Genomic DNA, 56863 nt, shown 5'->3' with positions numbered 1-56863 from the left:
TTAACCGCATTGACACGCACCTCGCTCAAGTGGCTCGCGTCAGCGAACGGTTGATGCAATCAAATACAGCGATGCTTGCAGCCTTTGGTGAATCGAGTGCCATGAGCCAAGCCACTGCACAAGAGGTTGACCAAGTCGCCGCTGCCAGTGAAGAACAGAATGCTTCGATGGAGGAAGTGGCAGCTTCGGCAGCGCACCTTGCCAACATTGCTGAAGAGTTGCAGTCATTGGTGCAGCGTTTTAAATTGGAGCGTTAACAGTAGTTGTAGTGATGAGAGAAAGAAGACCAACAGACGTTGGTCTTTTTTTGTCCAAGTTGATCCAAATAGTTACCTAAGTAATGTAAGTGTAACTTCTATCGAATTATCAACAAATGATCGATTCGGACGAGATTTTAAGATGACGGTCAGTCCAATTAACGATACGATAAGCGCTTGTGCGGTAGCTTTCGCGTCTATCCTCGAATCGAGCTCACCTGATTGGATACCTCGTTCGATCGTTTCTTGAAAGATGACAGAGAGGTACATTTGGTGTTCCCTTGTCAAAATCTCAAATTTCTCATCATGAGGGGCAAGTTCGACCATGGTATTAATGCAAAAGCATCCTCGGCTGAGACCTTCCGTATATTCCTCGTCGGCCACCTCTTTAAAAAAATGGCGAAACGCCTCTTTTACGGATGGATTGTTTTGAAGCTTTGTTCGTATCTCCGAAGCACGAGACATCGTGTATCTGCGTAGTGCGGCTTCGAACAATTCTTTTTTGTCCCCAAAGGTTGAGTAAATACTGGGGCGCTGGATACCCATTCGGGAAGTTAAATCACTTAATGAGGTAGCTTCATACCCCTTCTCCCAAAAAAGCTGCATAGCTGCATCTAGTACTTTTTCTTCGTCAAATTCGCGTGTTCTCGCCATAAAGAGTTCCTCTCATTACTCATGTATTCGAAGCTATGTAACTGCCAAAAGAGTTTTTTGTACTGAATGGTATTTTATATTTTATTGTTTTTTATCCGTCTTGTCAATTTTAGGCTGGTTTATTCAAGTGTGAAAAGAATGGTGTTGACAGAAAAAGAAATGGTGGGATATATTTACTGGGCATTATAATGTACTGATCGGTATGTTATTTTGCTCTAAACGAAAAATGAAAGGAGGTAAGGGGAAGACAGATGGAGGAGGTTATTGAAAAAGTAACGGCCAAAGCTCCCATGCCTCGCTATGTAACACTATTGTTCGCGGTTGCTTGCGGGATGTCAGTTGCGAATATCTACTTTGCACAGCCACTACTTGATCATTTGTCGATTGAGTTCGGAATTGACTATTCCATCATTGGGATTCTGATCACCCTTACTCAAATCTTTTATGCAGTAGGACTGTTGTTACTTGTGCCACTTGGCGATTTATGGAACCAACGCCGCTTGATTATCGGTCAGATGTTTTTATCTGTGGTAGCGCTGGTTATCGTAGGGACTGCCTCCACCAGCACGGTACTATTCGCAGGTATAGCTGCGGTAGGATTGCTTGCTGTTGTTACGCAGACAATCGTTGCATTCGCGGCGACAATGGCAGCCCCTGTAGAGCGAGGGCGAGTGGTTGGAGTAGTTACCAGTGGAATCGTCATTGGCATACTTCTAGCGCGAACCATTGCAGGAGTTTTAACAGATCTTGCGGGTTGGCGTTCCGTATATCTGGTCTCTGCTGCATTCCTATTTTTCATGGTTTGTGTATTATTTCGGGTATTGCCAAATAGGGAGCGGGAGGTAAAGCCGCTATCCTATCTCCAGTTGCTTGGATCGGTATTGATGTTGTTCGCACAAGAACGGCTATTACGTATTCGCTCAGTTTTGGCTATGCTGATTTTTGCTGCGTTTAGTATTTTGTGGACGCCGTTAGTACTGCCTCTGAGTGCGCCGCCATTATCTTTGTCGCATACGGCCATCGGGGCGTTTGGTCTTGCAGGAGTTGCCGGAGCTTTGGCTGCAGCAAGGGCAGGGAGGCTTGCAGATCGAGGTTATGGACAGAGAACGACGGGCTTGGCCTTGAGTCTATTGCTACTATCGTGGCTGCTAATCAGCTATATCGAACAGTCGTTATTTGCCTTGGCGATAGGTATAGTTTTGCTTGATTTGGCGGTACAGGCCGTGCATGTTACGAATCAAAGTATGATCTTCACCTTGGGTGCAGAGGCGCGGAGTCGGCTCACGGCGGGGTATATGGTTTTCTATTCAATCGGCTCTTCTGTTGGCTCCATTGCCTCGACCTATATATATGCGCATTTTGGTTGGGAGGGAGTGTGCTTGCTCGGGGCCTCTGTCAGTGCGTTGGCTCTGGTGTATTGGGCAGTGACAAGGCGCTAGTTTGCAAAGGGATGTGCTAATAGTTCGAAGTGAAGATATATGAAATGAAACTATTCTGCTTCCAGAGCTGTTGACTGGTATAAATTTTGCAAAAGGAGAGATGGTCTGTGGAGATTGGTATTACTTCGTTTGTGGAAACGACACCGGATGTTCAGACAGGTGAAGTGATGAGCCACGCACAGAGATTGCGTGAAGTTGTCGAGGAAATCGTCCTCGCTGATCAGGTTGGGCTTGATGTATTTGGCATAGGTGAACATCATCGCAAGGATTATGCGGCTTCTTCTCCAGCAATGGTGCTGTCTGCGGCTGCGCCATTGACAAAAAGGATTCGGCTGACCAGTGCAGTGACAGTGCTTTCTTCCGCTGATCCGGTGCGTGTTTTTCAGGATTTTGCTACACTCGATGGCATTTCAAATGGACGGGCAGAGATTATGGCGGGACGGGGTTCCTTTATCGAGTCTTTTCCCCTGTTCGGCTATGACTTGAATGACTATGATGAGCTGTTTGAAGAACATTTGGAACTGCTCCTGAAAATACAGGCGTCCGAAAAAGTAACCTGGAGGGGCGGGCATCGGCCAGCTATTCAGGATTTGGGCGTGTATCCACGACCCGTTCAGAATCCTTTACCCATATGGATTGGCAGCGGAGGCAATCAGGAATCTGTTGTTCGTGCAGGTCTGCTGGGATTGCCGCTGATGCTGGCGATCATTGGTGGAAGTCCGCGGCAGTTTGCACCACTTGTGCAGCTTTACAAGAAGGTGGCCATGCACGCTGGTCATGACGTATCGCGATTAACGGTTGGGTCACATTCACTAGGATTTGTTGCAGAAGATACGGAACTGGCGGCAGATACATTCTTTCCTTCTACCCAAGCAGGAATGAATAAAATCGGAAGGGAGCGGGGCTGGGCGCATTATAACCGTGCTAGCTTCGATGCCGCACGCAGCTTCGAAGGGGCATTGTATGTGGGTGACCCGGAGACGGTTGCCCAAAAGATCATCCACCTTCGCAAGCATGTAGGCATGACGCGCTTTATGATGTATGTGCCGATATCCACGATGCCGCATGAACAGGTAATGAGAGCCATTGAGCTGCTAGGAACAGAGGTAGCGCCTCGGGTGCGAGAAGAAATAACCAAGTGGGAAGCAGAGACGCAGCAAGAATCAGCATTTGCTTAATGGAGGGATTCACATGGATTTTCATAGTCGGGTACTGCCTGAATTAAGGCAAACATTAACGCAATTCTCTGGTTTTCATCTGGAAGATTTGGAGTCGAGCAGGGCCATGCTGAAAAATCCGCCTATAAAGCAGTCAGAGCATGTGCGTACCACAAGTCGAATGATTCCGGGCGCAGCAGGAGAGATGTTAGCGAAAATATACGAGCCCGTTCAGCGAACAGGCAGTAAGCTTCCGGCCATGCTGTGGATTCACGGGGGAGGCTATGTGATGGGGCACCCCGATATGGATGACGCTCTATGCGAACGCTTCGTACAAGCGGCTAATTGTGTTGTCGTATCGGTCGATTATCATCTGGCTCCCGAACATCCTTATCCAGCTGCCATCCATGACTGTTACGCCGGTTTAACGTGGATGACAGACGAAGCTGAGTCACTCGGCATCGATGTGGATCGGGTTGCGATTGCTGGTGCAAGTGGAGGAGGGGGGCTGACCGCAGCACTTGCTTTAATGGCCCGCGACAAAGGCGGACCGGCGCTTATCTTCCAAATGCCGTTGTATCCGATGATCGACAACCGTAATCGTACAGCGTCGAGCCATGAAATTGAGGCTGAAAATGCAACATGGAGCCGGACAAACAATTTGGCTGCGTGGAGCATGTACCTGGGCGAAAGTGCCGACGACAGTCAGGTATCCGCATATGCGGTGCCATCGAGAGCAGAAAGCTTGGCGGGGCTGCCGCCGACTTATACGTGCGTAGGACAGCTCGATCTGTTCCGGGATGAGACAATCGAATATGTGACGCGTCTTGCACAAGCGGGCGTAGACGTAGAATTTCATCTGTATCCCGGCTGCTACCACTGCTTTGAAGTGTTTGTCCCCGATGCCGAAGTGAGCCAGCGCGCCAGCCAAAGCTATGTAGATGCGATGGCAAGAGCGCTTAATCCTGGCAAAATCTAAGAGACAAAAAGCACAACAACCGAACGAGGGGGATCTCGGCGATTGTTGTGCTTTTGTAAGCTTTTGTAACCGCAGTGTACAGGAATTTTCCGTCATCTTCTCATTGAATCGTTCCTTGCTTTTCCTCCATCACATCATTGATTAATATGACGCCATGCGAAAGGGTCGTTCCGCCGCCGAATGCTCCGGCTACCGCTACGGTTTCAGCAATTTCTTTTTGGGAAACTCCGTCGTTGAGAGCGGCTTCCAAATGATAGACAATGCAGTGTTCATTTCCGGAGTAAAGGGAGATAGCCAGTGCCTGCAAATGTTTATGCTTGGATGACAATTCACCGGACGAAAAGCATTGGCTGGTGAATTCATTATATGCTCGCAAGGCCTCTGGCATCAGCTGTCCAAAAGATTGCAGTCCTTCAAGATACTGTTCGGCCAAATAGTGCTCCATGGTTCCACTTCCTCCTATTTTAAAATCGCTGATAGTATTGCTTTGCTGGGAAATTTTCATACAGTCTATCCTTTATGGAGGTAGGATCACATCTGTAATTAATTGATTTTTCATGTATTTTTTCTTCTTCTTGAATGAAGACATATTTGGTTATCAAGTATTTTCCTTGTAAATATAATTGTGGTTATTATTAAAACATATTAAAATATATGAAGTGATCTACGAATATAGCGTAAGGCAAGAGAGGTGAATAATCTTACTAAGCAGTAGGAATGCTTGATAAGAAGTGAAGATAGATGTAAGGGGAAGTTTTTTAATCAATAAAACAAGAATGACTAGAAGCTATCCGAAAATACCGTCAGCAGCAGAGAGGAAGAGGAAGCTTACGTGGAAAACAAAGAACTGAAGCGAGGCCTGGAAGCGCGTCATATTCAGATGATTGCTTTGGGCGGTACGATTGGTGTTGGGCTATTTATGGGGTCAGCCAGCACGATCAAATGGACAGGCCCATCCGTCATGCTAGCTTATGCAATTGTAGGAATTTTTATTTTTTTCATCATGCGTGCAATGGGTGAAATGTTGTATATGGAACCGAGTACGGGTTCATTTGCGACCTTTGGGCATAAGTATATCCATCCGTTAGCAGGTTATATGACGGCCTGGAGCAACTGGTTCCAGTGGGTCATTGTCGGGATGGCAGAGATCATCGCAGTCGGGCAGTATATGCAGTATTGGTTCCCCGATTTACCGCCTTGGATTCCAGGTATTATTGCGATGGTGATTCTCGGTGCAGCAAACCTGGTCTCAGTAAAATCATTTGGTGAATTTGAGTTTTGGTTTGCCATGATCAAAATTGTCACGATCGTTTTGATGATTATTGCAGGGTTTGGCTTGATTTTCTTTGGCATCGGAAATGGTGGAAACGCAATTGGATTATCGAATCTGTGGGAGCATGGCGGATTCTTTACGGGCGGCTGGACAGGCTTTTTCTTTGCTCTTTCCTTGGTGATTGGGGCGTATCAAGGTGTCGAGCTCATCGGGATTACCGCAGGGGAAGCAAAAGACCCGAAAAAAACATTAACGAGTGCGATTCAAAGCATTATCTGGCGCATTTTGATTTTCTATATTGGTGCGATTTTTGTGATTGTAACCGTTTACCCTTGGGATCAATTGCAGGCAATCGGCAGTCCGTTCGTTGCTACTTTTGCGAAGGTTGGTATTACCGCTGCTGCAGGTATCATTAACTTTGTCGTGATCACTGCTGCTATGTCTGGCTGTAATAGCGGGATATATAGTGCAGGGCGTATGCTGTATACCTTAGGTGTAAATGGCCAAGCGCCGAAAATTTTTACGAAGCTGTCTTCGAATGGTGTGCCGTTGTTAGGTACGATTGGTGTTCTGATCGGTCTGGGTATTGGGGTTATCCTAAGTTATATCGCCCCAGAAAATCTCTTCGTGTATGTGTACAGTGCGAGTGTGCTGCCTGGTATGGTTCCGTGGTTTGTCATTTTGATCAGTCAAATCAGATTCCGTAAAGCAAAGGGTGCTGAAATGGATAACCATCCATTTAAAATGCCTTTTGCCCCAGTGTCCAACTATTTGACCATTGCTTTTCTCATCATGGTACTCATCGGTATGTGGATCAATGATGAGACACGCGTCTCCCTGATTGCTGGGATTGTCTTCTTAGCGATTGTGGTCATCAGTTTCTTTGCACTAGGAATTAGCAAGGCAGTTCCATTGGATGAGCAATCAAATAAGAAATAGCGAAGGAGACCAACATTTGTTGATCTCAGGCTGTAGATAAACACATGTTTTGTTTCAAGAAAAAATTAGACTCGTGTACAATTAATTCCGAAGGATGAAAAATTAAGATAGCTTTTCCGTTTAGCCCATCTTGGCTAAGTGGAGAGCTATCTTTTTTATGTTCTGTGCGCCTGCTATCATTAATGCTTGCTCTAACACATTACAAAAAAGGTTGCCGAGACTATCTCGACAACCTGGTGATCCGAAAATTTGATTTTAACCAAATGTGAAACTTTCTGCCTAACTAATCCAAACGTTCCTATCGATATTGCTGCCAGTTGGTACAATATCTTCTATTCTTGCTGATCCGATTGTATTGCCGTATTGGTCTACAGCACGAACATAAAAACTGAAGCGTTTTCCAACTCTTAAAGCAGTTATGTTAGCAACAGTAGCGGTCATACTACCATGTTCATAAACACTGCCATCTGTCATGTTTGTCAGCATATACTCATATCTCACTGCATTTGAAACATTGTTCCAACGTACAGTAAGATTCACAAATTCTGCAACAGAAGCTTTTGATTCTTTACTAGACGTTGAATATTTAGTGGTTGAAGTAGTCGCGAGTGCTTGTTGTCCCTCCTGGGCAAATGCAGGAACGGCTGAAGTCAATACTGCCAGTGTTGCTAAACCAGTTATAAACTTTTTCATATCAAAACACTCCTTCTTAATCTTTTATTTACCCGCCTCCAGGAGCCTAATATGTTTGTTTGGGTATTTACAATATACATTATTTTACATCATATGTAAATATATGGAAATTCATATATCAACGTGCAGGAACAAGCTCTCAAGCTCTCATGACAGCTACTTGCCCAAAAAACAAGAAGATCAAAATGAACAAGGTTGCCGAGACTTTCTCGACAACCTGAGACCAGCAAATGTTGGTTCTTTTTTTGTTCATCAAATCGCCTTTGTACGGCATACCTACTTCGTTTATCATTAGGATGACTGGACTGGTTAGCCGTTTTCAGCTGCAGATGTCCGGGCTCGTCAATGGGTAGACTAAAGCGGGATACTCATTCATGATCTGAGAAAAAAGGAGCATAAGAATGAAACAACGCAACTATACACCGATTATCGTTATTCTCACCATAGCGATTAACACGCTTATCGCCATCTTGTACTTTATGCCGAAAAACAATGATTTCAGCCATCTCGACCTGACGTTTCTGCCGTTTTTTAATGCGGTCATGAACAGCTTCACCTTTGTATTTTTGGTTGCCGCGCTTGTTTCCATCGTGAAGTACAAAAACATTAAGATGCACCGGGGATATATTTTTGCAGCCTTCTCCACAACAGCTCTCTTCTTGGTTTCGTATGTGATCTACCACGGAATGGCACCTAGCACTTCCTTCGGGGGAGAGGGAATTCTGCGTCCAATCTATTACTTCATCTTGATTACACATATTCTGTTGTCGGCGATTATCGTTCCATTTGCGCTGATTACGACTGCACGTGGACTCAACATGAAAGTGGAAAAACATAAAAAAATTGCTCGTTGGACGATGCCGATGTGGCTGTATGTCAGTGCGACGGGTGTCATTGTTTACATCATGATTTCTCCATACTATTAATCAAAAAAAGAGCATTAGCTGCTATAGCTAACGCTCTTTTTTTATGGACGAAGCCTTTATATTTTCGTTTCACGTTTCTTAAACCAGCGTTTGGGGAGGAAATAAATAAGCCCCGACACGACAAGAAAAGCCGTTAAGATGGAGATAATCTCTAATACCGTCACGTAGTTGAGGTCTTCCCATTCGCCCACATGCAGTCCGTAGAAGAGATCTAAAATGGGATCTTGTTTCAAGGCTGTGATGTGCCCTTCAGAAGAAACAGTCAGCCGCAGAATCGGATCTCTGCTGACGTACACTTTGAAAGAGCCACCTGATTTTGCGATCGATCTGATTTCATCCCAAGAATATTCCCCTGTTTCTACTAACTTCTCCCCCACGTAGGCAATGGTTAGCAGTTCTGGTTGGGCAGGCACTTCAATCATTGTCGTTTTCAAGTCGGTGGCTTTTTCCTGATACCAAGGGACATTTAACAGGAGAAAACCTGTAATGGCCCACATCAGTAAGAAAAGGCTAACGATGAGTCCGATGTAGCGGTGGAAGTTACGGTTCCACTTCTTAAATAGCATGCATGGTTACTCCTCTCGATGATGTTCTTGATGATTATATAAACTATCTTGATAAAAGGAGATGGCTCACATGAGCTATTTTCCATGTATTATTCGTGAACCTGGTCGTAGTGCACTTACCAATCCCATTGACTTTGCTTGATTCCAAGATTTTGGGCGAGTATGGAAGCAATCGGTTGCTTGATGGGTGCAAGTGAATTTGCCGTGCAGCTCGATTCTGGCTGATAATTCAATTCCTTCGCTTTTTGTATATCAGCTTCTGCTAGATTATTTGTTTTGTTTGCTTGCTCATAACAGGGTGGTGAAATATACGTCTTGTTCGTGTGCTCCAATATGATTCGTGTATCTGGGGAGGGGCCTGCCTCAACAGGAATGGAAAGCACGCCTGCTACTATAACCACTGCACAAATGCCAATAAGAGGTCCTCGCTTCATCATATTCACTCCATCAATTTAGTAAAGGATTGTCCAAATGAGCCGATTTATTGTAACACCTTATATCCAAGACAGTAATGGCTCAATATAGCTATTTACATAGAAAAACCACCGCCTCCAATCTAGGACGGTGGTTGATTATCTATGAAGAGATCTCTATGCCGTTTTCGTCGACACCAAGAGCTTGTCGGGCCATGATCTTGAACTCTTCCAGCCCTGATTTCAATGCGAAGATGGCAAGAATGACGGGGTACACGGATGTCATTTCAGCGATATGCTCATGCATACGCGGCCATACACGGCCTCCTGCTTTTTCGTAGCGTTTGATGAAGTCAGCCAAGCCTGAATCGCCAAACAACATGTAAAAGACCGTAAAGTCCGTCGCCGGATCAGCTACCTCGGCCTCCGTCCAATCCAGAAGCCCCGTTACCTTGCCGTTTTCAGCAACCAGGATATGCCCCGGATGGAGGTCACCATGCACAAGAGCAGAGTGAGCAGGCCAGAATGTGTCATCCGCAAGCCATTTTTGCCATCGATCCCATAGCTCCCCAGAAACGCCAAAGACGCGTTTGACCTCATTCATCTTTTCTCGAAGGCTTGCTCGTGCTTCGCTAGGCTGCTTGACGCGGATACCAGCATCTCGAGCAAGATCATGATGGATACCGTGTAATTCCACCAATACCTCCGCCCACGTTTGTATGCACAATTCAGGTAGGGATTCAGGATTCAAATACCACTCATAATTTTTTGTTTCCATATTGATCGTCGCCATCGGTGTGCCACCCAGGATCGGATAAGCGATGAATTCAGAGGTGTGGACCTGCCAATCCGGTACTTCGACATGTAGATGTTTGGCAACGAGATCTAACACCTTTTTCTCGTAACGAGCAGTTTCGACGACATCGTCCCGGCGTGGTTGGCGCAACACCCATGGAACACCATCTATCGTACTTGCAAAAATCGCAAGGAAATCTAAGCCGGATTCATTCACCTTCACAGTAGTTGGGTCTACAAGGATTCCATTGTTTTTCGCGATGGCAAGCATTTGCTCTACATTGTTTTTTGACATAACAAAAACACCTCATTCATGAATAGTTTTAAATCAATCAAACACAAATAAACCCATACCATTCCGAGTTTTGAAAATGGCTGAGCCTATATGGGGTTTTGTCGATTTTAACGAAGTCTCATGAATGCGATGCCCATTGCAATGTCCATCATCGTAACCTCCTGTAATTGAAAACAAAGATAGTGTACCATGGAATTTAACGAATAGCGACAAGGAGATTAGCGATCATGAAATTGATTTCTTGGAATGTAAATGGACTTCGCGCATGTGTAAACAAAGGTTTCTACGAGTACTTCAAAGAGGCGAATGCCGATATATTTTGCTTGCAGGAAACGAAGCTGCAAGAAGGTCAAATCGAGATGGAGATCGGCGAGGAGTATCATCAATATTGGAACTACGCAGAGAAAAAGGGCTATTCCGGGACGGCTGTTTTTACAAAAATGGAACCACTATCTGTGCGTTATGGCTTGGAAGAAGACCATGAACCTGAAGGACGCATCATTACATTGGAGTTCCATGATTTCTACTTGGTAACGGTATATACCCCGAATGCGAAGCGTGATTTGTCGAGATTGGATTATCGGCTGGAATGGGAGGATCGGTTTCGGAACTACTTATTGCAGCTAGATGCGAAGAAGCCTGTAGTGGTTTGTGGGGATCTGAATGTCGCCCATCAAGAGATTGATTTGAAAAATGCGAAGTCCAATCGCGGTAATTCTGGCTTTACTCCTGAAGAGCGTGAGAAGATGACGAGCTTGCTGGCAACTGGGTTTGTAGATACCTATCGATATTTTTATCCGGATCAGACAGATTCATATACGTGGTGGTCTTTTATGCCGAAAGTGAGAGAACGGAATATCGGGTGGCGTATTGATTATTTTCTCGCGTCTGAGCGATTGGCTCCGTCGTTGCTCGGAGCGGGAATTGACTCACAGGTAATGGGAAGCGATCATTGTCCGGTCGTGTTGGAGCTGGGGAACATCGAATAAAGAATGGGAGGAAGGGAAGGATAATGAGTAAGTATGCTATGCCTGTAGTCAGCAATTGTAAGGGTGAGTGACCTGAAATAGCAAAACTGCCTATAATCAAACAATTAAGACGAAATTGGATATAAGCGAACGTTGATATGAAGAGGGGGAGTTTCGTACAATGACCATGTAAGACTTCTAATGAAGAGGGGATAGGATATTGCTAACCATGAATTTGTTACTAATTGCTTTTCTGATTTTTGCTACTGCTTTTTTTGTGGCAACTGAATTTGCAATTGTAAAGCTTCGCCCGAGCCGTGTAGACCAATTGGTCATGGAAGGGAGAAAGAATGCTCTTGCTGTTCAGAAAGTAGTTAGTAACCTGGATGGATATTTGTCAGCGTGTCAATTAGGGATTACGTTGACAGCCATTGGCTTGGGGGTATTGGGGAAACCGACGATTGAAAGCATCATTAGCCCTTTTCTTACGCCTTATTTACCCGAACAAGTCGTTGCAGTTCTGTCGTTTGTGATTGCTTACTCGCTCGTTACGTTTCTCCATGTGGTTGTCGGGGAACTGGCACCGAAAACCGTGGCGATCCAAAAGGCAGAAGCGGTTAGCTTACTGTGTGCGAAACCTATTATTTGGTTCTATAAATTGATGTACCCTGCAATCTGGGTACTGAATGGCTCTGCTGCTCTGCTTGTGCGTTCATTCGGTATGAAACCGACCAAGGAGCATGAAGAAAGTCACTCAGAAGAAGAGCTGCGAATCATTCTGACGGAAAGCTATGAGAGCGGAAAAATTAATCAGTCTGAGTATGGATACGTCAGCAATATCTTTGCCTTTGATGAGATGCTGGCCCGCGAGATTATGGTCCCGCGGACAGATATGAGCTGCTTGCACAAAGAATATACCCTTGAGCAAAATCTGCGAATTATGAAAGAAGAGCAGTATACCCGTTTCCCGGTTATTTCGCAAAACAAAGATCATATTATCGGGATGATTAACACGAAAGAGTTCTTTCTGAATTATGCCGATGATCCAAATTTGGATATTTCCAAGCTCATCCGACCGTTTTTGACGGTTTCGGAGGCTACACCTGTAAAAGATCTTTTGAAAAAAATGCAGAAACAAAGAACACATATCGCCATCCTGATTGACGAATATGGCGGAACCTCCGGACTGGTTACGATCGAAGACATTTTGGAGGAAATTGTCGGTGAAATCCGTGATGAGTTCGACGCGGAGGAAAAAGCCGAAATCGAAATCGTGGAAGAGAACAGCCATGTGATTGTAGACGGAAAGGTACTTCTCTCCGAGGTTAACGACTTGCTTAACGCCAATATTAATGAAGAAGAGCTCGATACCATCGGGGGCTGGCTATACAGTCAAAATCCGACGCTTAAAGAAGACATCCAATGGCAATACGATGATCTCGTCTTTACGATCCGAAAGAAAGACAAGCATCGTATACGGAAAATTGAGATTCAGAAGGCAATGGGAGTTCCAGCTCGTGAGCTGCAGGACGTAACCTAATCAAAAGATGGGGGATTCCCATCTTTTTTCCTTGAATGTATTGGCAATGGGAGCATACAAAAACGGGGCCGAGCGATGCGGTCCCGTTTGTTTTGTTATTACGTATAAACGATATCGTAAGTAGATTTAATGACTCCATTCGCATACTGCTTCATATCCACTAAATCTAGCTTGAGACGTGGCTTCACACTACCAAATAGAGGTGTACCTTCCCCGACCATCACCGGATTCACCTTCAGTACTAATTGATCAATCAGTTTATGTGCCAGTAACGCCCCTGCCAATTCACCGCCCCCACATAGCCACAGCTTGCCGTTTTCTTGCTGTTTGAGATTTTTGATAAATTCGATGGCATCGCCTTTGACCAGCTCGACTTCTGCATTGGACTCAAACTGCATGGAGCTAGAGAAAATATAATGCTTGATCCCCTTATAGCCTGGTTCGCCCGGTTTGGCCCCGAATTTAAACCCAAATTCGTAGGTTTTGGCGCCCATCAGCACAGCATCATATTCCTGAATTTCAGATAAAAAGTCCGGTACATGTTCACCTTCGAATAAAAAGAGCGTGCTTTCGATATCTCCATCCATCATCGCTTGATCCGCAATGAAATTGTCTAACGATACGGCGACATGATAAATTAATGAGGCCATTTGGAAATCCCTCCTTTTTTCTCCATTCCATTTTATGTGAAAATAATAAGGGCTTGCACGCATTTTCATTTGAAGAGGAGGATCGACATGAAGCAAATGACGCCGGAAGAGCAAGTGCTTCTTGAGGAATTGTATAGATCGGACGAAAGAAAAGTAGAAATTCTCCACTTCTTGGCTAGGAAGGGAAGCATGATTACTCTGACCTTTCTATTACCATTTGCTTTGGAGAAAAGAGAAGAAATACAAAAGGCAGCACTTGCGGCTATTCATCAAATAACCTCACGCCTGCGTAAACAAGATTTCATTAGCTTGGATCAATACATACGGAGATTGACCCCTTATTCAAATAAAAACCAATTGGCAGCGTGGCATGAATTGTTGCCAGAGGATATCCGGGAGTTTTCGATAAACGATGAGTCGGACCTTTGTTTCATCGGAATTTGCAGCTTCCATCGAAACGGTTATGTAAGGGAAGCAGCAGTTGAAATGTTGTTAAAACAGGTTACGGGTGCGGAGATTCCCTTTTTGCTGATCCGTTTGAATGATTGGCAACCCAAAATTCGTTATCTGGCGTTTAAGGCATGTAAGCTGAGATTCCGTCCAAATTATGTGAAGCACTTTCTCGAATCCGTTTTCTTGTTGAAGCATTTGTCCGCATACTATAACCGTGAAAAGTTCTCCGATTTCCTAGAGGAGATCGACGCAATGTTTCGTCATCCAAATAATAGGGACGTGGTACGCAGTGGTTTTCACTCAAAAGATCCGGTTGTTCGGCGATTTTGCTTTGATTTGGCAAACAACCTTCACGATATCGATCCGGATGAGGTTATTGCAGAGGCTTTGATTCAGAAGGATGCCTTGATCAGGCTCCAGATGGTTAAGCATATGTGCAAACAGGACGAAAATGATCGCCTGCAAAGATGGCTCGATCAAATTCGACGTGACGTTTTTCCTCCTATTCGCCAACTGGCCCTACAAGCTTATGTGGATCGCTTTCCTGAGGAATCGACTGATGCCTTGCTTGCTGCTCTGCTTGATGGGCATAAATCCATCCGCGAAATGGCCCGATTTTATTTGAAGGACAAGAAGATCGATTTCGCTGCCTTCTATCGAGAAAAATTGGTTGGTACCGAGGAGCAGGTGATACCAATAGCGATTGTGGGAGTAGGCGAAACGGGTGTGAAAGCAAATGATCAATGGATTCTCCCGTTTTTGCGCCATGAAAATGAACGGATACAACGAGCAGCAGTGAAGGCACTCGCTATGCTGAATCCAGAAGATCACATCGAAGTTTTTATCCGCGCTTTGCAAACCAATAAACGAAGCGCATCTCGGGAAGCAAGACAAATACTAGCGGATAGGATAGAGCTTCGTCATGCGGACATGCTTTGGGAGATGCTCAAAAAAGATGTGGGCCTTCACGTGAAGAAAAACATTCTCTTCTTATTTTCGAAGATGAACAAGGCAGACAGTATTTCATTATTATTACGGGCATGTGTTGTGCAGGAAAAAGAAATACGCGATGATGCAATCCTGTATACCGAGCAGTGGCTGTATGGATATAATAGAAGGTTCTATCTGCGATTAAAGGATGAACAGCGTGAAAAAATTAGCCAAATGCTTGGTGAGGTTCGAGAGTTTCTGCCGGAGGATATAGCTGAATTCGTCGAGTCGCTCCTTGCGAATAAATAAGGAAGGGGCACCTTTATAGGTGTCCCTCTACTTCGTATTTTCAGTTTGTCCCCAACAGTTCTTTTAAGGTGTTATCAATAAACGCGGTATCGACAGGGTTAAGTCCAAACCCAGCCAAGTGTCCCCAGATCGATTCAATCGGCTTAAAGGTAGCGTTTGGGATGTGCTTCGTCTCATATTCACTGTCTTCTGGCGTGAAATACAAATCAGTCCGTACGGGCATCACAACCGTCCGTGCCTGGATGCTTCGTAACGCCGCCTTAAAGTCTCCCTTGTACCTATCATTTTGGCTTATGTCGGCATGCTGCCAAGTCCACATCATCGCCAGCAAATCGTTTGCATCCGAAGGAACAAAGCTCTCCTCCCAAAATCCTGAGATAAATTCGGAAAGTGTCTTATAGCCCAAAGCTTTATAGCATTCCTCGCGGTAAAATGGCTGCGAAAACCCCCAACTCGCATAAACGCGCCCCAAGGTACGCAAGCCAACCTCGGGAGATGCTGTATACTGCCCGTTATTCCAAGCTGCATCGGCCTGCAATGCTGCTCGGATCCCTTCGATCAAGACGATGTTATGCGGCCATGTTTTTGCGGTGCCGGCAAACGGAGCCAATCGTTCAACCATATCTGGGTAGCTCGCTGCCCAATGAAAAGCCTGGATGGCCCCCATCGACCAGCCGGTTGCCAGCGCAATTTTTTTGATGCCAAACCTCTCCGTAATGAGTCGATGCTGAAGTACGACATTATCGTAGATTGTAACGTGTGGAAAATTGGCCTGATCATATGGACTTGCCGTATTGCTAGGGGAGGACGATAGCCCGTTGCCGAGCATATTGGGAATGATGATAAAATATTGATTCGGGTTCAAAGCCTTATCTTCCCCGATGAGCCATTCGTTTTGGTAATGCTGGTCTCCAAATGAAGTAGGAAATATAATGACGTTATCCTTGGCTGCGTTGAGCGTGCCATACGTTTTGTAAGCAATAAATGCATGCGGTAGTGTCACGCCTGACTGCAAGCGAACCTCTCCCAAGTGAAAAATGTCGTAATCCATCTCGCATTGCTCCTTTGTAAGCATGATTTTTTTCAACTATAAACGTTCCCGTACAGGGGAAAGTCAAGGGAATGATAGATTGGGGTTTTTCCATGTTTAAGATCAGTGAATTTTCCCGATTGAGTAGAGTGTCTTTAAAGACGCTTCGTTTTTATGACCAGATTGGCATTTTGAAGCCAGCGGATATCGACAAAGAGACTGGCTATCGGTTTTATGTAGCAGAGCAATTGGTTACGCTCAATCGAATCCTCATGTACAAGGACTTGGGATTTACGTTGCAACAAATTCAGCAATTGCTGCATGAAGAGATGTCCCTGGAACAAGTGCAAGGCATATTCAGGCAAAAAGAAAGGGAAATGGAACAGCTGCTTGAGGCGGAGCAAGCCCGATTGAAGCGAATCAAGGAGCGTCTGCTAACGATCGAGCAAAAGGGGTACGTAGAACAAGAGGTTGTCTTTAAACGAGTCGAAGCCCAAAAAATTGTCTCGTTCCGTTCAGAAGGTACGGTAGAAGAGATTCCGATGCTTTTCGATCGGCTGGCTCAATATGCTGGCAAGCAGCAGAGAGGAATGCTTCCTCCCATCGTTTTGTGGAAGGAGTCGGAGAGAGACGAGAGGGTATTCGAATTGGAGATCGGCTATGTGCTCAAACAAGACATTCCTTTGCCATCCGACATGCTAGAAATACGTATGCTGCCGGAGGAGCCAATGATGGCCACCCTGGTCCAGCGAGTAGAACCATTCGTTCCTTCTACGGCCTGCATAGACTTGGCAAAATGGATAGAGCGAAATCAATACCGGATCAAAAAAGATCAGCCAGGCAGAGAAAACTATCTGCAATCCTCACATGGGGGCGATACGTATGTAGAAGTACAAATTCCCATTGAATCCCCATGAAGAAGGCCGGTACCTGTATAGACGACGAGGTACTGGCCTTTTGCTTGTGTTCATTTGACGCTGATGGAAGGCAGGTAGTACAGTAAAGTTGAACGGAAATACAGAAAATTCCAAAGGGGAAAGAAGGGAATCCTGCTATGAATAGAAAAGCACGTCGGTTCATTGATCTGAGTGTGCCTCTTGATCGTCTGGCAAAAGAACCGTTTCCTCCTGATATTCAATACAGTAATCATGAAGAAGGGGCTGTCCAAGCTGCGCAGTATTTCGGATTGCAGCCAACGGATTTTCCCGAACAGAAGGCTTGGGCGAGTGAAACGGTGACACTCACGACACATATAGGGACACATGTCGATGCGCCTTGGCATTACTGGCCTACTTCAGAGGGAGAGCCAGCGAAAACGATTGATCAGTTGCCGTTGGAGTGGTTCTACGGAGATGGTGTCCTGCTTGATTTTAGCGAAAAGCCGTCTGGCTATGAAATCACGGTGAATGATGTAAAACAAAAGCTCGCCCAAATCCAATACGAACTGAAACCGTTCGATATTGTCCTGATCAGGACCGATGCGGATAAAAGATACTATGAAGAGCACTATTTTCAATCACATGCAGGAGTATCCGCCGAAGCAACACATTGGCTGATTGATCAAGGAATTAAGGTCATGGGAACCGATGGATGGGGATGGGATATTCCGTTTTCCGTTCAAGCTGCTGATTATAAACAAAATCCGCGCGATGGCGTTTTATGGGCGGCTCACTATGTGGGAAAAGAGAAAGAGTATTGCCAAATTGAAAAGCTGGCGAATTTGGAGCAATTGCCGAGGGCCTACGGGTTTACCGTTTCTGTGTTTCCTGTAAAAGTGAAAGGAGCGAGCGCGGGATGGGCGCGTCCGGTTGCGATTTTTGAGGAAGAGGAGTAGTTGCATGGGCATGAACAAGAGAGCGAAAGTTCTGTTCCTCTTATTCTTCTTGTGCCTTTGTTTCATCATGATCGCGTATATTTCGCTGATCGGGTATCCTGCATTGCCATTCGAATCCAAGTCCAAAAGAGAAGTGACGGAGCTGTTGGAAGAAAACACGGGAACAATCGTCAAATTGACGACGGAGGAAAACGTCGATTGGTATGGATATGGGCCGCAAGCGAATCAAGCTTCAGCGGCAGAAGCGATGAAACGAGCAGTGACAGAAAAAGGCTGGACCTTTATTCAGCAAGAAGGGGCCGGATACTTTTTCGAACGAGGGAAAGAGAAGATGATCATCACGTCACAAATGTGGACGGGCAACTATGTACTCTTTCGAATCCCCGCAGGTTCGCTTTCCACAACAAATATTTCTCTCGTAAACAAACAGCACAAGGCCGATACCCCGCAGCAATAGCGGTAGCCTCATCAGCAAAAAATACACGATGGCGCACATAACCGCCTCGCGCAATGGCTCTGATGGCAGAGGGACAATCCAGTCGGCCATATATTTTACCTGGCTTGTAGCCGCCAAATGTACCGGGTGTATCGCTTTTATAAAACTGGCGATCGGCTCCTAGCAGGGTGTACGTTTTCGCAGGCATGTGGCTTCCTCCTTTATTGGTTGATGTCGGTACATTCACTCCAACAGGAGGAAGCCATAGCAAGCCTACATGGACTTTTTTACGAGAATTTCGGAATCGCGAAGTAGGCAGTCAAGCGGTGGTTGATCTGCTCTTCGGTGAGCTCTGGGAACAATCTCGCTTCCTTCACCATATCGTACAGACGCTCCATCGGCTCGCGGCCATCGGCTTTCTTTGCCTTCGCGTCGTTTTTGAGCAGCTCCCAAATCCCAACCACATACTCGCGTCTGGTGATATCTTGTTTGCGGAAAAAGAAATCGAGTCGCTCCACATGGTCCATGAATTCGTCGCCGAAGCGCTTGTCCGCTTCCCCGCGCAGGAGGGCGATTTCTGCCTCGTACATCGGACGTTCGTTGCCTTTTTCCTTGCTGATCCAAGGTGTCTCCAGTACAAGCGGCAGGTGACGGATTTTCTCGTGGTTCACGATGTAATTCATCGCATCAAAGCCAATGAGTCCCGCACCGATTGGCGCATGGCGGTCTTTGCCTGCTCCGCGGAAGTTTTTGCTGTCATTCAAGTGAACGACGGCGAGACGCTCCAAGCCGATTGTCCGGTCAAACTGTTCCAGGACGCCATCAAAGTCATTGACGATATCATAGCCAGCGTCGTGAATGTGGCAAGTATCCATGCAGACGGTCAGCCTGCTGTTGTCTTCTACTTTCTCGATGATGGCTGCGATTTCCTCAAAGCTGCGACCGATTTCCGTCCCTTTACCCGCCATCGTCTCCAACGCGATTTTCACGTCGGTGTCTTTGACGCCTGTCAGAACCTCATTCAAGCCTTCTGCGATCCGAGCGATGCCGTACTCTGCATCCTTGTCTGTGTATGCGCCAGGGTGCAGCACGATATTTTTGACGCCAATATAGTCGGTCCGGCGAATCTCTTCTTGCAGAAAGCGGACAGCGAGCTCATAGGTATCGTCCTTGTAAGAGCCCAAGTTAATAATGTACGGAGCATGTACCACAATTTCATCCACGCCCTGCTTGGCCATTACTTCTTTGCCTTCCGTAATGTACTGGTCCTCGATTGGTTTGCGGCGGGTGTTTTGCGGTGCTCCCGTGTAGATCATAAAGGTACTCGAGCCGTAGGTAGCTGCTTCTTCGGCGGCATTCAGCAGTCCCTTACCGGAGAATGATACGTGCGAACCTATTTTTAGCATAGGATAGAACCTCCTTTGATTAATAAAGAAAACGCCATAAATAAAAAGTAGCGTACGACTCCCAATTCGTCCAAGCCTTGGACAGCTCTCGTATTTCTGCTTTTGTCGGCTTTTTTTCTTTGCCTAGTAAAAATTTGATCGCATTATGCAGGCCGACATCGTCAATGGGAAAAGCAGAGGGAATTCGCAGACAGCGCATGAGCACATAGTTGGCCGTCCACGGTCCAATCCCACGGATGCTGGTCAATCGTTTCTCCGTGGTTTGATAATCTCCTCCGTCCCATAATAGCTCTTTCGATAGTTTCCCTTCAACGATGAGTTGTGCGACGTCAATCAAATACTCGCATTTCTTGGTCGTCATGCGCAATCCATCCAGATCAGCGACGGTCAATCCGGCGATTTTTTCTGCTGTCGGAAAAAGCCAATACGTCTCTCCTTCGAACTCTACCCGTCTTCCGAATGTCTCTACCAACCGCCGTTTAAGCGTATACGCATAGGTCAGATTAATTTGCTGTCCAAGGATTCCCCAACTGAGCGCTTCAAACAGGTCGGGAATGCCCATGGTCCGCAGCCCGTAAAACTTTTCAACGGCCTGCTTTAGAAGAGCATCCCCTGCGGCAAGCTCATAAAACGGAACCAGGTCTCGATCGAGATCGAACCAATCGCGGACATAGCGTGCTACCTCCATCCGGACTTTTTCAGTGGGAAGCGAAGGGCTGAGAAAGCGCACAGTCAATCCTTGATCGTTATCTGCGTGAATTTCGACTACTTGTGAATCTTGTTCGATCGGGATGGCTTTGTAGAGGCGCCCGTTTTGAATGTGAAACATGCATTCGTTGGATGCTCTGGACAAGTATTGAAGATTTTGCGAAAAGCTGAATTCCTTAGGTACGGACAAGATCATTTCTTCTCTATTATCGACCCAAGTCGAGTGTGGTAGACCGCTTGTCATGCGAAAACCTCCTGTCTGACTTCCTCCTAGTTTTATAACAAGAAAAGCTACCCTGTCATTTCGTTATCTTGCTATTTTAATCTTCTAGCAGTACGGATCACGCAGCGTGGGGGTATACTGTCGGTAAGAGCAAGCGATTCGAAAACGGCTATGACAAAGGAGATGAAGTGTCTTGGAGGAACGGGTAACCGATGAGCGATGGCAGGCCATTATTCATAACGATGCGTCCTACGATGATCAATTTTTTTATGCGGTAAAAACGACGAAGATCTTTTGTAGACCGTCGTGCAAGTCGAAGCCGCCGAAGAGGGAGAACGTGCGGGTTTTCCAAAATGCAAGCCAAGCGATGCGGGAAGAATTTCGCCCATGTAAACGCTGCAAGCCCACGGGAGAGAGGTTGCCCGATCGTGAGTGGGTGGCACAAATTACACAGTACATTGATTCTCATTATAACGAAAAGCTGACGTTGGAGCATTTGGCTGATATGTGCCATGGCAGTCCGTTTCATTTGCAGCGAACCTTTAAGCGACTCATGGATATGACGCCCGTGGAGTACATCCAGAAAAAGCGGATAGAAAGGGCGAGAGAGCTGCTGGCTCATTCGAACAACCAAATCGCAGATGTTGCGCAAATGGTAGGAATGCCGAATACGCCGTATTTTATCACGTTGTTTAAAAAGATGACGGGCAAGACGCCGAGTGAATATCGCCAACTGTACGTCAAACAACAAACGACATAAGCGGCTCGTGAAATGTGATATCTTTAGAAGTAAGAAGCATCTGCATCCGAGAATAACCACCACTGTCTGATGGATTCACCACAACCACCGGGTGCTTTCCTTGATTTCTGGACCTCTGCTTATCAAGAGATTGAAGATGAGAAAGAAAAAGGAGCTCTGCCAAGATGAACGATACGAAAACCTTACGAGAAGTATTTAAAAAGACGACTTATCAAATCGCCGGGCACAGCAAGAGAGACCTCCTTCAATTGCAGCAGGTCCTGTCCAGGGTGGATGGGAATGTGGAGGGTGACATGTACGGAACAGGCGAACTCATCGAGGATTTTCAGCGCAAGATGGCCGAATATTTGGGTAAAGAGTCTGCCGTGTTCTTTCCCAGCGGTACGATGGCCCAACAAATCGCGTTGCGCATCTGGTGCGATGAGAAGGGTATCAAAAAGGTCGCCTATCATCCGCTCTGCCACTTGGAGATTCACGAGGAAGATGGGCTCAAGGAGCTGCATCAGATTGAGGCTGTTTTGCTGGCGGATAAAGACAGCGTGATTGAACTGGACGATGTTCTCGGCATGGACGACGATATCGCGTGCCTGTTGCTGGAATTGCCACAACGTGAGATTGGCGGACAGCTGCCCGCGTATGAGGATTTAGAGGCGATCTCCCGTTATTGTCGGGAAAAAGGAATTCGGCTGCACCTGGATGGTGCCCGGCTTTTGGAAATTCTGCCGTATTACCAGAAGTCAGCCGATGAGGTATGCGCCTTGTTCGATAGTGTGTACGTTTCCTTTTACAAAGGGATAGGCGGAATTGCCGGAGCGATCCTGGCTGGGGATGAAGACTTCACGAAGCAATCGAAGGTATGGAAAAGACGTCATGGCGGAGACTTGATTAGTTTGTACCCGTATATTGTTACGGCAGAATACCATTTTGAGCAGAGAAAGCATAAATTCAGTCAATATTACGAGCATGCAAAAGAACTGGCGGAGTTCTACAACCAATGCCAGGGGATATCCACGAGACCGGTCGTGCCTGTATCCAACATGTTTCATGTGCACGCAGATTTGCCGAAAGAAGAGCTCGAGCGTATCATGCTCTCACTTAGTGAAGAAACAGGAATTGGCTTCACGCATTATGTAAGACAGGACGGCGAATCTTCTAGCTCCTATGAGGTAAGTATTGGCGATCGGTATGCGATGATCCCGAAGGAAGAACTGGTATTAGCATTCGAAAAGCTAAATCAGAAAATAGCAGAGCAGAAATCAAAAGCCGACTAAATAAGTCAATTTCGGGGTGGTGGCAGTCTGGTGCTTACCGATTTCTACCGGGCTGCCGCGAATTGTTCCGAAAGAAGAGAAAGGAACCGATATGTTCATTATCAGACCGTACGAAAAAAGCGACTACCCTTCGATCATGGCTTACGATTTGCCGCAAGAACAAGCGATCTACACATCTATGCCAGTCGATGTGATCGAAGCATCTCAAAACAATCCTGGTCATAAGACCTATGTGGTTCTCGACCAAGGCCAGCTAATCGGCTGTTTTTCCTTATTCACACCACACACAGGCAATCCCTACACACCAAATGACCGAGCGATTATTTTCAAATCATTTTCGATCGATTCCCGCCATCAAAAGAAAGGCTACGCCTTGCGAGTATTCCATGGCTTGGCTGACATCGCGCGAGAGCATTACCCGGAGCGAGATGAAATCGTGTTGACGGTGCATCATACGAATACTCCGGCGATTCAGCTGTATAAGAAGGCGGGGCTAATCGATCAAGGATGGAGATTTGCGGGCGAGTATGGCGAGGAACTGATTTTTCATCTGGATTTGACAGCTTCAATATGAGTTGTTAAAATGAATGACAGTCAGTCATTGGTGGCCGTTCGGTAAAAGGAGGGAAGCGACTTGGCAATCAGCAAAGACGATAAATATTCCAAGATCCTCAACGCAGCTATCGAAATCATTTCGGAAAAAGGACTGGATAAGACGTCTATATCCGATATCGTGAAAAAAGCAGGGATTGCGCAAGGGACGTTTTACTTGTACTTCCCATCCAAAATGGCGCTGGTCCCAGCAATTGCGGATAATCTGCTGTCGATTACATTCCAGCGGATCAATGATAAGCTGCTGGGAAAAAGTGATATCGAGAGCGTTCTCGAAGTGTTGGTCGATGAGACTTTTTCCTTTACGGATGAATACAGGGATGTCATCATCCTTTGCTATTCCGGATTTGCCCTTGATAATTCATTGGAGACATGGGGAACGATCTACAAGCCTTTTTATGAGTGGATGGAAGGCGTCCTCATAAAAGCGATCAATGATAACGCCATCTTGAAAGATATTGATGTGAGATGGACGGCCAAAATCATTATTACGCTTATCGAAAATACAGCGGAACGCTATTACAGCAGCGACCAGAAGAATGTAGCACCAGATGAATATAAAGCGGAAATCCTTCGTTTTTGCAAAAGAGCATTAGGTGTCCAATAAAGAAGTATTGGAGCATATCCAATTCTTTTTTATTTGGCAGGAAATGACTGACGTTCATTCATTTTCATGCAACAAGAACTACGAAGAGGTGATTACCATGGCATGGTTTTACTTAATCATTGGCGGAATGATCGAAATTGCTTGGGCATTGGGACTGAAGTTCTCGGATGGGTTCACGAAGCCTGTCGTGAGTGTGGTCACGGTTCTATTGATCATTACCAGCTTCTACTTTTTTGCTCAGGCAATGAAGCGGATTCCAGTTGGAACTGCGTATGCGATCTTCACGGGGATTGGTGCAGCGGGAACGGCCGTTGTTGGATTTATGTTCTTGGGTGAGGATGTATCTTTTTTGAAAATCTTTTTTATCCTGTTGCTGCTCACGTGCATTATCGGATTGAAGCTGTCGAGCAAGCCGGAAGAAGAGAACGCATAACAACTTGGAGGTGGACAGTATGGCATGGGCGATGTTGATTATCGCAGGTTTCGCAGAAATTGGCGGGGTGATTTCATTAAAGCTGACTGAAGGATTTACAAAATGGAAGCCTACGGTTGCCTGTTTGATCTTTGCAAGTATTAGCTTTTATTTGCTCTCGACTGCTGTACAGACGCTCCCGGTCGGAACAGCTTATGCCGTATGGACGGGCATTGGGTCAGCAGGAAGCGTGCTGGTAGGGATGTTGTTTTTCAAAGAGTCGAGGGACAGGATGCGGATTCTGTTCATTACAGGGATTGTCATCAGTATTGTTGGTTTGAAGTTCATCGCTTAATGATAGCGAAAAGCCTCTTTCTGGCAGCGTATGCTGTAAGAAGGGGGCTTTTCGCTAGGTTTTCACTGGTTCGCCTGTATGCCAAATCGGGTAAACAATTGCCAGATCAGCTCTCGTCTGCTGGACACCCCGGTTTTTACGAAGATGGACTTCAAATGATCCTGAACCGTATAAGCGGAGATGTGCAGTGTGCGTGCGAGCTCCTTCGTGGAAGCGCCGCGGACAATCTGGTCGAGTATTTGCTTCTCCCGCACTGACAATCCATACGCTTCGGCGATGAGAGGCAGCATGTCAGTAGGTTTTGCGGGACCGAACAATACAGCCAAGTGGACCGTGCTGCTTTGGCTGTTCATGGGGCTTGCCTGAATCGTCATGTAAGGGCCATCTGGCATGCGAATGCAGACTTTTGCCATGGATGTCGTGTGAACCGATTCTGCCAGCTGGGAGAGTGCCCGCGAGCAAACCGCTCGCACTGGCCGGGGCAAGGTATCGCGATCAATCGACTCCCATTGGCGCAGCAGGGTCAGCCATTTTTCTGCTGTGGGATTGGCAGCGAGCAGGGTGAACTGATCCGACAGCATCAATATCCCCATCTCTTCTTCTATCCACGTATTCTCCTCAGCGGGTAAGGACAGACTCGTTTTTCGCAACTGATACGCAATCAGCGGAGCCAAAGCCAAAATACATTCACGCTCCTGCTCAGAAAAAAAGGGACGCCCCTGCGAACGAAACAGCGTCAAATAGCCCCAGCATGCACCGTCATACTTGAGGGCAGCACGCATTTCATCATGAAACCCGGCGGGGAGCAGAACATTGCGATAGCGGTCACTGCGTTCAAGCTGGCCCTCGGTCGCTTGGCTCAACGTCGCGACAGGCTCAGCCGCTTTGCACAAATCATCATACCGGTTGAAGTCCTCGCGCAAGTATTCATGCTCAAAAATGCCATGATGAATGGCTTCCACCCCGTCTTCTGTAATGGCTCCGGTGGACAAAAGTGTTTGCGGATCAACGGCGGTACAGCAGGCCCCGTCAAAAGGGACGAATTCTCGCAACAACTGCAAGAGCGCTGTCCGATAGTCTTGTGAGGAGTGAGAAAAGCGTTCAGCCAGTGCCATCACTTTTCGTTTGCTCGCTTCCTGATTTGTGTTCATCTGCATTCTCCTGTACGTCTATTGGCAAAAGGAAAATCCCAGCTTTGTGGGATGGTGCTCTCCTCGATCCTCTCTATAATTGAGAATGATTCTTAGTATAAATTTACAAGATACGCGAGGAGTTGGAAAGACCGTATGAGCCAGCAGCAGCGCTTTTTCATGATGATCGCGATTTGTCTGGGTGCATTCTTGTCACATTTTACGGCGGGGATTGTCAATGTTTCGCTTCCTCAGTTCACATACATTTTTCAGGCGGAGCTGGCGATCGCACAATGGATTACAACGGGTTATTTGCTTGTCATTGCGTCTCTTCTTCCTTTCATGGGCAAGCTGGGAGATCGATACGGGCATCGTGTGCTGCACAATTACGGCTTCCTGCTGTTCACGGTAAGCTCTGTCTTGGTGGCGTTTTCGACGACGATCACGATGCTGCTCATGCTTCGAATCGTGCAAGCCATCGGAGCGGCTATGTTCCAGGCTACCAATATCGCCCTCATTGCTATTTTGCTCCCAAAAGAAATGCGGGGAAGGGCAATGGGGATCATGAGTACAGCTGTTGCGCTTGGCGGCATGACCGGGCCGATTGCAGGTGGGATGATCGCGTCGTGGTTGAGCTGGGAGTGGCTGTTTCTGATTCATGTTCCTGTCGCCATCTTGGCTACGGGGCTGGCTTTTCGTTACATTCCTTCCCACGAGCAGACGAAGAAGGCCCGTTCACTTGATCTCGTTGGGGCAGGTCTGTTCATGCTGCTGGTCAGCTCAGTCATTATCGCGATCTCCAATGGAAACGGGTGGGGCTGGGCTTCAGAAGGGATGCTCATTCTTTTTGGGGGTGTACTCGTCTTAGCATGGGCGTTCGTCTGGTGGGAACGGCGACAGTCAGTGCCGTTTCTGCCCGTGGCGGTCTTTCGCTTATCAGCTGTGTCCAGTGGACTGTTTATTAGCTTCACTTCGTTTGTGCTCGCTAATCTCGTACTGGTTGTCCTGCCGTTCTACTTGCTTGATCAAGTACATGAATCCCCTTTGACGGCAGGGTATATGATGACTGCTTACCCACTGCTGCTGGCGCTGACGGGTCCTTTTAGTGGCTGGGCTTCAGACCGCTATCGAGCACGGCCGCTCATTTTTGCAGGTCTCGGTGCCATGGGGGCAGGGATGACCGTCTTGGCGATCTGGCTAGAGGCATTATCTGCGGTGGAAATCATCGCGGTACTGGCTTTGGTAGGAGCAGGTATGGGGCTGATTGCTTCGCCCAACAACAGCTACATCATGCGCCACGTTCCGATAGAGCATGCGGGCGCGATCGGAGGCATGATCGCCTTGACGAGGAATGCAGGGATGGTGGTCGGCGCAGCGTTGGGACTGGGCATGATGAACGGCGAATCGAGTCAAGCTGTGCAGCCGACGATCGATGCGTATCGTGCGGTTTTTGAAGCAGGAGGACTGATCTGCCTGAGCGGTTTGTTGGTCTGGTGGTATGCAGGACGTCTGGAGCGGCAGAAAAAGAGGGGCACAGAGGTGGAGAAGGCATGAGCAAGGATCGAATTGTGGTCGTCGGAGGGTACGGTCATGTAGGGGCAATCATATGCAAGAATTTGGGTAACGCATATCCGGGGCGGGTGTATGCAGCCGGACGAAGCTTGGAGAAGGCTGAAGCATTTTGCCGAGAAGCAGATGGGAAGGTGCTCCCGCTGCAACTCGATATTCACAAGCCGTTGGACCAAAGCAAGCTGGAAAAAGTAAAACTGGTGGTCATGTGTCTGGATCAGACGGATACGGCGTTTGTGGAAGGGTGTGTGCGGAATGGAACGCATTATCTCGATATTTCGGCGAATGGCCATTTTTTGACGCAAATCGAACAATGGGGGAGACAAACTGAAACGAAGGACATGGGAACCGCCGTGCTCAGTGTAGGACTGGCACCAGGACTGACCAACCTGCTCGCAGGGGAAGCTCATCGCTTGCTGGATCAGGTGAATGAGCTGGACATATTCGTTATGCTTGGTCTCGGTGATCGACACGGGAAGGCCGCGATTGAATGGACTGTCGATAACTTGTGCACGAGCTACGAGGTGATGAATAAGCATCAGCCTATGACTGTAGAGAGCATGACAGAGGGCAAGCTCGTTGATTTTGGACCTGAGTTGGGGAAAAAGCACGCATATCGATTTCCGTTTTCCGATCAGCAGACATTGGCGCGCACTTTGGGTGTCCCCACGGTATCAACGCGACTTTGTTTTGATCTGGATGGGATCACGAGGGTAGTGGCGGCCCTTCGGAGCATAGGAATTTGTCGATTACTCCATCAGCCAAAAGTACGGGAAGCCACGATTGAAGCGTTTGGGCGTTGGAAAATGGGGGATGATCGGTTTGCCATCAAGGTACAAGCACGGGGAAAACGGGGAACTAGCGAGACGACAGTTGAGTGTCTGCTTTACGGGCGCGATCAGTCCAACATGACCGCAATGGTGGCGGCTGCTGTAGCAAAATCGCTGTATGAAGAGGCGTTTCCTTCAGGAGTCCACCACATAGAACAACTGTTTTCATTTGAAAAAATGAGATTTTGGCTGGAGCAGGAAGCATCACTGACCATTTTTGTCAGGGTAGCCGGTCTATGATAGAGCTATCGACGAACCAAAGAGGGGGCTTTATCATGACGCACTATGCCAAAAACATGTACGACTTTCACGCGTGGGCGAATCAAACGTTAATCAATCGCTTGAAGGAACTTCCGGAAGGTGTTTACGAGCAGGAGGTCCAAAGCGTTTTCCCGACAGTAGCAAAAGTGATGGAGCATATTTATATGGTGGACCAAGGCTGGATTCTCATATTGCAGGGGATGGACATGCAAGCGGCGCTGAATGAGGCATGGCAGCGGGAAAAGGAATTAACGGGAAAAAGTCTGGAGGAAGTAGAGCGGAAGTATGCCGAGCTGGTTGAGCAATTCAGAGCTGTTCTCAGCCAAGAAGAAGATTTGGAACGGCGCATTGTCCTTGATAATCCGTACACGAGCGTACGCGATACGAGCTTGGCAGAAATCATCATGCAAGTGGTCAATCACGGAACGTATCATCGTGGAAACATAACGGCGATGCTGCGCCAAATGGGGCATCCTTCTGTCATGACAGATTATGCTCTATACTGGTACGCCAACTGACAAATCCCTCAGGCTGGAAGAGATTTCATTCTTCTGGCCTTGGGCTGTTGACAAGGAAGAATTTTAGTCCTATAATTATCTTAAATTCAAGATATTCATTTTTGTAACATCGTCATCCTACTTCCCCAAGCAGGAACATTTTTAAAAGCTATTATCTTTAATTTAAGATATTGAAAAATGAATGAGATAGAAAAAATCGAGGAGGAAGTCCCATGAGTGATTTCACTACCCTTGTCAAAAACAGAAGATCGGCAAACAAGTTTCTAACGGATGTAACGATAACACCTGCTGAGATCGATGAAATCATGTCGCTGGTCAAATTCGCGCCATCTGCATTCAACCTGCAGCATGCCCATTATGTAGTTGTCACCGATCCAGAAGCCAAGGAGCGAGTATATGAAGCGGCATATAGACAATATAAGGTGAAAACCGCTTCGGCAGTGGTGCTGGTGTTTGGAGACAAGGACGCGTACCAAAGCGTTGAGCGCATCAATGAAGGTCTGCTTCATTTAGGAATCATGGATCAACGCGAGTACGACCACAACAATGCTGCTGTCAAAACGATGTACGAGTCTGGAGGAGAGCAGTTCAAGCGAGATGAAGCGATCCGCAATGCGAATTTGTCCGCAATGCTGTTCATGCTCGCTGCAAAAGATAAAGGCTGGGATACTTGCCCGATGATCGGATTCGATCCAGCAGCCATCCAAGAGATAGCAAAGGTTCCGGACAGCTTTGTGCCAGCTTTGATGATCACGATTGGAAAAGAAGATACATCCAGTCAGCGTGTCAGAGGGTATCGCAAGCCCGTTGGAGAGTTCGTGAGCTACAACACATTCCAAGCAAGTAAATAAATTTGAGGAGGCTATTCAAAATGACACAACAAACGGCAGGAATTCACCATATCACGGCTTTTGTCACAAGCGCCCAAAATAACGTTGATTTTTATGCAGGGTTTCTCGGATTGCGCATGGTGAAAAAAACGATCAACTTCGATGCGCCAGATGTGTATCATCTGTACTTCGGGAATGAGGTCGGCAGTCCAGGTACCGCGATCACCTTTTTCCCGTGGGAATCTGGCCGCCGCGGACGCGTTGGCGGTGGGCAGGTTGGCTATACGACTTTCTTGATTCCGGTGGGGGCGTTTTCCTTCTGGGAGGATCGACTGAAAAAATTCGGGATCGAGTACCGCCGCGTGGAGCGTTTTAACGAAACGTATCTGCAATTTACGGACAGAGACGGCTTGCAGCTGGAGATCGTGGAACGTGAAGGCGGTCCAGCGAGCAAATGGTCCTTTGGCGGAGTGCCAGTTGATAAGGCGATCAAAGGTTTCGGCGGAGCGATCTTGTACAGCATGGCTCCAGCGCATACCATGGATGTTCTCGAGAGACTGATGGGACTGACCAGAGTTGGCGAAGAAAACGGCCTTGTCCGGTTCCAGGCTCACGGCGATTTGGGCAATGTCATTGACGTGAATGCTGAGCCGATACCAAGAGGAGTAGGTGGAGCAGGTACGATCCACCATATTGCATGGCGTGCTATAGATGATCAGGATCACCAACTGTGGCAGCAGCGCGCGGCCGAGTCCGGTCTCCATCCGACAGATATTATTGACCGTCAATATTTCAACGCCATTTACTTCCGCGAGCCGGGCGAGATTTTGTTTGAGATTGCGACTGATCCTCCGGGCTTTGAACGAGATGAGCCATTTGATACATTGGGTGAAAAACTGATGCTCCCTGAGTGGTATGAGCCACGTCGCGCCCAGATTGAGCAAGGCTTGCCGCCGATTACAGTCAGAGTGTTGGAGGAAGATAAATAATGAATCTGAAGCACATTTTTCGAAAAGGAACCGATTCAGAAGCACCAACCCTGTTGCTGCTTCACGGAACAGGCGGAGATGAGAACAACCTCTTGCCATTGGCCAATCGCATTTATCCAGGCGCTTCTGTTCTGAGCGTCCGTGGGAATGTTCTCGAAAACGGCATGCCGCGATTCTTCCGCCGCCTAGCTGAGGGAGTTTTTGACGAAGAGGATTTGGTCTACCGCACGCAGGAGCTGCATGAGTTTTTGGATCAGGCGGCGTTGACGTATCAGATCGAGCGAGACAATATCGTGGCAGTCGGCTATTCGAACGGGGCGAATATCGCAGGTAGTCTCCTGTTCCATTACCCGAATCCGCTAAAAGGGGCGATTCTTTACCACCCAATGGTTCCACGCCGTGGGATCGCTCTGCCTGATATGTCAGCCATTCCGGTGTTCATCGGAGCGGGCACGAATGATCCGATCTGTACTGCACAAGAGACCGAGGAGCTGAACCGACTACTGACAGAGGCAGGTGCTGACGTGACCGTGCATTGGGATTCGTATGGTCATCAGCTGACGGTGAAGGAAGTAGAGGCTTCGGCTGCGTGGTTTACAGAGAGATTTCGTAACTAATTGTTGAGTAACCGATGTGTAGCTCAAGTCCCAATCGCCTGCGTCTGGGGGCGGGAGCGATGGGTAGCGTCGCAAAGTCCCCGACCAAAGGCAGTCCGTAGGAACGATAGTCACACTGTGAGTGTCAAGGGATCTTGCTATGTCGAATGTATCGTTAGTATAATTACAAAAATTAAGGAAGAAGAGAAAGGTAAATATTCACATACACCAAAGCTTTCTGTAAAATACAGGAAGATTTGGTGTTTCTTTTGTTATTGCTAAGATGGATATGCACAATAATGAAGAAGGACGATACAAAGCAGCACAAGAGGGGATAGACAGTGATAGCAGTCGTTCTGACGTTAAAATTGCGATTGATGAGTTATACAAAAGCGGAAAGCTTAAAAAAATAAATAAACCGAACATAAAAAAAGAGAGTACCTGGACACTAGAAAGATTTACAGGTAAAGAAGAGGATTATGCAGATCAAGATCTTCCCCCTATTACGTAAGAAAAAAGAGAATCAGGAATAATCATTCCTGATTCTCCTTTTTGAAAGAAGGTGATATTTATGAAGAATAAATTAACCGTGTCTTTGGCTGCAACAGCAATAGTTGTGGTGCTAGTATTTGGATTTTTATATGTGGGGACTGGAAACGATTACTATAGAATTTCTGATGGAGCATCCTCAGAACAGATAGAAGCTTTAAAGAGTAATAAAATAGATTATTTGATCAAAGAAGATGGGGCTTTATGGATAAGAAGAAGTGATGAATTGAAAGTAGCACAATGCTGTACATAGTATGTTGAGTAACCAACTCTGAAGCAGCTGGAATATCTCCGAAAAAACACTCAAGAGCGGCGGGCCCATGTCTGCCGCTTTTTTGTGTGCGCAAACGGTTGTTTTTCCGGGAAAAGAGCATGCTTCCCGCAGATTTAATCAAATGTGTAAGAGTCTTCAAGAGCCAGCCGTATTCGTTCATCTCTTGTTCATATTGCTTCTTTACTATTGATTCCACGTTGATAGGTGCAAGCCATTGACGATTTGCAGGATGGTATACAAGTAAGTATCATTCAAAATAATGAAGCAGGAGAACCAGAGGGCGGAGTAACAAGGGGGCCAGCTTGATGAAACTGACGATTCTGATTGCAGATGACGATCCACATGTACGTGAGCTATTGCGATTTTACTTAGCAAAAGAGGGATATAACGTCTTGGCTTGTGTGGACGGAAATGAGGCTTCGCAGCTGTTGGAACAGGAATCAGTCCAGCTCGCCATCGTGGATGTGATGATGCCAGGCAAAAACGGCTGGGAGTTGTGCCGGGAGATACGGGAATTTTACGACATCCCTGTTATCATGCTAACGGCAAAGGGAGAGGTACGAGATAAGGAAAAAGGTTTTTTGGCGGGGACGGATGATTATTTGACCAAGCCATTTGAGCCTACCGAGTTGCTGTACCGCATCAAGGCCTTGCTGCGTCGCTATCAGATGGTCAGCAAACAGATCATCGTCATGAATGATACCGTCATCGATCGCATCAGCCATGTCGTGAAGGTGAAAGAAGAATTGATTCATTTACCGTTAAAGGAATTTGAACTGCTTGCCCAGCTTGCCAGTTTTCCCGATCGGATCTTTACCCGGGATCAACTGTTGGAGCTCGTGTGGGGTAGCGATACGGAGAGCGATAGTCGTACGATCGATGTGCATATTAAGCGGCTGCGAGAGAAATTTACGGAGAAAACAAATGACTTTGTCATTTCTACCGTTCGCGGCTTAGGCTACAAGCTGGAGGTACGAGGCACGTGAAATCTCTTTACATCCGGGTCGTTCTTACCTTCGTCGCAATTGCACTGATCAGCGGCACGCTGGGATTTTTGTTGGCAAATGAGTATTATCAACGAAATCTGCGTGCTTACAATGAACAAAAAATTACGAGCATCGGACAGCAAATGATCGATTTGTACGAGCATAAATCCACACTCGACCTGCCCACCTATATGACCCATGTTGCCAATTTGAATTTTCAGCTGCATCTTGTGGATGAGAATGGCGCAGTAAGCCAATTCGGAGCACCTTTCCGCGATCAGCAGATAGAGCCAGCCATCGTTCAAAAAGTGTTGGCAGGTGAGACCTACAGAGGGATCACAGAAGAACAGCATGGCTTGTTTGTGACCGGATTTTTTGAGAATACATTGAAAAACAGCATTGGCTTGCCGCTTACAGCAGAAGGGAAAAAATACGCCCTGTTTGTGCGGCCAAATATTGAGCAGCAGTTTGGCGAAGTGCATATCATGTTTGCCTTGCTGCTGGCAGCGATGTTTGTACTTAGCTTGATCCTGATCTTGATATTTACCCGTTATTTGGTGAAGCCGATCGAGAAACTGAGCCATGCGACCAAAAAGCTGGCAGAAGGGCAGTACGATATCCACCTGGACATCGCTCGACGGGACGAAATCGGCGATTTGGCCATGAATTTTTCCAGGATGACAGAGTCAATCAAACAACTGGACGAGATGCGCCAAGAGTTTGTCTCCAATGTCTCTCATGAAATCCAGTCGCCATTGACATCGATCCAAGGCTTTTCTCAAGCCATCCGCAGCGGCGGTGTGACAAGCGAACAGCGGGAGACGTACTTGACCATCATCGAAGAGGAGAGCAGACGGCTGTCTTCCTTGAGCAAGCAGCTGTTGACGCTCGCTTCTCTGGACAAAGAGACAGGTCTGTACGAACCGACACGTTTTCGTCTGGATGAGCAAATCAGGCAAGTCCTCTTAGTTTTGGAGCATCAGTGGCAACAAAAAAAACTCGCGATGGAGCTGACTTTACCGGAGACCTTTATCGTGGGTGACAAGCAGCTGCTCAATCAGGTATGGATGAACCTGCTTTCGAACAGTATCAAATTCACCCCGAGGTCTGGCTCTATTTACATTGCGATACAAAAGGATACGCGAATCGTCGTGACCATTCGGGATACGGGGATCGGCATGTCAGAAGAAGAGCAGGAGTATGTCTTTGACCGTTTTTACAAAGGAGACAAGTCACGCAATCGAGAAGCGACGGGAAGCGGTCTCGGTCTTTCTATCGTGCAAAAAATTTTGCAGGTCGCAAAAGGCAGCATTCACATTCAAAGCCGTATAGGTGAAGGGACAACGGTCACGGTCAGCCTACCGACGGGTGAACGTGAAGCAAAGGAGTGACTTCCATGAATATCGGCGATCAGGCAGCGGTTTACCCGGAAAACGAGTGTAAACCGCCATGGTTAATCAAATGTTTAAAATGCGGGAGTAACAAAAAAGCCCGAGCATCAGGTAGCTCGGACAATGGTTTTCTGTTCTTTGGCGTGTTCAATCCCCGCAGATATGAGATGGCGTACATGGTCATCATCCAACGAGTAAAAAACAAGCTTTCCTTCTTTGCGATACTTAGCCAGTCCCATGTTGCGCAGAAGCCGCAAATGGTGGGAGGTATTAGCGATCGAGCTTCCGATGATAGCAGCCACATCACAGACACAGAGCTCGTCTTCCATCGAGAGGATGTGAATGATTTTGGCGCGGGTGTCATCGGCCAACGCCTTGAAGATTTTTGCTACCCCTTCTGATTCTGTGGCGAACGGTTTTAACCGATTTACTTTTTCCTCATCAAAACATTGGATTTCACAGATGTCATCCACTGTAACCATCACCTCATGCTCTACAATGTCCTACTATTATAGACATTCGTGGAGAAAGTGAAAAGGAAAAACGACATTTTCATGGCAGTGTAGTGTCCCTCTCTGTTTTCGTGTAAGATGAACATGATCCAAGAAATGGGGAGAGAATACCATGAGTGCGCAACCAAAGTGCCCGAAGTGCCGTTCTGCGAAAATCGATTTGACGGAATCGATCAATAAGCCATTATACATAACCATATATGCAGCGGTATTGGCAGTGCTTGCCTTTATCGGCATTTCGGTGAAAGGGACTCCTGTCATCTTTTTGTTCCTCGGGCTGTCAGGTGCCTTTATCCTGTTTGCCGTTCGTCTTGCCTTAGAAAAGCGTAAAGTAATCAAGTGCATCTGTCTGGACTGTGGGGAGCGTTGGCAGACCACCCCAACACCAGTAGAAGCCCGTACCAAGTAACAAGACTCCTAGAAATAGGGGTCTTGTTCTTTATTCTCGATCTGTAAAAAAATGGGTGAAATATTCAAATCAATTCTTGAACGTACCAGAAGGATACGATAATATAATAATTAAATATTTGTTTGAATGTTTGTGGATTGATTTCATTCGAAGCTGGGCAAAATAGATGCTTGGAAAAAGGTGAGAACAGATGGCAGAAGAACGAAAAAAAGATGAGTGTTGCAGTGGGCATCAATGCGGCAGTGAGCATAAACATGCTGGTAAAAATCTCACGGTTCTCGAGTCTGCGGCTGCGGCAACAGAAAGCGCAGGCATTCTTTCTTCACAGGCTGTTGTCTATCGCGTGACAGGTATGGATTGCAGTTCGTGCGCCAAATCGCTGGAAAAGCATATGCAGACGTTGTCAGCAGTAAAAGAGGTAAACGTGAACTTTTCCACGGGTAAAATGCAGCTCGTCGCAGATGGGCTGGGTGCCGATGTGGTGATCAAAGAAGTCGCCAAGGCCGGGTACAGTGCCATGCTGCTTACGAGACGTACCGCCAAAGCAATACCGAAAACGGATCAAGCAGGGACGGTACTGACGACGATTTCCGGTGTGTTGTTGGCTCTCGGTTTTCTAGGTTCCTTGTCGCCAAGCGTATCTCCACTCGTCGTGACTGTGCTCTATGCGTTGTCGATCATAAGTGGCGGCTACCGACCTGCGCGCAGTGCTTTTTACGCGATGAAAAGCGGTTCACTGGATATGAACGTATTGATGTCTGTTGCGGCTATAGGAGCAGCCTTAATCGGTGAGTGGCTGGAGGGCGCGACGGTCGTCTGGCTCTTTTCCATCGGAAACTTGCTGCAGACCAAGTCGATTGAAAAAACGCGTGACTCCATACGCAATCTGATGGATTTGGCTCCGCCCGAGGCATGGGTCAAGGTAGGGGAGTCTCTTACCCGCAAGCCAGTTGAGGACATCGCTGTCGGCCAAGTCATCGTAGTGAAGCCGGGAGAGAAAATCCCGCTGGATGGTGTGATTGTACACGGGACATCGAGCGTCAATCAGGCTCCGATTACAGGTGAGTCGATTCCCGTAGATAAGCTGGTCGGCGACAGTGTTTTTGCAGGGAGTGTCAACGAAAGCGGCGCGGTGGAGATCCAGGTAACAAAGCTGGTGGAGGATACGGCGATTGCCAGAATCATTCATCTCGTGGAGGAAGCGCAGGAGAAAAAAGCGCCTACTCAGGCGTTCGTCGACAAATTCGCTGCGATCTACACGCCAATCGTGCTCGTGCTTGCTTTGTTCGTGATCGTATTCCCGCCATTACTCGGACTCGGTACTTGGGGAGAATGGTTTTACAGAGGTCTTGAGCTGCTGGTTGTTGCTTGCCCGTGCGCACTGGTTATTTCCACGCCAGTTGCGATTGTGTCCGCGATTGGAAATGCCGCGAGAAACGGCGTTTTGATCAAGGGCGGTACGTTTTTGGAAAAGGCAGGAGCTATCACCGCAATTGCCTTCGATAAAACAGGCACATTGACGGAAGGAAAACCACAGGTTGCAGCTGTTATCGAGATGGAGGGAAGCGAAGACGAAGTAGTGTCGATCGCCAGAACGATTGAAGAGCGTTCTTCCCATCCGATTGCACAAGCGATCCTGACCTATGCGAAACAAAAGCAGGTTGCTTCCCAGAGTGGGCAAAATTTCAAGGCGATCGTCGGAAAAGGGGCGAGCGCTGTCATCGGAGCCGAAACATTTTATGCAGGGAAGCCCGCCCTGTTTCAAGAGCTGGGAGTCGATCTCTCGGCATGGCAAACGAAAATCGAGTCGTTGCAGAGCGAGGGACATACACTGGTAGTTATCGGTACGGCAACGAAATTGATCGGGATGATTGCCGTTGCCGACACCATTCGAGCGATTACAGTTAGTGCCATTGGCAAGCTCAAGGCCGCAGGAATCGAAGACATCGTGATGCTGACTGGTGACAATGCGGGTACGGCGAAAAAGGTAGCGAGTCAGACTGGTGTGAACCGTTATTTTGCAGAGCTGCTGCCACAAGATAAGGTTGAGGCAGTCAAGCGACTGCAGCAAGAAGGCAAGGTCGTCGCCATGGTGGGGGACGGAATCAACGATGCGCCTGCTCTCGCATCAGCTGATTTGGGGATTGCCATGGGTGGAGCTGGCACCGATACGGCAATGGAAACCGCGGATATCGTACTGATGGCTGACAATCTCGAAAAGCTGCCGCACACGATGAAGGTCAGCAGAAAAGCACTCACGATTATCAAGCAAAACATCTGGTTTTCGATCATCGTAAAGCTGGTTGCACTCGTGCTGATATTCCCAGGCTATCTAACCTTGTGGCTGGCGGTGCTCAGCGACACGGGAGCCGCCTTGCTGGTCATCTTAAACAGCATGAGACTCTTGCGAATGAAGGACTAAATAATAAAGGGAGATGAGCTGTCAAAGCTCTCTCCCTTTTCTTGTGTATAGGTTTACACCAAGACGCCGCCGCCGTATCTTTCGAATTCTTTTTGTGTGCAAGCGACAAAGTGACCGCGCTCAATTTCACGCAAGACGCGTTCTTCCCCTTGATCTCGCAAATATTCCTGATCATCGAAAACGATGCGCTTACGGTTGCGCTCATAATCAGGGTCTGGCAATGGAATTGCCGAGAGCAACGATTTGGTGTACGGATGAATCGGATTCTCGTACAGGCGATTACTTTCTGCCAGCTCTACAATACGTCCGCGGTACATGACACCAATACGGTCACTGATGTACTTAACCATGGACAGGTCATGGGCGATGAACAGATAGGTCAGGCCTTTTTCTTTTTGCAGGCGCTTGAGCAGGTTAATGACTTGCGCCTGAATGGATACGTCGAGGGCAGAGATCGGTTCATCGGCAATGATGAATTCCGGATCAACAGCCAATGCCCGTGCAATCCCGATCCGTTGGCGCTGTCCGCCGCTGAACTCATGCGGGTAACGGTTTGCGTGCTCGCGGTTGAGGCCAACGGTTTCCAACAGCTCGTGTACCTTGGCGATGCGTGCTTCCTTGGTCGCCAGACGATGAATGTCCAGACCTTCCGCAATAATATCGGATACGGTCAGACGTGGATTCAACGATGAGTACGGGTCTTGGAAAATCATCTGGATTTTGCGGTTGAGCCATTTCTTTTCTTCGAGTGTTTTCTTTCCGTGTACACTTTGTCCATTGAACAAGACTTCTCCGCCAGTTGCATCGTACAGGCGAAGGATGGTTCGTCCTGTGGTGGATTTACCGCAACCCGATTCACCTACAAGACCGAAGATTTCCCCTTTGTAGATGTCAAAGGTGATACCATCTACAGCTTTCAGCGTATGACCATTCCCGAGGTCAAAATGCTGTTTCAAATCTTTGACTTCAACCAGCTTTTCACGGTTCTCGTAGTTGAACATTTTTTTGGTGCTTACTGGAGCATCAACGGCAGCATCATCAGAATTCACCTTTCTTCTCACAGCGGAAGCAGGTGGCTTGATGTCCGGTGCCATTTCATGCAAGAGCCATGTTGCCGCATAGTGCGTGTCGGAGATTTTGAACATCGGTGGTTCATATTCCAGATCGACCTTCAACGCAAATGGGTTACGAGCCGCGAATGCATCACCTACAGGTGGCTTGAACATGTCAGGCGGCGAACCAGGAATGGACATCAGCTCGTCATCGCTGGCATCGAGGCTAGGCATGGAACCTAATAGACCCCATGTGTAAGGATGCTTAGGATCGTAGAAAATTTCATCGACTTTACCGATTTCCACAATTTTACCTGCATACATAACCGCTACACGGTCTGCCATGTTGGCTACGACACCGAGGTCATGTGTAATAAAGATGATCGAGGTACCCATCTTCTTTTGCAGTTCCTTCAGCAGCTCCAAAATCTGCGCTTGAATCGATACGTCCAGAGCAGTTGTCGGCTCATCGGCGATGATAATTTTTGGATTGCAGGCCAGTGCGATGGCAATGACAATCCGTTGGCGCATCCCACCAGAAAACTGGTGCGGGTACTGATCGACACGTTCTTTGGCAAATGGAATCCCTACCATTTCCAACAGTTCAATAGCACGGGTGCGCGCTTCTGCACGGTTCAGCTTTTGGTGCTTGATGAAGCTCTCCATGATTTGGTTCCCGATAGTCATCGTGGGATTCAAGGAAGTCATCGGGTCTTGGAAGATCATCGAGATATCGCGACCGCGAACATCCTGCATTTCTTTTTCGGAAAGCGTAACCAAATCTCTTCCTTCAAAAAGAACTTGTCCTTTTGGAATGCGTCCAGGAGGAGAAGGAATGAGGCGCATAAGTGCTTGGGAGGTGACGGATTTACCGGAACCTGATTCACCAACAATCGCCAGTGTTTCACCTTTTTCCAGATCGAAGGAGACGCCCCGTACTGCTTTGACTTCACCTGCATACGTATCGAATGACACATGCAAATCTTTTACTTCTAACACTTTTCCCATATCATCATCCCTTTCGAGCATGCTTTGTCGTGATTAACCCTCCATGTATATCTAACAATCTCTCTAGTAGGAATTTTTGCGAAAATGAAAATCATTATCATCATTATACTATATTCATTAACTGTTGTTAAAAAATTTTTTTGGGAACTGACTTCGACAACCGTTTTACTATCGTTGCCATATGATAGCGGAGACATGCAGGCTGTGAGGGGAGAGACAAAGGAGAATAGTCGCAAACTGTGGAAATGATTAGAAGAAAAGTTTTCAATCCAAGGGGAGCGAATCCGTACATGTCCAAAGCTGATAATATGCTCTCTATTTTGTGGCTGTTGAAGACCGGCAAGCGAATGACAGCCAAGCAATTGGCAGAGATTCTCGAGATCAATATTCGCACCGTTTATCGCTATATTGATTCACTGTGCGCGAGCGGTGTACCCATCATTTCCGATGCCGGACACAATGGTGGCTATAGTTTACTTCAGCATTTCAATGAAGCTCCGTTGTTTTTCGACATCAACGAGCAAAAAGCCCTGATTCATGCAGCGGCTTTTGCCCAAGAGGCCGGTTATCCCTTCGGAGCAGATTTACACCGGGCTATTTCCAAGTTAAAACGTTACACAAATGAAGAGCAGCGTGACGCGATTGACCGACATAGTATCGGCTTCGAGGTGATCCAGCCTCCTGTTGATCCTTCTCTCGAATCTACCCTACAGGAACTGGAGCTGTCTGTTGCCAATGGGTACACTCTGTCGATCGAGTATCAGAAAGCCTACCAGACAACGAGACAGAGGCGTCATATCGATCCATACGGGCTCGTTTATTGGAAAGGGAACTGGTATATCGTTGCCTATTGTCATCTCCGCAGTACCATTCGCAGCTTTCGTGCAGATCGTGTCCATGAGATCCAGCGTACAGAAGCCAGCTTTCAACGCCCTCCTGAATTTTCTGCGCGTCATTTTTTTCTCTCGAATTTACTGCCGGAAGCAGATAAGCAGGGCAACACCATTTTGATCAAGGTAAAAGGAAGGCCACAGTCACTCGCTGATTTGTGCGGGCATTGGTATCTCGGACATACCGTGATCGAGCGCAGCAAGGCACAGGTGATCTTCCAAGTAGATGAGCAAATGGCCCATTCGATCCTTCCTCATTATCTTTTGCCATACGGAAAATCCATTCAAGTGGAAGAGCCAGCTTTTGTAAAAGAGCGATTGGCTGCCATCGCTGCCGATTTATTTCAGTTTTATCAGTCGACGTGAATTCACTGACTATTTTTGTCAGTAGAGTTGATTTATATTGAAAGCAAAGAAGAGATGGAAAAAGTGAATGGAGGCAGATTGATTATGAAGCATGAAGCATTGCGTTTGTACGACTATCATGTTTGGGCAAACGAAAAGGTATTCGAGCGGTTGCAGGAGGTACCAGAGGAAGTAAGTGAGCAGGAGGTTCCGAGTGTGTTTCCGACCATCACCCAGACATTGGCTCACATTCTCAAAACGGATTATGTTTGGTTGTTGGCAATGAAGGGGGAGAGCTACGAAGAAGTAGGACCAAAAGTAGCGGTTCTCTTGCAGGATTTAAAAGGGAAGAACGTACACGAGCTGCGAAAACTGTTTGCCGAATCAGCCCAGCAGTTCAGAGATTTCTTCGGGCAAATCTCGATGGAAGACACCGCGCCTTATACGCACCCAGCATTGGGCACGGTTCATGCACGCTATGCCGACATCGTCCAACACGTCGCCAACCACGGAACCTACCACCGAGGCAATATCTCCGCCATGCTCAGACAAATGGGACACGCGGGAGCTTCCTCCGATTACATTTTTTATTTGTTCGAGACTTCTGCGGTAGAGCAATAGATTTTAAAATATGCAACCTAAATCCTGAACGGGAGTATTATAAGCGAAGAAAAGTGAGTGAAGCAATTGAAAGATGCTTTTTCTGTAGATAAGGCATATCATTTTTGACTTAACGAGTAGGACGATATCTACGACCTTTGTACCGAAAAATAAAACCAATTTGGAGCGAGATAACATAACTATAAAGAGAAATAAGAAAAACAAGGGAAGTTCTATCCCTTGTTTTTCTTATTTCTGATCTAGACCTTTTAAAAGATATAACAATCCAATACCTAAAAGTATTCCGCCTATTAATTGATAGGAGAATATGAAATTATCCATCAATCGCAAGTATTCCGTGGTATCGAAGCTATTAAATCCAGAGATATACACGAACGCTGCTTCTCTTCCCATAATTGAACTCTCACGAATGAGATACCAACCAGTAATGCCAAGTATTAAAGCTAGTCCTTTTTGTACAATTTGAGGAATGGACATGTTTTCTCCTTTCCTAATTTCTTATCTTCACGATATAGACATCGTATGCATCACTTTCTGTAGGATAGTATACATTAAAACCGCCATAAGCGGGATGCTTGAATTTATAGACATCTGTATTGTTATACGTTAAAACTTGTCCGTAATGCTTTGCTGGGATATCTACAGGGATACTTATTGTATACGTATGTGTGCTCGTATATTCAAGACCTACTTGAGCTTTGAATACTTTAGGAAAATCGGCAGAAACAGAAGCAGAAGTCTTAGTGCTTCTTTGTTCCGAAAAATCAAATTTAACGCCTTTTACAGGAACGTCACTATGGTTATTTACTTTTTTCTCTTTGAAAAAATGCTGGATATTACCATGATAGCCGGTATAGGTATACCCATACATCAAAGATGCATTTTTTTCTTCACTTAATTGTTGCTGGTTTTCAAGTGTAGTTGCTTTAGAATATTTTTTCTTTTGAAAAATTTCAGCATCCATTTCGCTCTCGAAATAATAAACATTTGCAGTTTGGCCATCTGATGTTTGAACTTTTTCGATTTTATAGGGTTGGGCTGATTTAGCAGAAACTCCACTGCTAAAAACTGATGTTGAAATTAAAGTAGCTACAGCCAAAAACAGCAATCCTTTTTTCATAATTAACACCTCATTTTTCTAATTTATATATATTTTACCATATATTTCTAAATTAATAATTTTATAGAATTTTCAAAAAAAACAGCACTGCTTTATAATACGTGCGGGATTTGAGTGAAAAGGGGGGCTATAGTGCCAATGTGAGTCTTTCTTTCAATTCTCTATCGCTGATGGTCTACTAATGTTTGGATGTCTTTGATTGTGGTAAGAAAAGACAGGCAGGAGAAGCCCCTTTTTACGGTTGTCCTCTAGTTGAGAAACTGATAGGAGAGATAATCGAGTCGGAATGACAGGGTCTCCCCAATACAAATGGTCAAAGAAGAATCCGACCACCATCGGATTCTTCTAATGGGTAATTAGCTTGTGTAGATTTTTTTACTTTGGCCCGCATAATCTACTAACATTCCAGTCTATTGCTGGTTCCAGCAGACTGTAACAGTCCTAAAAACTCCAGCCAGGGGCGGTTCCAAGAGAACAAATCAGTGGGAATACAATCCGTTGTATCAAGGGGTACGCTAAGCGCCGGCGGCAATATCCTGCTTTGCTGTCCTAAACACGCACAGGGGGCTTTTAAGGATTCATCGTCCGAGCAATTCGCCCTTCTAGCCCATTCAAGAACTGACTAATGTTCGGCTTTGCGGCTCCTATGATGCCTTCACCAGGCTTGCCGGGTTCAAAGATCACGTCATTGTTTTTAGCGACCTCGCTCAAGTAATCCTTGACGATCCGTCCTGTTTTCGTAGCCTCATATTTCTTGGCAAAGTTCTGATATTCTTCCTTGACGTCCGGGAGCAGCTTCATTGTTGCTTCGTCAATGGCATCATAACGGTAATCAGACAAGTATGTTTTGAGATAGTCGATATAGAGCGTACGGAGCTTCACTGCACGTGGGCTGCTGCGGTAGTTGACCAAATACTCTTCGACTTCAACCATTCTGGGTCCGAGTTCGGCCCGCGTGATTTGCAACCCGCCGTCCCCCAAATACGGTTTGTCCGTTTCTGTTTCTTGAATGGACAAGTAGTCTTTCCCTTCTTCACCGAGCGAAGCGGCATATTTTTGAAGTGCTTTGTAATCTACTTGCCAGTAAAAAGACATGTCGTTCGTTGCCTTTAAGACGAGTCCGCCCTCTGTTTGATTGAGGAGCCATTGCTTGAAGCTGTCATCGCCTTTTAGCTTGTTGAAATCATATGGGTATTGCAGGGCGTACAGCTTATCCGCATTTCCCGGCTGGGCGAGGAGTGCCTTGAAGTTATCGTTTATCATAGGCAGATGTTTTTCATAGTACTGATCAAGCTCAAAAAATAATTGATCGGCAGTTTTCGTGTCCGTTTTCGCCAGATGATGATCCAAAAAGGCAGTTAGCTCATTCGCTTCCTTGGCTTGCGCAGCTAGTACGGTGAACTGCTTGAGCAAATCATCCGCTGGCTTTTCGCCTTTTGCTGCATCAGCAGGAGACTTCTCTGTGTTTTCAGTTGCAGGTGGGGCAGGGTCTTTTACCGTCAGTTGATCAGAGGCAGAGGTGCACCCTGTCACAAAAGTAATCGCGACAAGGCTAGAAACAAAAGGGAGAACATATCGTTTCATATCTTCATTTTCACTCCGTAATGTTGAATGGTTTCAGTTGATAAATCGTTGTAAATACTTGGGACAGGCTGAAAATCGAAAGAGCGAGCCGCTGTCCATTGGGCGACCAGGATAGCTGCGCTGCAATAGGCGTCCTTTGACACTTTTCGCAAAGCTTCCTCGCCGTCTGCTGCTGTTTCTACTTGGAATCCCTCGCGCACAAGCGCATAAGCAATCGCACTCACGATTGTCTGCTCGTCGTCCGCGACGACAACCTTGCATTCCACGGACACGCCCTCCCGTCGTTCCCTTTCTATTGGTACGTACGATACCACGTTCAAGTATCAGTTCAAATCGATCGAATATTCCCGATAGGAAGCAAGCGTCACTTTTGATATACTTTCTCTATTGATGATAATGAGAATGATTATCAATATTTGCATAGAGGATCGGGCAGAGGTGAGAACATGAACGAAACACAAGCCTTGGTTCAACAATTCACGGAGAAGACCATGGCAGAAGCCATTTTTAAGCTGCGTGACATTACATGGTTCAAAGCACAGGGACATGACCGACTACGCCAGCAATTCACTCATTCGCATATTTTGCTGGTCGTAACCGGGGGACGCGGGCGCCTGCGATTGGAGAACGAGGAGTACCAATTGCGGCAGGACGCGATTTACGTATGTCCTCCCATGCTTACGTTTGGCATCGTCCCAGATTCGGCTGATCATTTGGAGATGTACATGCTTCGTTTTGATGTCTTTATGGAAACGAGAGACAGACATCTGCGCTTCCAAGCCCTTCGGGAAAAGCACCTGTTTCCTTTTCGGGGAGAGATCTCTGTCCAATCGGCAGGGCAGCTGCCTGTCTATTGTGATTTGATCCAGAATCTATGGAAGCAGGAGACGGCGCTCGATCGTTTTCGAGGCCAACATACTTTTCAAGAGCTATGGTACCACATCGTCAAGCATGCTCATTTCTCGGCCACAGATTCTGGAATGGCGCTGGAGCGGGCACGCGCACATATGGAAGAGCATTACTCGGAAAATGTGACGATTGAACAGCTGGCTCGCATCGCAGAGGTGAGTCCCAAATATTTCGTCGATCTGTTCAAAAAAACGTATGGCATCTCAGCGATGGACTATTTGGCAGAGCTTCGCATCAGCCGGGCGAAGCAGATGATGGTGCAGTCGCATGCCAAGCTGCGCGATATCGCTCATCAAGTGGGCTACAACGACGAATTTTACTTTAGTCGAAAATTCAAGAAAGCTGTTGGTGTTTCACCGACTCTCTATATGAAAAGCCGCCAACGAAAAATTGCGGCGTACGGCTCGACTATCATCGGGCATTTGCTGGCTTTGAAAATGATTCCTTACGCGGCGCCACTGCACCCGAAATGGACGGCTTACTATCATCACACCTATCGAAACGATATCCCGGTACATCTGAGCGCGTTTCGAATTAATCAGAATTGGAAAGCCAATATCGAAATGCTTCGCGATTCCAAGCCGGACGTCATCATTGGCTTGGACGAGACGAGTTTGCAGGAACAGAAGCAACTGAATGAGATTGCGCCCACCTTGTATGTACCCTTTGAAGAGCAGGGATGGAAAGAACAACTGCGGCTCATGGCAGACTTTTTGGGCGAGTCCGTAGAAGCGCATCATTGGCTTTGCGAGTATGAGAAAAAGGTGAAGAGGACCCGGGCAAAGCTTCATCACGTTCTGGGAGATGAAACAGTGCTCATTGTACGGATTTTAAAAAACCAGCTCTATGTCCACTGCAATCGCAGTATGAATGAAGTGTTTTATCAAGATCTGCAAGTCAAACCTGCTTTGGTTTCGGAGCAGAAGGAGTACGATCAGCTTGTGACCGTACAGGAATTGGCTGCGCTCGCGCCAGATCGCTTGCTGCTGTTGGTTTGCCAAGAGGCGGAAACGCTGGCATGCTTCCAAGCTTTGAAAGCATCGGGACCTTGGCAAGAGATCGAAGCAGTCCGCAACAATCGGGCGCATGTCATTATGTCGGACCCTTGGCGAGAATACTCGGCAACAGCTCATGAACGGATCGTGGAAGAGAGTGTGAGATTGTTTTCAGGAGATCGTCCATGTTGATTCTGGATTTCGTCCATGGTCGGGCATGAGTGGATGCTTTATAATCACCAATGATAATCGTTATCACTCGAATGAGTGAAACCTTACATTTCTGAGAGGGGTCTTTCAAGAATGAAAAAGATATACCTAGGCTTGAGCATTGCGGCGCTGACATTGGCTCTGACAGCGTGCGGCGGAGGAAAAGAAGCAGCGAATAACACGACTGCAACTACTTCAGCACCTGCGACAACAGCTACAGCAGAAAAGCCGGCCGATGAAGCTAATAAAGCAGAAACGCGCACGATTAAATATTTGGATAAAGAATACACCGTTCCTAGCAAAACAGAGAGAATCGTCATTGCAGGCAGCATGGAGTCCATGGAAGATTCCCTTGTATTGAACGTAAACCCGGTAGGAGCGATTTCTGTCGGCGGCAAATTCCCGGAGATGTTTACACCGATTACGGGTGAAGCCAAATCCATCGGGGAAAAAATGCAACCGAATCTGGAAACCATCTTGTCCTTGAAACCGGACGTTATTATGGGCAGCAGCAAGTTCCCGCCAGAAGTGGTGGAGAAATTGAACAAAATTGCGCCTACCTTCCCAGTTTCCCACATTTCGACCAACTGGGAAGCGAATCTCCAGCTGTTGGGTGAGCTGACCGGCAAACAAGCGGAAGCAGAAAAAGCGCTCCAAGCGTACAAAGCAGAGGCAGAAGCAGCCAAAGCGAAGCTGGGCGAGAGCTTGAAGGATAAAAAAGTGCTTGCGATTCGTCTGCGTCAAGGCAACATCGGCATCTATCCGGATAAGGTGTTCTTCAATCCGGTTCTGTACGCAGACCTTGGTTTAACTGCTCCTGCAGAAGTAAAAGCGGCGAAAGCGCAAGAAATCATCTCGATGGAAAAATTCAGCCAGATCAACCCGGACTATTTGTTCGTCCAGTTCTCCCCGGATGAGAATAAGGACAATCCGAAAGCATTGGAAGATTTGCAGAACAACCCGATTTGGAAGAGCGTGAATGCAGTGAAAAACGGCAAAGTTTACGTAAACGTGGTTGATCCTCTTGCACAAGGCGGTACAGCTTGGAGCAAAACACAATTCTTGAAGGCGGCTGTAGAAAAATTGTCTGCCAAGTAAGAGTGGGCGAGGTAGTCTATGCAATCCAGAAAAGCAGCTTCTATGATCATACTATCTGTTTCGCCAGTAGTGATCCTGCTCACGATCTTGCTCTCCATTCATTACGGGGCCAAGCCGATTGATGCGGGGACTATCTATCAAGCTTTCTTTGCCTTTGATGAAGGGAATGTCGATCATCAAATTGTGATGCACTCTCGCTTGCCGCGAGCGTTGGGAGCACTTATGATCGGAGCATTTCTGGCGATATCAGGAGCGTTGATGCAGGGGATGACGAGGAACTATCTCGCGTCCCCCTCTATTATGGGTGTATCTGACGGATCGGTCTTTGCCGTTACCCTATGCATGGTTTTCATTCCATCTGCTACCAGTGTCACGATGATTTCCATGTCCTTGATCGGATCAGCACTCGCAGTCGCGATGGTTCTCGCTTTTTCCCGACTGTTGCCGAACGGTTTGACGCCAGTAGGGATGGCGGTCATCGGAACGATTACGGGAACCTTTTTGAGCAGTATCTCAGCTGCGATTGCTGCTTATTTTCAAGTATCGCAAAACGTCAGCTTTTGGTACAATGCCAGGCTGCATCTCTTGGAGCCAGAACTGGTGAAGCTGGCGGTTCCTTTTGCCGTTGTCGGTATTGTCCTGGCACTTCTTTTGTCTAAATCGGTCACGATTTTGTCCTTGGGCGACGAGGTTTCACGTGGTCTCGGGCAGAGAACCGTGATGGTCAAAGTACTGGCAACGACCGCTGTTGTCATTCTGACAGGCATTTCCGTTGCGTTGGCAGGAAAAATCGCCTTTGTCGGGCTGATTATTCCGCATATGACCCGCTTTTTGGTAGGTCTCGATTATCGATGGATCATTCCATGTGCAGGATTACTGGGCGGCATATTCCTGGCATTGTCTGACGTTCTCAGCCGATTTATGAATAGTCCATTTGAAACCCCAATCGGTGTGGTAACGGCTTTTATTGGCGTTCCGTTCTTCCTCTATTTGATTTACAAGAGAGGAGGGGGAAAGCATGCCTAATCGAAAAGGTAGATTTCGTTTGCTGTTTCTCGTCAACATCGCCTTGATTTTGATTGCGATTTATATCAGCCTGACCAATGGCGTATTTGACATGACAATATTGGATGTCATCCGTACGTTACTGCGAATTGATCCTGTAGCGGAATACGATTTGGTTATTTTCGATTTCCGCCTGCCGCGGATTGTTATTGCGGCGTTAGTCGGCTTTGGCTTGGGGGTCGCTGGTACTGTCATTCAAGGGATCACCCGTAACGGGCTGGCTGATCCGGGGATATTGGGTATAAATGCTGGGGCAGGAGCTGCTATTGTCGCCTTTATGTTTTTCTTCGGTGGACAATTTATGGATGCGAGCTGGTATTCCATCATTGCTATGCCTTTGTTCGGTTTGACAGGTGGCTTGCTCGCAGCTGGACTGATTTATATATTTGCCTGGCGAAACGGAGCTCTTGACCCTCAACGGCTGATTCTGGTAGGGATCGCCATTGGCTCCGGATTAGGTGCCGTGGCGCTGTATCTCTCGTTAAAGATGAATCCCAACGATTTCGAAATGGCAACCGTCTGGCTTTCAGGAAGTATTTGGAGTGCCAACTGGACGCATATTGCAGGGATGCTGCCATGGCTTGTCATACTCATTCCTGTTTTAATGCGCAAGGTGCATATTCTCGATTTGCTTCAACTAAGCGAGGAATCCGTCAAGAATTTGGGTGTGTCCGTGGAAAAGGAGCGCAATATTCTTCTGCTGTCGAGTATCGGGATCGTGAGCGCGTGTGTGTCGGTTTCGGGAGGCATCGGATTCGTTGGTTTGATGGCACCGCATATTGCGAAGCGTTTGACGGGAATCCAGCACAGGTATGTTCTTCCCTTGTCAGGAACAATCGGAATGCTTATGGTCGTGGCAGCTGACTTTATCGCCAAAACCGTGTTCACACCCATTGAACTACCAGTTGGTATTGTCATTTCGATCATCGGTGTCCCGTATTTCTTCTATCTACTGAGCAGACGCAAAAAATAAAGAAGGGACGTGCAATTCGTGAGGGGACAATTATTTGCAGACGTATGCCATCACCGGGCTCTGCTCGTATATTTGCCGCCATCCTATGACAAGAGTACGTCCCGTTATCCGGTCATGTATGTCCACGACGGCGGCGACTTGTTTGATCCTGCGTTTAGTACTGCACTTGATGTAATCGAAGATAGGTTTGCAGAGGGAAAAATTCCTGAGCTGATTCTCGTCGGCATCCAACCTGGAAACCGCAGGGATGACTATACGCCTTGGTTTTCCAAAGCGATCTCGCCTGAGCGCAACATTGATTTTGGCGGGCAAGGTGATGTGTATCTTTCTTACGTTGCCAATGAATGTAAGGCGTATATCGACAGCAAGTACAGGACAGACCCTGGGCCGGAAAAAACAGGGATCATCGGATTTTCGCTTGGCGGCTTGATTTCGATGTACGCTGCGCACCAATATCCAGACGTTTTCACGAAAATCGGCAGCATCTCGGGATCGTATTGGTATGAGGGCATGGTTCCGTTTATGCGGGAAAAGAAAATGTACCATCCCGCGCTGCGCATCTACATGGATGTTGGCAGTAAGGAAGGCGCAAAAAAACAAAGCGTCCAGAAACAAATGGTCCCGCTGACAAAAGAAGCGCATCAGATATTGGCTGATAGCGGCTTTACAGCGAATCAGCTCGTCCTGCTCATTGACGACGGGGCGGATCATCTGAGCGAAAGTGCAAACGCCAGATTTCCGGGGGCGTTGCAATGGCTCTGGAACGAGATGGAGGAGACAGAAATGGAACTGGCAAAATTGATTAGAGAGCGTCGTTCGATTCATCGTTTTACAGATCGTGAGGTAGACCCTGCGCTGGTTACAGAGCTGATGGATACAGCGGTGTGGGCGCCGAATTACCACATGACGCAGCCGTGGCGCTTTATTGTGACGTACGGGGAAGGCAAGAGAAGAATCGCTGAGGCCGTGCGGATCATGAAGGAAAAGCGTGAGATTGATCCTGCGAAAAAGAAAGAAGTCGGCGAGAAGTTTTACAAGAAAATCATGGCGATTCCTATGCTGATGACGGTCATTATGGAAGAAAGTCCGAACCTGATTACGCGTCAGGACGATTTCGCTTCGACCAGCATTGTCATTCATAACTTTAGCTTGCTGGCGTGGGAAAAAGGCATCGGTCTGACATGGGAGACATACCCGTGGATACACGAGCCGGAATTCCGCGAAGCGATGGGCATTCGACCAGGAGAAAAAGTGCTGGGGAACCTGCATATCGGTTATCCAGCCGCGATCCCTGGCGCTCAGCCGCGCATTCCTGCAGCAGAGCGCATCACACTTGTCGACAAAGCATAGGACAAGATCAAATGAATTTTTCTTGTCACAGGATTACTTTTTGTGGTACTCTTGGGTCATTCTACAAGAAAGGGTGACCATTAAGCCAATGATCTGCTAACTCCTATTTCCACAAAACCAATCGGATGAAACGATGCGTTTTTGGATAGGGGTAGTATGTGCATATTGGCGAATAGATGGTAGATCCTTTTTAGACTCATCAAAGGGTTTCTATGTCTTTTTGGCGATAATATGCGTAGCCTCCTGTCCAGATCGCAATGGATAAGGAGGCTTTTTTATGTCAAATGTTTTGAAAAACAGCTATGTCAGGGCTATTTTGTTATCAGCATTTCTGTTGCAAATCGGAGTATGGGTGCGCAACATGGCGATTCTGCTCTATGTGATGGATCATACAGGAGGCGATCCGTATGCCGTATCCATGATTTCTGTTGCGGAGTATGCGCCAATCTTTCTGTTTTCCTTTCTTGCTGGTACGTTTGCCGATCGCTGGCAACCGAGAAAAACGATGGTCTGGTGTGAGGTGCTCAGTGCTCTATCGGTTGTCGGAGTGCTGCTTACCTTCGTTTATGGCTCGTGGAAGGCCATCTTTTTTGCCACACTCATTTCAGCCATTCTCTCTCAGTTTTCCCAACCGTCCGGAATGAAGCTGTTCAAGCTGCATGTACCTGGTGAACAGCTTCAGGTAGGAATGTCCGCGTACCAGACTATTTTCGCGATCTTTATGGTATTTGGTCCGATTGTCGGTACGTTTGTGTTCCAACAATGGGGGATGGAGGTTGCCATGGTCATCACGGCAGTTGCGTTCCTCTCTGCGGCCGGCGTCCTGTATTTGCTGCCGCCAGATCGTGTTGAGAAAGAAGAGCAGCAAGAAACGGCACTGCTTGGGGAGATGGTCAGCGGGATTCGTTATGTGTTCTCCAGTCGCGTATTGTCAATGCTTGGCTTTTGCTTTTTGGCTGTGGGTTTCTCATTGGGAATGATTCAGCCGCTTGGGATTTTTATCGTGACCGAACAACTGCAATTGCCAAAAGAAAGCTTGCAATGGTTAATTACCGCTCAAGGTGTGGGGATGATTGCTGGAGGGGCCATGACGATGGCAGCTGCCAAAACGATTCCACCGCAAAAGCTATTGGTCATGGGGCTTCTTGGAAATGCGGTCGCAGTAGCGATTTGCGGGATGTCCACGAATCTGTGGCTGACGCTTGTTGCTCAGTTCGTCGCGGGATTGCTCCTGCCCTCCATTCAAATTGGGATCAACACCATGCTGCTTAAAAATACCGAGAGTACCTTTATCGGTCGGGTGAATGGAATACTGACCCCGTTGTTTACAGGCTCCATGGTCGTCATGATGAGTATCACAGGGGTATTGAAAGTGCATCTTCCGCTCGCAGTCATATACGGGATCGCTGCATTCCTGATGATCATTGGTCTCAGCTTTATTTTGCCGCTTTATCGTATGAGGGAAGGAAACGTGGTGCAAAGTACAGAACAGACTGGTGTATAAGCGTTTGGAAGAAAAGGGAGGCTTGGACCAGATGGTGCACGAACAGATTTCTTCTAGAGAAGGTTTGAAGATGGTAGCTGCTGTTCGCGAGCTGGCGATGCGGTTGCCAGAAGTATCGGAGCAGGTAGACGCATTTGGACATACATCGTTTCGCGTAAACGACAAGCCGTTTGTCATTTTGGGAGAGGGGGGCACTGAAGGCCCCTCCCTTTCTGTGAAGGTGCTGAAGACGACCCAAGAGATTTTGCTTGCGCAGGAGCATTTTTACAAGACGCCGTACATCGGCCATCACGGCTGGGTTTCGATCCTGGACAAAAACGTGACTAGCTATGATGAAATCGAGGATTACATACGGGAAGGCTACATGTGCGCGGCTCCCAAGCGATTGGTCAAGCAATTACAAGAGCAGCCTAGATAACACAGCCTTTATGAAAAAGCACACCTCCCCTGATCGTTCCTGTATAATTTTAGTGTAACGAGTAGTGAGCGAACGTTCGACACAGCAGCATTCAGACAAAGGGGGAGCCGGTTTTGGATTGGAATCTCCAGCAGATGAGCAAATTGCTTGAGGTCGTTTTTGAAAATGCCCATGAACCGATGATCGTAACGGACAAGGACGGAAAAATACTCTTATTGAATCGGAGCTATCGGGAATTTCTTAATGTACAGGACGTGATCGGACAGCCAGTGACGGATGTCATCGAAAACACGCGGATGCATATTGTCGGTCAGGCTGGCGTTGCCGAGATCGCCGACATTCAGCAAATAAAAGGACAGAACATGATTGCGCATCGCATCCCGATCATGGACGAAGGAAAAGTGATTGCGGTTCTGGGAACGGTGCTGTTCCAGGACGTGCAGGAGCTCACTGCCTTGGCTGCGATGGTTGCTCAGCTGAAGGATGAGCTGACCTATTATAAGAAAGAGCTGCGGCGGCGGATGGGGGCTACCTATCATTTTGATCAAATCGTTGGGTACAGCCAGAAGCTGCAGGAGCTTAAGAAATTTTCTCAGAAAGTTGCGAAAAGCGATTCGACTGTGCTCATCACGGGCGAAAGCGGGACGGGCAAGGAGCTGTTTGCCCACGCCATTCATGCCGAGAGCAAGCGCAAAATGGGTCCTTTCATTCGGGTGAATTGTGCCGCTATTCCAGATTCTTTACTGGAATCAGAGCTGTTTGGCTATGAAGAAGGTGCGTTTACCGGAGCTGTTCGCCGCGGAAAAAAAGGAAAGTTCGAGCTGGCCAACCACGGAACCATTTTGTTGGATGAGATCGGGGACATGCCGTTGCCGCTGCAAGCCAAGCTGCTGCGCGTGTTGCAGGAAAAAGAAGTCGAGCGGGTAGGTGCTGTACGGACGACGCCAATCGATGTACGGGTGATCGCTTCCACGAATTCGGACATGCTTCAAAGCATCAAGGAAGGAAAGTTTCGGGCGGACCTCTATTATCGTTTGAACGTCGTGTCACTCTCGATTCCTCCGTTGCGCGAGCGTCTGGAGGATTTGCCGGAGCTGGTTTCGAACCTGCTCAAACAGCTTGGCGAATCCACTGGCGTTGTGGTCAGGGTCATTGATGAAGAGGTATGGAACGTACTTCGGGGCTACTCCTGGCCAGGCAATGTACGGGAGTTGAAAAACGTGCTGGAACGAGCCCTTCATCTAATCGAAGACGATGTCCTGAAAAAAGAGCATATTTGGCTGCCTGTATCTGAAGAAGGGGCGCTCGCATCCTTGTCGGTCCCAACTCATGCTGTTCGACCATTGAAACAAGTCTTGGAAGAGGCTGAGCAGGAAGCGCTTCGCCAAGCGATGCAGCAAGCAGGGGGGAACAAGCTTACCGCCGCCAAGCTATTGCAAATCAGCAAGTCCAGCTTTTACGAAAAGTGGGAGAAGTACCAGTAACACGAGGCGCGTATAAGTCGGGGATGTGGCGTTGAGCCAGGTTCGCGGCTTTTTTCATCTGCAGGAAAAACGTTTTGGTAGATTCCGGTTTTCTGGAATAGAGGAAGATGACCTCTCGCTTAAACCCAGTAGCCTTCCTGGAGCAGATTCCCGAAAAGGTGGGCTGATTTTTGCTAGATTCCATAAAACCGGACAAAAAATTCCGGAAATCCGGAAAAAATGCAAGCGCTATCATCTGCTTGCCAACAGTCTAGGCACGATAAACGGGTATGGTTGAACGATTTTTCTGGAATCGATTGGGGTTGGCATGGTCCATGCAATTGAGTTGGATGTGAAAGCGTTTTCTTCAAGTGAGCCCACACAATTTCCTCTGTAAGCGGAGGAGAAAATTGAAAGGAGAATTATATGATCATCGAAGTGTTATCCATCTTGATTTCGCTCGGTCTCCTGATGTTTTTTGCGTATCGGGGCTATCCTGTTATCGTATTTGCCCCTATTTTTACGCTGCTGGCCGTTGTCCTTTCCGGGATCTCTCTGCTGCCGAGCTACACCGAAACCTTTATGACGAATGCAGCAAACTATGTGAAATCATTCTTTCCTATTTTCTTACTGGGTGCCATTTTCGGAAAAGTCATGGAGTTGAGCGGTGCTGCCTCGTCCATTGCCCACACGATTGTGAAGGCACTTGGCTCCAATCGTGCAATCTTGGCTGTCGTTCTGGCTTGTTCGATTTTGACGTATGGCGGGGTCTCCCTGTTCGTTGTGGCATTTGCTGTGTATCCGTTTGCCGCTGCGATTTTCCGTGAAGCCAATATTCCGAAGCGCCTCATTCCAGGAACGATTGCGCTCGGAGCTTTTACGTATACGATGGACGCCTTGCCAGGTACGCCACAAATTCAAAACATCATTCCCACGACTTATTTTGGTACCGATGCTTATGCTGCACCTGTTGTTGGAACGATTGGCGCCATTATGGTTTTCGTTGGCGGGATGCTATGGCTGGAGCGCAGACGCAAGCAAGCTGTCGCTGCTGGGGAAGGCTACGGTGAGGGACATACCAACGAGCCAGAGTTGATCAAAAATGAATCCTACATGAACATCTGGGTCGCGATTCTCCCGTTGGCGTTGGTGCTCGTGGGTAACTATATGTTCAGCAGAGGGATTTGGACAGTAGAGACGTGGTACGATTCTGCGATCCTCAAAGAATCATTTAAGATTGAGAAAGTGAAAAACGTCGTATCTTCTTGGTCACTGATTATTTCGCTCTGTCTTGGAATTATTGCCGCGCTTTTAATCAATGTGAAGCAAGTCAAAAACAAGCTGGCTAGCGGTTTGACTGCAGCCGCGATGGGCTCTCTCTTGGCGATCTTCAATACGGCTTCCGAAGTTGGATTCGGAAACGTTGTGAAAACATTGCCGGGCTTCAAGCTCATCCAAGGTTGGATTATGGGGGCAAGTGATCATCCGCTGGTTTCTGAGGCACTGGCTGTAAACGTACTGGCAGGTGTGACAGGTTCAGCGTCGGGCGGTATGTCGATCGCACTGGAGGTTATGGGCAAGCAATACCTGGAGATGGCAAATGCGGCGGGAATCAGCCCTGAGTTGCTGCACCGTATTGCCTCGATGTCTTCTGGTGGTATGGACACATTGCCGCACAACGGAGCGGTCATTACACTGCTCGCGATCACTGGTTTGACTCATCGTCAATCGTACAAAGACATTTTCGCGATTACCGTTTTGAAAACGGCAGTCGTGTTCATCCTGGCATTCGCCGTGTCTATTTTCTAATTTTCATCAGAATCAGCCAGTTTATAGACAGAGAAAATGAGGAACAGGAGAGGAGATAGTAGGGTATGGAGAAGTTGTTGGAGCAACAGGTAGCAGTAGTAACAGGGGCTGCGAGCGGAATTGGATTGGAGATTGCCCGGACGTTTGCCGAGGAAGGGGCGAAAGTCGTCATACTGGACTTAAATGGGGAATCAGCGGAAGCAGCAGCTGTCCAATTGCAAAAGGAAGGCCACGAAGCAATCAGCTTTGGCTGTAATGTCACCGACGAGGCACAAATGCAGGAGTGCATCCAG

Annotated in this window: 61 protein-coding genes (2 of these 61 running past the window's edge); 43 read left to right on the top strand and 18 right to left on the bottom strand. The window is 47.2% G+C overall.

Annotated features, from left to right (window positions below):
• Positions 1–257: the 3' portion of a methyl-accepting chemotaxis protein gene (locus EL268_RS28800; RefSeq protein WP_106657422.1), read on the top strand. The gene continues 1714 nt to the left of window position 1, outside the view; 257 of the gene's 1971 nt are visible here — the last part of the coding sequence; its start codon lies off the left edge, out of view; its stop codon occupies positions 255–257.
• Between the two features lie 72 nt (positions 258–329).
• Here EL268_RS28800 and EL268_RS28795 read toward each other — a convergent pair whose 3' ends face one another.
• Entirely contained in the window at positions 330–911 is a 582-nt protein-coding gene (locus EL268_RS28795; protein ID WP_106657421.1) for a TetR/AcrR family transcriptional regulator, read from the bottom strand.
• Between the two features lie 251 nt (positions 912–1162).
• Between EL268_RS28795 and EL268_RS28790 the strand changes: the two genes are divergently transcribed.
• From EL268_RS28790 to EL268_RS28780, 3 genes are all read left to right on the top strand, one after another.
• On the top strand, positions 1163–2350 hold the full coding sequence (locus EL268_RS28790) for an MFS transporter (protein ID WP_106657420.1): 1188 nt from the start codon (positions 1163–1165) through the stop codon (positions 2348–2350).
• A 107-nt stretch (positions 2351–2457) separates the two neighbouring features.
• Positions 2458–3528, top strand: coding sequence for an LLM class flavin-dependent oxidoreductase (locus EL268_RS28785; protein ID WP_106657419.1), 1071 nt, complete (start codon positions 2458–2460; stop codon positions 3526–3528).
• A 13-nt stretch (positions 3529–3541) separates the two neighbouring features.
• Positions 3542–4486, top strand: coding sequence for an alpha/beta hydrolase (locus EL268_RS28780; RefSeq protein ID WP_106657418.1), 945 nt, complete (start codon positions 3542–3544; stop codon positions 4484–4486).
• 100 nt (positions 4487–4586) lie between these two features.
• On the opposite strand, the gene EL268_RS28775 is transcribed toward EL268_RS28780, so the two are convergent.
• Complete coding sequence (locus tag EL268_RS28775; RefSeq protein ID WP_106657417.1) at positions 4587–4931, bottom strand: carboxymuconolactone decarboxylase family protein; 345 nt, start codon at positions 4929–4931, stop codon at positions 4587–4589.
• A gap of 387 nt (positions 4932–5318) precedes the next feature.
• Here EL268_RS28775 and EL268_RS28770 point away from each other — a divergent pair, with 387 nt between their 5' ends.
• On the top strand, positions 5319–6698 hold the full coding sequence (locus tag EL268_RS28770) for an amino acid permease (protein WP_106657416.1): 1380 nt from the start codon (positions 5319–5321) through the stop codon (positions 6696–6698).
• Between the two features lie 279 nt (positions 6699–6977).
• On the opposite strand, the gene EL268_RS28765 is transcribed toward EL268_RS28770, so the two are convergent.
• Positions 6978–7391 (bottom strand): DUF2059 domain-containing protein, encoded by a 414-nt coding sequence (locus EL268_RS28765; RefSeq protein WP_106657415.1) that lies wholly within the window; start codon positions 7389–7391, stop codon positions 6978–6980.
• A gap of 401 nt (positions 7392–7792) precedes the next feature.
• Between EL268_RS28765 and EL268_RS28760 the strand changes: the two genes are divergently transcribed.
• Positions 7793–8317 (top strand): DUF420 domain-containing protein, encoded by a 525-nt coding sequence (locus tag EL268_RS28760; protein WP_106657414.1) that lies wholly within the window; start codon positions 7793–7795, stop codon positions 8315–8317.
• A 56-nt stretch (positions 8318–8373) separates the two neighbouring features.
• Here the strand turns inward: EL268_RS28760 and EL268_RS28755 are convergent, their stop codons facing one another.
• The 3 genes from EL268_RS28755 to mphJ form a co-directional block, all read right to left on the bottom strand.
• Positions 8374–8883, bottom strand: a complete 510-nt coding sequence (locus EL268_RS28755) for a PepSY domain-containing protein (RefSeq protein WP_106657413.1) — start codon at positions 8881–8883, stop codon at positions 8374–8376.
• Between the two features lie 116 nt (positions 8884–8999).
• The gene (locus EL268_RS28750) at positions 9000–9320 is read right to left on the bottom strand and encodes a hypothetical protein (protein ID WP_232030144.1); all 321 of its coding nucleotides are present in this window, start codon (positions 9318–9320) and stop codon (positions 9000–9002) included.
• A 139-nt stretch (positions 9321–9459) separates the two neighbouring features.
• Positions 9460–10386, bottom strand: coding sequence for a macrolide 2'-phosphotransferase MphJ (mphJ, locus tag EL268_RS28745; RefSeq protein WP_106657411.1), 927 nt, complete (start codon positions 10384–10386; stop codon positions 9460–9462).
• 227 nt (positions 10387–10613) lie between these two features.
• Here mphJ and EL268_RS28740 point away from each other — a divergent pair, with 227 nt between their 5' ends.
• Together EL268_RS28740 and EL268_RS28735 are read left to right on the top strand one after the other, a co-directional pair.
• Positions 10614–11375 (top strand): exodeoxyribonuclease III, encoded by a 762-nt coding sequence (locus EL268_RS28740; protein WP_106657410.1) that lies wholly within the window; start codon positions 10614–10616, stop codon positions 11373–11375.
• Between the two features lie 199 nt (positions 11376–11574).
• Entirely contained in the window at positions 11575–12894 is a 1320-nt protein-coding gene (locus EL268_RS28735; RefSeq protein WP_106657409.1) for a hemolysin family protein, read from the top strand.
• 98 nt (positions 12895–12992) lie between these two features.
• Here the strand turns inward: EL268_RS28735 and EL268_RS28730 are convergent, their stop codons facing one another.
• On the bottom strand, positions 12993–13544 hold the full coding sequence (locus EL268_RS28730) for a dihydrofolate reductase family protein (protein WP_106657408.1): 552 nt from the start codon (positions 13542–13544) through the stop codon (positions 12993–12995).
• An 87-nt stretch (positions 13545–13631) separates the two neighbouring features.
• Here EL268_RS28730 and EL268_RS28725 point away from each other — a divergent pair, with 87 nt between their 5' ends.
• Positions 13632–15236 carry a HEAT repeat domain-containing protein gene (locus EL268_RS28725; protein ID WP_106657407.1) on the top strand — a complete coding sequence of 535 codons (1605 nt, stop codon included), beginning with the start codon at positions 13632–13634 and terminating at the stop codon, positions 15234–15236.
• A gap of 40 nt (positions 15237–15276) precedes the next feature.
• Here EL268_RS28725 and EL268_RS28720 read toward each other — a convergent pair whose 3' ends face one another.
• On the bottom strand, positions 15277–16287 hold the full coding sequence (locus EL268_RS28720; protein WP_106657406.1) for an alpha/beta fold hydrolase: 1011 nt from the start codon (positions 16285–16287) through the stop codon (positions 15277–15279).
• 92 nt (positions 16288–16379) lie between these two features.
• Between EL268_RS28720 and EL268_RS28715 the strand changes: the two genes are divergently transcribed.
• From EL268_RS28715 to EL268_RS28705, 3 genes are all read left to right on the top strand, one after another.
• Complete coding sequence (locus EL268_RS28715; protein ID WP_106657448.1) at positions 16380–17183, top strand: MerR family transcriptional regulator; 804 nt, start codon at positions 16380–16382, stop codon at positions 17181–17183.
• 137 nt (positions 17184–17320) lie between these two features.
• Positions 17321–18100, top strand: coding sequence for a cyclase family protein (locus tag EL268_RS28710; protein WP_106657405.1), 780 nt, complete (start codon positions 17321–17323; stop codon positions 18098–18100).
• 4 nt (positions 18101–18104) lie between these two features.
• A complete protein-coding gene (locus EL268_RS28705; RefSeq protein WP_106657404.1) occupies positions 18105–18557 on the top strand; it encodes a hypothetical protein in 453 nt (150 codons plus the stop codon).
• On the opposite strand, the gene EL268_RS28700 is transcribed toward EL268_RS28705, so the two are convergent.
• From EL268_RS28700 to EL268_RS28690, 3 genes are all read right to left on the bottom strand, one after another.
• Positions 18439–18744 (bottom strand): Ada metal-binding domain-containing protein, encoded by a 306-nt coding sequence (locus EL268_RS28700; RefSeq protein WP_115984539.1) that lies wholly within the window; start codon positions 18742–18744, stop codon positions 18439–18441. The two genes, EL268_RS28705 and EL268_RS28700, sit on opposite strands and share 119 nt — an antisense overlap.
• A gap of 79 nt (positions 18745–18823) precedes the next feature.
• Positions 18824–19942, bottom strand: coding sequence for a deoxyribonuclease IV (locus EL268_RS28695; protein ID WP_106657403.1), 1119 nt, complete (start codon positions 19940–19942; stop codon positions 18824–18826).
• Between the two features lie 19 nt (positions 19943–19961).
• Complete coding sequence (locus tag EL268_RS28690; protein WP_106657402.1) at positions 19962–20894, bottom strand: DNA-3-methyladenine glycosylase 2; 933 nt, start codon at positions 20892–20894, stop codon at positions 19962–19964.
• Between the two features lie 172 nt (positions 20895–21066).
• Between EL268_RS28690 and EL268_RS28685 the strand changes: the two genes are divergently transcribed.
• The 6 genes from EL268_RS28685 (at position 21067) to EL268_RS28660 (ending at position 24890) form a co-directional block, all read left to right on the top strand.
• Positions 21067–21633: a bifunctional transcriptional activator/DNA repair enzyme AdaA gene (locus EL268_RS28685; protein ID WP_106657401.1), complete on the top strand. Its 567-nt coding sequence runs from the start codon at positions 21067–21069 to the stop codon at positions 21631–21633.
• 164 nt (positions 21634–21797) lie between these two features.
• Positions 21798–22904, top strand: coding sequence for a threonine aldolase family protein (locus tag EL268_RS28680; RefSeq protein WP_106657400.1), 1107 nt, complete (start codon positions 21798–21800; stop codon positions 22902–22904).
• A gap of 19 nt (positions 22905–22923) precedes the next feature.
• The gene (locus EL268_RS28675) at positions 22924–23478 is read left to right on the top strand and encodes a GNAT family N-acetyltransferase (RefSeq protein ID WP_232030143.1); all 555 of its coding nucleotides are present in this window, start codon (positions 22924–22926) and stop codon (positions 23476–23478) included.
• 60 nt (positions 23479–23538) lie between these two features.
• On the top strand, positions 23539–24123 hold the full coding sequence (locus EL268_RS28670; protein ID WP_106657398.1) for a TetR/AcrR family transcriptional regulator: 585 nt from the start codon (positions 23539–23541) through the stop codon (positions 24121–24123).
• 97 nt (positions 24124–24220) lie between these two features.
• A complete protein-coding gene (locus EL268_RS28665; RefSeq protein ID WP_106657447.1) occupies positions 24221–24556 on the top strand; it encodes a DMT family transporter in 336 nt (111 codons plus the stop codon).
• 19 nt (positions 24557–24575) lie between these two features.
• Complete coding sequence (locus EL268_RS28660; protein WP_106657397.1) at positions 24576–24890, top strand: DMT family transporter; 315 nt, start codon at positions 24576–24578, stop codon at positions 24888–24890.
• Positions 24891–24952: 62 nt separating this feature from the next.
• Here the strand turns inward: EL268_RS28660 and EL268_RS28655 are convergent, their stop codons facing one another.
• Positions 24953–26041 (bottom strand): response regulator transcription factor, encoded by a 1089-nt coding sequence (locus EL268_RS28655; protein ID WP_106657396.1) that lies wholly within the window; start codon positions 26039–26041, stop codon positions 24953–24955.
• Positions 26042–26176: 135 nt separating this feature from the next.
• Between EL268_RS28655 and EL268_RS28650 the strand changes: the two genes are divergently transcribed.
• From EL268_RS28650 to EL268_RS28605, 10 genes are all read left to right on the top strand, one after another.
• Entirely contained in the window at positions 26177–27574 is a 1398-nt protein-coding gene (locus EL268_RS28650) for an MFS transporter (RefSeq protein WP_106657395.1), read from the top strand.
• Positions 27571–28659 (top strand): saccharopine dehydrogenase family protein, encoded by a 1089-nt coding sequence (locus tag EL268_RS28645; RefSeq protein ID WP_106657394.1) that lies wholly within the window; start codon positions 27571–27573, stop codon positions 28657–28659. Before EL268_RS28650 ends, EL268_RS28645 begins: the two co-directional genes overlap by 4 nt.
• Positions 28660–28694: 35 nt before the next feature.
• Positions 28695–29198 (top strand): DinB family protein, encoded by a 504-nt coding sequence (locus EL268_RS28640; RefSeq protein ID WP_106657393.1) that lies wholly within the window; start codon positions 28695–28697, stop codon positions 29196–29198.
• 212 nt (positions 29199–29410) lie between these two features.
• Entirely contained in the window at positions 29411–30049 is a 639-nt protein-coding gene (locus EL268_RS28635; protein WP_106657392.1) for a nitroreductase family protein, read from the top strand.
• Positions 30050–30069: 20 nt separating this feature from the next.
• Entirely contained in the window at positions 30070–31017 is a 948-nt protein-coding gene (locus tag EL268_RS28630) for a ring-cleaving dioxygenase (RefSeq protein WP_106657391.1), read from the top strand.
• Positions 31017–31634 carry an alpha/beta hydrolase gene (locus EL268_RS28625; protein ID WP_164724537.1) on the top strand — a complete coding sequence of 206 codons (618 nt, stop codon included), beginning with the start codon at positions 31017–31019 and terminating at the stop codon, positions 31632–31634. The genes EL268_RS28630 and EL268_RS28625 overlap by 1 nt, the downstream gene beginning before the upstream one ends.
• 262 nt (positions 31635–31896) lie before the next feature.
• Complete coding sequence (locus tag EL268_RS28620; RefSeq protein WP_232030142.1) at positions 31897–32124, top strand: hypothetical protein; 228 nt, start codon at positions 31897–31899, stop codon at positions 32122–32124.
• A 60-nt stretch (positions 32125–32184) separates the two neighbouring features.
• Positions 32185–32415, top strand: coding sequence for a hypothetical protein (locus EL268_RS28615; RefSeq protein WP_106657390.1), 231 nt, complete (start codon positions 32185–32187; stop codon positions 32413–32415).
• Positions 32416–32741: 326 nt separating this feature from the next.
• Positions 32742–33422, top strand: a complete 681-nt coding sequence (locus EL268_RS28610; protein WP_106657389.1) for a response regulator transcription factor — start codon at positions 32742–32744, stop codon at positions 33420–33422.
• Entirely contained in the window at positions 33419–34813 is a 1395-nt protein-coding gene (locus tag EL268_RS28605; RefSeq protein WP_106657388.1) for a sensor histidine kinase, read from the top strand. The genes EL268_RS28610 and EL268_RS28605 overlap by 4 nt, the downstream gene beginning before the upstream one ends.
• A 107-nt stretch (positions 34814–34920) precedes the next feature.
• Here the strand turns inward: EL268_RS28605 and EL268_RS28600 are convergent, their stop codons facing one another.
• Entirely contained in the window at positions 34921–35295 is a 375-nt protein-coding gene (locus EL268_RS28600; RefSeq protein ID WP_035290894.1) for an ArsR/SmtB family transcription factor, read from the bottom strand.
• Positions 35296–35437: 142 nt separating this feature from the next.
• On the opposite strand from EL268_RS28600, the gene EL268_RS28595 reads away from it, so the two are divergent.
• Positions 35438–35734, top strand: a complete 297-nt coding sequence (locus tag EL268_RS28595; RefSeq protein WP_106657387.1) for a hypothetical protein — start codon at positions 35438–35440, stop codon at positions 35732–35734.
• A 190-nt stretch (positions 35735–35924) separates the two neighbouring features.
• Positions 35925–38156, top strand: a complete 2232-nt coding sequence (locus EL268_RS28590) for a heavy metal translocating P-type ATPase (protein ID WP_106657386.1) — start codon at positions 35925–35927, stop codon at positions 38154–38156.
• Positions 38157–38209: 53 nt separating this feature from the next.
• Here EL268_RS28590 and EL268_RS33780 read toward each other — a convergent pair whose 3' ends face one another.
• Positions 38210–40216 (bottom strand): ABC transporter ATP-binding protein, encoded by a 2007-nt coding sequence (locus EL268_RS33780; protein WP_106657445.1) that lies wholly within the window; start codon positions 40214–40216, stop codon positions 38210–38212.
• Between the two features lie 290 nt (positions 40217–40506).
• Between EL268_RS33780 and EL268_RS28575 the strand changes: the two genes are divergently transcribed.
• Both EL268_RS28575 and EL268_RS28570 read left to right on the top strand, forming a co-directional pair.
• Positions 40507–41472, top strand: a complete 966-nt coding sequence (locus tag EL268_RS28575) for a helix-turn-helix transcriptional regulator (RefSeq protein WP_106657444.1) — start codon at positions 40507–40509, stop codon at positions 41470–41472.
• A gap of 84 nt (positions 41473–41556) precedes the next feature.
• A complete protein-coding gene (locus tag EL268_RS28570) occupies positions 41557–42072 on the top strand; it encodes a DinB family protein (RefSeq protein WP_106657385.1) in 516 nt (171 codons plus the stop codon).
• A gap of 228 nt (positions 42073–42300) precedes the next feature.
• Here EL268_RS28570 and EL268_RS28565 read toward each other — a convergent pair whose 3' ends face one another.
• The 4 genes from EL268_RS28565 to EL268_RS34015 all read right to left on the bottom strand — a co-directional run bounded on the left by EL268_RS28565 (position 42301) and on the right by EL268_RS34015 (position 45042).
• Complete coding sequence (locus tag EL268_RS28565) at positions 42301–42549, bottom strand: hypothetical protein (protein ID WP_106657384.1); 249 nt, start codon at positions 42547–42549, stop codon at positions 42301–42303.
• A gap of 13 nt (positions 42550–42562) precedes the next feature.
• Positions 42563–43192, bottom strand: coding sequence for a hypothetical protein (locus EL268_RS28560; protein ID WP_174769448.1), 630 nt, complete (start codon positions 43190–43192; stop codon positions 42563–42565).
• 570 nt (positions 43193–43762) lie between these two features.
• Positions 43763–44776: an ATP-binding protein gene (locus tag EL268_RS28555; protein ID WP_106657383.1), complete on the bottom strand. Its 1014-nt coding sequence runs from the start codon at positions 44774–44776 to the stop codon at positions 43763–43765.
• A complete protein-coding gene (locus tag EL268_RS34015) occupies positions 44773–45042 on the bottom strand; it encodes a response regulator (protein ID WP_407921048.1) in 270 nt (89 codons plus the stop codon). The genes EL268_RS28555 and EL268_RS34015 overlap by 4 nt, the downstream gene beginning before the upstream one ends.
• A gap of 180 nt (positions 45043–45222) precedes the next feature.
• Here EL268_RS34015 and EL268_RS28545 point away from each other — a divergent pair, with 180 nt between their 5' ends.
• The 11 genes from EL268_RS28545 to EL268_RS28495 form a co-directional block, all read left to right on the top strand.
• Complete coding sequence (locus EL268_RS28545; RefSeq protein WP_106657382.1) at positions 45223–46872, top strand: AraC family transcriptional regulator; 1650 nt, start codon at positions 45223–45225, stop codon at positions 46870–46872.
• 111 nt (positions 46873–46983) lie between these two features.
• Positions 46984–47988 carry an ABC transporter substrate-binding protein gene (locus EL268_RS28540; protein WP_106657381.1) on the top strand — a complete coding sequence of 335 codons (1005 nt, stop codon included), beginning with the start codon at positions 46984–46986 and terminating at the stop codon, positions 47986–47988.
• Positions 47989–48006: 18 nt separating this feature from the next.
• On the top strand, positions 48007–49014 hold the full coding sequence (locus EL268_RS28535; protein ID WP_106657380.1) for a FecCD family ABC transporter permease: 1008 nt from the start codon (positions 48007–48009) through the stop codon (positions 49012–49014).
• Complete coding sequence (locus EL268_RS28530) at positions 49007–50026, top strand: FecCD family ABC transporter permease (RefSeq protein ID WP_106657379.1); 1020 nt, start codon at positions 49007–49009, stop codon at positions 50024–50026. Before EL268_RS28535 ends, EL268_RS28530 begins: the two co-directional genes overlap by 8 nt.
• Before the next feature lie 18 nt (positions 50027–50044).
• Positions 50045–51376, top strand: a complete 1332-nt coding sequence (locus EL268_RS28525; RefSeq protein WP_232030141.1) for an alpha/beta hydrolase-fold protein — start codon at positions 50045–50047, stop codon at positions 51374–51376.
• Between the two features lie 277 nt (positions 51377–51653).
• Positions 51654–52880 carry an MFS transporter gene (locus tag EL268_RS28520; RefSeq protein WP_106657377.1) on the top strand — a complete coding sequence of 409 codons (1227 nt, stop codon included), beginning with the start codon at positions 51654–51656 and terminating at the stop codon, positions 52878–52880.
• A gap of 31 nt (positions 52881–52911) precedes the next feature.
• Positions 52912–53298, top strand: coding sequence for an MmcQ/YjbR family DNA-binding protein (locus tag EL268_RS28515; protein WP_106657443.1), 387 nt, complete (start codon positions 52912–52914; stop codon positions 53296–53298).
• A gap of 113 nt (positions 53299–53411) precedes the next feature.
• Positions 53412–54782, top strand: a complete 1371-nt coding sequence (locus tag EL268_RS28510) for a sigma-54 interaction domain-containing protein (protein ID WP_106657376.1) — start codon at positions 53412–53414, stop codon at positions 54780–54782.
• A gap of 31 nt (positions 54783–54813) precedes the next feature.
• Positions 54814–55059: a hypothetical protein gene (locus tag EL268_RS28505; protein WP_106657375.1), complete on the top strand. Its 246-nt coding sequence runs from the start codon at positions 54814–54816 to the stop codon at positions 55057–55059.
• Positions 55060–55187: 128 nt separating this feature from the next.
• Positions 55188–56570 carry a GntP family permease gene (locus EL268_RS28500; protein WP_106657374.1) on the top strand — a complete coding sequence of 461 codons (1383 nt, stop codon included), beginning with the start codon at positions 55188–55190 and terminating at the stop codon, positions 56568–56570.
• A 65-nt stretch (positions 56571–56635) separates the two neighbouring features.
• Positions 56636–56863 carry the start of a 3-hydroxybutyrate dehydrogenase gene (locus tag EL268_RS28495; protein ID WP_106657373.1) on the top strand. 558 nt of this gene lie beyond the right edge of the window, so the window shows 228 of its 786 coding nt (coding positions 1–228); the start codon lies at positions 56636–56638; its stop codon lies off the right edge, out of view.

The organism is Brevibacillus brevis (assembly GCF_900637055.1).
GTDB classification, from domain to species: Bacteria; Bacillota; Bacilli; order Brevibacillales; family Brevibacillaceae; genus Brevibacillus; species Brevibacillus brevis.
This window is presented reverse-complemented; position numbering and strand designations above follow the sequence as displayed.

What these genes read in the sequence shown, in the direction of transcription:
- EL268_RS28575 (WP_106657444.1), top strand. Translation starts at nt 40,507, where the DNA reads ATGTCCAAAGCTGATAATATGCTCTCTATTTTGTGGCTGTTGAAGACC.
- EL268_RS28560 (WP_174769448.1), bottom strand. Translation starts at nt 43,192, where the DNA reads ATGAAAAAAGGATTGCTGTTTTTGGCTGTAGCTACTTTAATTTCAACA.
- EL268_RS28630 (WP_106657391.1), top strand. Translation starts at nt 30,070, where the DNA reads ATGACACAACAAACGGCAGGAATTCACCATATCACGGCTTTTGTCACA.
- EL268_RS28650 (WP_106657395.1), top strand. Translation starts at nt 26,177, where the DNA reads ATGAGCCAGCAGCAGCGCTTTTTCATGATGATCGCGATTTGTCTGGGT.
- EL268_RS28530 (WP_106657379.1), top strand. Translation starts at nt 49,007, where the DNA reads ATGCCTAATCGAAAAGGTAGATTTCGTTTGCTGTTTCTCGTCAACATC.
- EL268_RS28645 (WP_106657394.1), top strand. Translation starts at nt 27,571, where the DNA reads ATGAGCAAGGATCGAATTGTGGTCGTCGGAGGGTACGGTCATGTAGGG.
- EL268_RS28595 (WP_106657387.1), top strand. Translation starts at nt 35,438, where the DNA reads ATGAGTGCGCAACCAAAGTGCCCGAAGTGCCGTTCTGCGAAAATCGAT.
- EL268_RS28640 (WP_106657393.1), top strand. Translation starts at nt 28,695, where the DNA reads ATGACGCACTATGCCAAAAACATGTACGACTTTCACGCGTGGGCGAAT.
- EL268_RS28570 (WP_106657385.1), top strand. Translation starts at nt 41,557, where the DNA reads ATGAAGCATGAAGCATTGCGTTTGTACGACTATCATGTTTGGGCAAAC.
- EL268_RS28635 (WP_106657392.1), top strand. Translation starts at nt 29,411, where the DNA reads ATGAGTGATTTCACTACCCTTGTCAAAAACAGAAGATCGGCAAACAAG.
- EL268_RS28520 (WP_106657377.1), top strand. Translation starts at nt 51,654, where the DNA reads ATGTCAAATGTTTTGAAAAACAGCTATGTCAGGGCTATTTTGTTATCA.
- EL268_RS28715 (WP_106657448.1), top strand. Translation starts at nt 16,380, where the DNA reads ATGTTTAAGATCAGTGAATTTTCCCGATTGAGTAGAGTGTCTTTAAAG.
- EL268_RS28680 (WP_106657400.1), top strand. Translation starts at nt 21,798, where the DNA reads ATGAACGATACGAAAACCTTACGAGAAGTATTTAAAAAGACGACTTAT.
- EL268_RS28750 (WP_232030144.1), bottom strand. Translation starts at nt 9,320, where the DNA reads ATGATGAAGCGAGGACCTCTTATTGGCATTTGTGCAGTGGTTATAGTA.
- EL268_RS28555 (WP_106657383.1), bottom strand. Translation starts at nt 44,776, where the DNA reads ATGAAACGATATGTTCTCCCTTTTGTTTCTAGCCTTGTCGCGATTACT.
- EL268_RS28660 (WP_106657397.1), top strand. Translation starts at nt 24,576, where the DNA reads ATGGCATGGGCGATGTTGATTATCGCAGGTTTCGCAGAAATTGGCGGG.
- EL268_RS28500 (WP_106657374.1), top strand. Translation starts at nt 55,188, where the DNA reads ATGATCATCGAAGTGTTATCCATCTTGATTTCGCTCGGTCTCCTGATG.
- EL268_RS28515 (WP_106657443.1), top strand. Translation starts at nt 52,912, where the DNA reads ATGGTGCACGAACAGATTTCTTCTAGAGAAGGTTTGAAGATGGTAGCT.
- EL268_RS28730 (WP_106657408.1), bottom strand. Translation starts at nt 13,544, where the DNA reads ATGGCCTCATTAATTTATCATGTCGCCGTATCGTTAGACAATTTCATT.
- EL268_RS28600 (WP_035290894.1), bottom strand. Translation starts at nt 35,295, where the DNA reads ATGGTTACAGTGGATGACATCTGTGAAATCCAATGTTTTGATGAGGAA.
- EL268_RS28710 (WP_106657405.1), top strand. Translation starts at nt 17,321, where the DNA reads ATGAATAGAAAAGCACGTCGGTTCATTGATCTGAGTGTGCCTCTTGAT.
- EL268_RS28775 (WP_106657417.1), bottom strand. Translation starts at nt 4,931, where the DNA reads ATGGAGCACTATTTGGCCGAACAGTATCTTGAAGGACTGCAATCTTTT.
- EL268_RS28625 (WP_164724537.1), top strand. Translation starts at nt 31,017, where the DNA reads ATGAATCTGAAGCACATTTTTCGAAAAGGAACCGATTCAGAAGCACCA.
- EL268_RS28535 (WP_106657380.1), top strand. Translation starts at nt 48,007, where the DNA reads ATGCAATCCAGAAAAGCAGCTTCTATGATCATACTATCTGTTTCGCCA.
- EL268_RS28740 (WP_106657410.1), top strand. Translation starts at nt 10,614, where the DNA reads ATGAAATTGATTTCTTGGAATGTAAATGGACTTCGCGCATGTGTAAAC.
- EL268_RS33780 (WP_106657445.1), bottom strand. Translation starts at nt 40,216, where the DNA reads ATGGGAAAAGTGTTAGAAGTAAAAGATTTGCATGTGTCATTCGATACG.
- EL268_RS28610 (WP_106657389.1), top strand. Translation starts at nt 32,742, where the DNA reads ATGAAACTGACGATTCTGATTGCAGATGACGATCCACATGTACGTGAG.
- EL268_RS28540 (WP_106657381.1), top strand. Translation starts at nt 46,984, where the DNA reads ATGAAAAAGATATACCTAGGCTTGAGCATTGCGGCGCTGACATTGGCT.
- EL268_RS28790 (WP_106657420.1), top strand. Translation starts at nt 1,163, where the DNA reads ATGGAGGAGGTTATTGAAAAAGTAACGGCCAAAGCTCCCATGCCTCGC.
- EL268_RS28725 (WP_106657407.1), top strand. Translation starts at nt 13,632, where the DNA reads ATGAAGCAAATGACGCCGGAAGAGCAAGTGCTTCTTGAGGAATTGTAT.
- EL268_RS28720 (WP_106657406.1), bottom strand. Translation starts at nt 16,287, where the DNA reads ATGGATTACGACATTTTTCACTTGGGAGAGGTTCGCTTGCAGTCAGGC.
- EL268_RS28565 (WP_106657384.1), bottom strand. Translation starts at nt 42,549, where the DNA reads ATGTCCATTCCTCAAATTGTACAAAAAGGACTAGCTTTAATACTTGGC.
- EL268_RS28615 (WP_106657390.1), top strand. Translation starts at nt 32,185, where the DNA reads ATGAAGAATAAATTAACCGTGTCTTTGGCTGCAACAGCAATAGTTGTG.
- EL268_RS28545 (WP_106657382.1), top strand. Translation starts at nt 45,223, where the DNA reads ATGAACGAAACACAAGCCTTGGTTCAACAATTCACGGAGAAGACCATG.
- EL268_RS28755 (WP_106657413.1), bottom strand. Translation starts at nt 8,883, where the DNA reads ATGCTATTTAAGAAGTGGAACCGTAACTTCCACCGCTACATCGGACTC.
- EL268_RS28695 (WP_106657403.1), bottom strand. Translation starts at nt 19,942, where the DNA reads ATGCTAAAAATAGGTTCGCACGTATCATTCTCCGGTAAGGGACTGCTG.
- EL268_RS28780 (WP_106657418.1), top strand. Translation starts at nt 3,542, where the DNA reads ATGGATTTTCATAGTCGGGTACTGCCTGAATTAAGGCAAACATTAACG.
- EL268_RS28795 (WP_106657421.1), bottom strand. Translation starts at nt 911, where the DNA reads ATGGCGAGAACACGCGAATTTGACGAAGAAAAAGTACTAGATGCAGCT.
- EL268_RS28590 (WP_106657386.1), top strand. Translation starts at nt 35,925, where the DNA reads ATGGCAGAAGAACGAAAAAAAGATGAGTGTTGCAGTGGGCATCAATGC.
- EL268_RS28655 (WP_106657396.1), bottom strand. Translation starts at nt 26,041, where the DNA reads ATGAACACAAATCAGGAAGCGAGCAAACGAAAAGTGATGGCACTGGCT.
- EL268_RS28760 (WP_106657414.1), top strand. Translation starts at nt 7,793, where the DNA reads ATGAAACAACGCAACTATACACCGATTATCGTTATTCTCACCATAGCG.
- EL268_RS28690 (WP_106657402.1), bottom strand. Translation starts at nt 20,894, where the DNA reads ATGACAAGCGGTCTACCACACTCGACTTGGGTCGATAATAGAGAAGAA.
- EL268_RS28620 (WP_232030142.1), top strand. Translation starts at nt 31,897, where the DNA reads ATGGATATGCACAATAATGAAGAAGGACGATACAAAGCAGCACAAGAG.
- EL268_RS28665 (WP_106657447.1), top strand. Translation starts at nt 24,221, where the DNA reads ATGGCATGGTTTTACTTAATCATTGGCGGAATGATCGAAATTGCTTGG.
- mphJ (WP_106657411.1), bottom strand. Translation starts at nt 10,386, where the DNA reads ATGTCAAAAAACAATGTAGAGCAAATGCTTGCCATCGCGAAAAACAAT.
- EL268_RS28765 (WP_106657415.1), bottom strand. Translation starts at nt 7,391, where the DNA reads ATGAAAAAGTTTATAACTGGTTTAGCAACACTGGCAGTATTGACTTCA.
- EL268_RS28705 (WP_106657404.1), top strand. Translation starts at nt 18,105, where the DNA reads ATGGGCATGAACAAGAGAGCGAAAGTTCTGTTCCTCTTATTCTTCTTG.
- EL268_RS28700 (WP_115984539.1), bottom strand. Translation starts at nt 18,744, where the DNA reads ATGCCTGCGAAAACGTACACCCTGCTAGGAGCCGATCGCCAGTTTTAT.